59 protein-coding genes and 1 tRNA gene (2 of these 60 cut by a window edge) are annotated in these 54,333 nt (G+C 65.9%); 32 read left to right on the top strand and 28 right to left on the bottom strand.

Annotated elements, in window-relative coordinates; genetic code table 11:
• The 6 genes from BM113_RS14425 to BM113_RS14400 form a co-directional block, all read left to right on the top strand.
• Nucleotides 1–85, top strand: the 3' end of a protein-coding gene (locus tag BM113_RS14425; RefSeq protein ID WP_007141782.1) for a hypothetical protein. Its footprint begins 110 nt before the window's first position; the window shows 85 of its 195 coding nt (coding positions 111–195); its start codon lies off the left edge, out of view; it ends in the stop codon at nt 83–85.
• Between the two features lie 103 nt (nt 86–188).
• Nucleotides 189–401 carry a DUF1918 domain-containing protein gene (locus BM113_RS14420; protein WP_089788758.1) on the top strand — a complete coding sequence of 71 codons (213 nt, stop codon included), beginning with the start codon at nt 189–191 and terminating at the stop codon, nt 399–401.
• A 94-nt stretch (nt 402–495) separates the two neighbouring features.
• The gene (locus BM113_RS14415) at nt 496–972 is read left to right on the top strand and encodes an RNA-binding protein (RefSeq protein WP_089788757.1); all 477 of its coding nucleotides are present in this window, start codon (nt 496–498) and stop codon (nt 970–972) included.
• 278 nt (nt 973–1,250) lie between these two features.
• Nucleotides 1,251–2,495, top strand: a complete 1,245-nt coding sequence (locus BM113_RS14410) for a cation:proton antiporter (RefSeq protein ID WP_089788756.1) — start codon at nt 1,251–1,253, stop codon at nt 2,493–2,495.
• Nucleotides 2,496–2,589: 94 nt separating this feature from the next.
• A complete protein-coding gene (locus tag BM113_RS14405) occupies nt 2,590–3,741 on the top strand; it encodes an SPFH domain-containing protein (protein WP_089788755.1) in 1,152 nt (383 codons plus the stop codon).
• A gap of 102 nt (nt 3,742–3,843) precedes the next feature.
• Nucleotides 3,844–5,616, top strand: a complete 1,773-nt coding sequence (locus tag BM113_RS14400) for a YcaO-like family protein (RefSeq protein ID WP_089788754.1) — start codon at nt 3,844–3,846, stop codon at nt 5,614–5,616.
• A 23-nt stretch (nt 5,617–5,639) separates the two neighbouring features.
• Here BM113_RS14400 and BM113_RS14395 read toward each other — a convergent pair whose 3' ends face one another.
• The gene (locus BM113_RS14395) at nt 5,640–6,095 is read right to left on the bottom strand and encodes a hypothetical protein (RefSeq protein WP_089788753.1); all 456 of its coding nucleotides are present in this window, start codon (nt 6,093–6,095) and stop codon (nt 5,640–5,642) included.
• 106 nt (nt 6,096–6,201) lie between these two features.
• Here BM113_RS14395 and BM113_RS14390 point away from each other — a divergent pair, with 106 nt between their 5' ends.
• On the top strand, nt 6,202–6,687 hold the full coding sequence (locus BM113_RS14390; RefSeq protein ID WP_089788752.1) for a cupin domain-containing protein: 486 nt from the start codon (nt 6,202–6,204) through the stop codon (nt 6,685–6,687).
• A 27-nt stretch (nt 6,688–6,714) separates the two neighbouring features.
• Here the strand turns inward: BM113_RS14390 and guaB are convergent, their stop codons facing one another.
• Complete coding sequence (gene guaB, locus BM113_RS14385) at nt 6,715–8,217, bottom strand: IMP dehydrogenase (protein ID WP_089788751.1); 1,503 nt, start codon at nt 8,215–8,217, stop codon at nt 6,715–6,717.
• Nucleotides 8,218–8,663: 446 nt separating this feature from the next.
• Here guaB and BM113_RS14380 point away from each other — a divergent pair, with 446 nt between their 5' ends.
• From BM113_RS14380 to BM113_RS14375, 3 genes are all read left to right on the top strand, one after another.
• On the top strand, nt 8,664–9,743 hold the full coding sequence (locus BM113_RS14380) for a DUF5794 domain-containing protein (RefSeq protein ID WP_089788750.1): 1,080 nt from the start codon (nt 8,664–8,666) through the stop codon (nt 9,741–9,743).
• A gap of 57 nt (nt 9,744–9,800) precedes the next feature.
• Nucleotides 9,801–9,974: transfer RNA gene (locus BM113_RS22360), tRNA-Trp, on the top strand.
• A 544-nt stretch (nt 9,975–10,518) separates the two neighbouring features.
• The gene (locus BM113_RS14375) at nt 10,519–10,803 is read left to right on the top strand and encodes an amphi-Trp domain-containing protein (protein ID WP_089788749.1); all 285 of its coding nucleotides are present in this window, start codon (nt 10,519–10,521) and stop codon (nt 10,801–10,803) included.
• A gap of 23 nt (nt 10,804–10,826) precedes the next feature.
• Here the strand turns inward: BM113_RS14375 and BM113_RS14370 are convergent, their stop codons facing one another.
• Nucleotides 10,827–11,351, bottom strand: a complete 525-nt coding sequence (locus tag BM113_RS14370; RefSeq protein ID WP_089788748.1) for a hypothetical protein — start codon at nt 11,349–11,351, stop codon at nt 10,827–10,829.
• Between the two features lie 223 nt (nt 11,352–11,574).
• Between BM113_RS14370 and BM113_RS14365 the strand changes: the two genes are divergently transcribed.
• Nucleotides 11,575–12,423, top strand: a complete 849-nt coding sequence (locus tag BM113_RS14365; RefSeq protein ID WP_089788747.1) for a helix-turn-helix domain-containing protein — start codon at nt 11,575–11,577, stop codon at nt 12,421–12,423.
• A gap of 444 nt (nt 12,424–12,867) precedes the next feature.
• On the opposite strand, the gene BM113_RS14360 is transcribed toward BM113_RS14365, so the two are convergent.
• From BM113_RS14360 to BM113_RS14350, 4 genes are all read right to left on the bottom strand, one after another.
• Entirely contained in the window at nt 12,868–13,605 is a 738-nt protein-coding gene (locus tag BM113_RS14360; RefSeq protein WP_089788859.1) for a bacteriorhodopsin, read from the bottom strand.
• The gene (locus BM113_RS22355; protein ID WP_177209179.1) at nt 13,602–13,754 is read right to left on the bottom strand and encodes a hypothetical protein; all 153 of its coding nucleotides are present in this window, start codon (nt 13,752–13,754) and stop codon (nt 13,602–13,604) included. The genes BM113_RS14360 and BM113_RS22355 overlap by 4 nt, the downstream gene beginning before the upstream one ends.
• Nucleotides 13,755–13,914: 160 nt before the next feature.
• On the bottom strand, nt 13,915–14,307 hold the full coding sequence (locus tag BM113_RS14355; RefSeq protein WP_089788746.1) for a hypothetical protein: 393 nt from the start codon (nt 14,305–14,307) through the stop codon (nt 13,915–13,917).
• Between the two features lie 240 nt (nt 14,308–14,547).
• Entirely contained in the window at nt 14,548–16,941 is a 2,394-nt protein-coding gene (locus tag BM113_RS14350; RefSeq protein WP_089788745.1) for a methyl-accepting chemotaxis protein, read from the bottom strand.
• Nucleotides 16,942–17,209: 268 nt separating this feature from the next.
• Between BM113_RS14350 and BM113_RS14345 the strand changes: the two genes are divergently transcribed.
• Complete coding sequence (locus tag BM113_RS14345) at nt 17,210–17,944, top strand: GNAT family N-acetyltransferase (RefSeq protein ID WP_089788744.1); 735 nt, start codon at nt 17,210–17,212, stop codon at nt 17,942–17,944.
• A 108-nt stretch (nt 17,945–18,052) separates the two neighbouring features.
• Here BM113_RS14345 and BM113_RS14340 read toward each other — a convergent pair whose 3' ends face one another.
• Nucleotides 18,053–18,781, bottom strand: a complete 729-nt coding sequence (locus BM113_RS14340) for a DUF8164 family protein (protein WP_245758065.1) — start codon at nt 18,779–18,781, stop codon at nt 18,053–18,055.
• Nucleotides 18,782–18,941: 160 nt separating this feature from the next.
• Between BM113_RS14340 and BM113_RS14335 the strand changes: the two genes are divergently transcribed.
• Nucleotides 18,942–20,120: a redox-regulated ATPase YchF gene (locus tag BM113_RS14335; RefSeq protein WP_089788742.1), complete on the top strand. Its 1,179-nt coding sequence runs from the start codon at nt 18,942–18,944 to the stop codon at nt 20,118–20,120.
• Between the two features lie 52 nt (nt 20,121–20,172).
• Here the strand turns inward: BM113_RS14335 and BM113_RS14330 are convergent, their stop codons facing one another.
• Nucleotides 20,173–20,400, bottom strand: coding sequence for an Mn2+/Fe2+ transporter (locus BM113_RS14330; protein ID WP_089788741.1), 228 nt, complete (start codon nt 20,398–20,400; stop codon nt 20,173–20,175).
• Nucleotides 20,401–20,653: 253 nt separating this feature from the next.
• Here BM113_RS14330 and BM113_RS14325 point away from each other — a divergent pair, with 253 nt between their 5' ends.
• Nucleotides 20,654–20,941 (top strand): amphi-Trp domain-containing protein, encoded by a 288-nt coding sequence (locus tag BM113_RS14325; RefSeq protein WP_089788740.1) that lies wholly within the window; start codon nt 20,654–20,656, stop codon nt 20,939–20,941.
• A gap of 32 nt (nt 20,942–20,973) precedes the next feature.
• On the opposite strand, the gene BM113_RS14320 is transcribed toward BM113_RS14325, so the two are convergent.
• Together BM113_RS14320 and BM113_RS14315 are read right to left on the bottom strand one after the other, a co-directional pair.
• Nucleotides 20,974–21,834, bottom strand: a complete 861-nt coding sequence (locus BM113_RS14320; protein ID WP_089788739.1) for a UbiA family prenyltransferase — start codon at nt 21,832–21,834, stop codon at nt 20,974–20,976.
• Between the two features lie 81 nt (nt 21,835–21,915).
• Complete coding sequence (locus BM113_RS14315; protein WP_089788738.1) at nt 21,916–22,830, bottom strand: beta-propeller fold lactonase family protein; 915 nt, start codon at nt 22,828–22,830, stop codon at nt 21,916–21,918.
• A gap of 105 nt (nt 22,831–22,935) precedes the next feature.
• Here BM113_RS14315 and BM113_RS14310 point away from each other — a divergent pair, with 105 nt between their 5' ends.
• Together BM113_RS14310 and BM113_RS14305 are read left to right on the top strand one after the other, a co-directional pair.
• Nucleotides 22,936–24,627, top strand: coding sequence for a thiamine pyrophosphate-binding protein (locus BM113_RS14310; protein WP_089788737.1), 1,692 nt, complete (start codon nt 22,936–22,938; stop codon nt 24,625–24,627).
• 66 nt (nt 24,628–24,693) lie between these two features.
• Complete coding sequence (locus BM113_RS14305) at nt 24,694–24,861, top strand: DUF7577 domain-containing protein (RefSeq protein ID WP_245758064.1); 168 nt, start codon at nt 24,694–24,696, stop codon at nt 24,859–24,861.
• 27 nt (nt 24,862–24,888) lie between these two features.
• Here BM113_RS14305 and BM113_RS14300 read toward each other — a convergent pair whose 3' ends face one another.
• Nucleotides 24,889–26,346 carry an FAD-binding oxidoreductase gene (locus tag BM113_RS14300; RefSeq protein WP_089788735.1) on the bottom strand — a complete coding sequence of 486 codons (1,458 nt, stop codon included), beginning with the start codon at nt 26,344–26,346 and terminating at the stop codon, nt 24,889–24,891.
• A 119-nt stretch (nt 26,347–26,465) separates the two neighbouring features.
• Here BM113_RS14300 and BM113_RS14295 point away from each other — a divergent pair, with 119 nt between their 5' ends.
• Nucleotides 26,466–26,759, top strand: coding sequence for a DUF8152 family protein (locus BM113_RS14295; protein WP_089788734.1), 294 nt, complete (start codon nt 26,466–26,468; stop codon nt 26,757–26,759).
• 31 nt (nt 26,760–26,790) lie between these two features.
• On the opposite strand, the gene BM113_RS14290 is transcribed toward BM113_RS14295, so the two are convergent.
• Nucleotides 26,791–28,533 carry a Na+/H+ antiporter NhaC family protein gene (locus BM113_RS14290; protein ID WP_089788733.1) on the bottom strand — a complete coding sequence of 581 codons (1,743 nt, stop codon included), beginning with the start codon at nt 28,531–28,533 and terminating at the stop codon, nt 26,791–26,793.
• Nucleotides 28,534–28,690: 157 nt separating this feature from the next.
• Between BM113_RS14290 and BM113_RS14285 the strand changes: the two genes are divergently transcribed.
• The 3 genes from BM113_RS14285 to BM113_RS14275 all read left to right on the top strand — a co-directional run bounded on the left by BM113_RS14285 (nt 28,691) and on the right by BM113_RS14275 (nt 30,928).
• The gene (locus tag BM113_RS14285; RefSeq protein ID WP_245758063.1) at nt 28,691–29,794 is read left to right on the top strand and encodes a TIGR04024 family LLM class F420-dependent oxidoreductase; all 1,104 of its coding nucleotides are present in this window, start codon (nt 28,691–28,693) and stop codon (nt 29,792–29,794) included.
• 105 nt (nt 29,795–29,899) lie between these two features.
• Nucleotides 29,900–30,319, top strand: a complete 420-nt coding sequence (locus BM113_RS14280; protein WP_089788732.1) for a nucleoside 2-deoxyribosyltransferase — start codon at nt 29,900–29,902, stop codon at nt 30,317–30,319.
• A gap of 51 nt (nt 30,320–30,370) precedes the next feature.
• Nucleotides 30,371–30,928 carry a type 1 glutamine amidotransferase domain-containing protein gene (locus tag BM113_RS14275; RefSeq protein WP_089788731.1) on the top strand — a complete coding sequence of 186 codons (558 nt, stop codon included), beginning with the start codon at nt 30,371–30,373 and terminating at the stop codon, nt 30,926–30,928.
• Nucleotides 30,929–30,931: 3 nt separating this feature from the next.
• Here the strand turns inward: BM113_RS14275 and BM113_RS14270 are convergent, their stop codons facing one another.
• Both BM113_RS14270 and BM113_RS14265 read right to left on the bottom strand, forming a co-directional pair.
• The gene (locus BM113_RS14270; RefSeq protein ID WP_089788730.1) at nt 30,932–31,261 is read right to left on the bottom strand and encodes a YbjQ family protein; all 330 of its coding nucleotides are present in this window, start codon (nt 31,259–31,261) and stop codon (nt 30,932–30,934) included.
• Nucleotides 31,262–31,338: 77 nt separating this feature from the next.
• A complete protein-coding gene (locus BM113_RS14265) occupies nt 31,339–32,460 on the bottom strand; it encodes a pyridoxal phosphate-dependent aminotransferase (RefSeq protein ID WP_089788729.1) in 1,122 nt (373 codons plus the stop codon).
• A 154-nt stretch (nt 32,461–32,614) separates the two neighbouring features.
• Between BM113_RS14265 and BM113_RS14260 the strand changes: the two genes are divergently transcribed.
• On the top strand, nt 32,615–33,274 hold the full coding sequence (locus BM113_RS14260) for a DUF6517 family protein (RefSeq protein WP_089788728.1): 660 nt from the start codon (nt 32,615–32,617) through the stop codon (nt 33,272–33,274).
• Nucleotides 33,275–33,281: 7 nt separating this feature from the next.
• On the opposite strand, the gene BM113_RS14255 is transcribed toward BM113_RS14260, so the two are convergent.
• The 6 genes from BM113_RS14255 to BM113_RS14230 form a co-directional block, all read right to left on the bottom strand.
• The gene (locus tag BM113_RS14255; RefSeq protein WP_089788727.1) at nt 33,282–33,512 is read right to left on the bottom strand and encodes a hypothetical protein; all 231 of its coding nucleotides are present in this window, start codon (nt 33,510–33,512) and stop codon (nt 33,282–33,284) included.
• A gap of 107 nt (nt 33,513–33,619) precedes the next feature.
• Nucleotides 33,620–33,931 carry a ferredoxin family protein gene (locus tag BM113_RS14250; protein WP_089788726.1) on the bottom strand — a complete coding sequence of 104 codons (312 nt, stop codon included), beginning with the start codon at nt 33,929–33,931 and terminating at the stop codon, nt 33,620–33,622.
• Nucleotide 33,932: 1 nt separating this feature from the next.
• Nucleotides 33,933–35,288 (bottom strand): FAD-dependent oxidoreductase, encoded by a 1,356-nt coding sequence (locus tag BM113_RS14245; protein ID WP_089788725.1) that lies wholly within the window; start codon nt 35,286–35,288, stop codon nt 33,933–33,935.
• Complete coding sequence (locus BM113_RS14240; protein WP_089788724.1) at nt 35,285–36,346, bottom strand: electron transfer flavoprotein subunit alpha/FixB family protein; 1,062 nt, start codon at nt 36,344–36,346, stop codon at nt 35,285–35,287. Before BM113_RS14240 ends, BM113_RS14245 begins: the two co-directional genes overlap by 4 nt.
• Complete coding sequence (locus BM113_RS14235) at nt 36,343–37,119, bottom strand: electron transfer flavoprotein subunit beta/FixA family protein (RefSeq protein ID WP_089788723.1); 777 nt, start codon at nt 37,117–37,119, stop codon at nt 36,343–36,345. The genes BM113_RS14240 and BM113_RS14235 overlap by 4 nt, the downstream gene beginning before the upstream one ends.
• Nucleotides 37,120–37,259: 140 nt before the next feature.
• Entirely contained in the window at nt 37,260–38,387 is a 1,128-nt protein-coding gene (locus BM113_RS14230; RefSeq protein ID WP_089788722.1) for an iron-sulfur cluster assembly protein, read from the bottom strand.
• Between the two features lie 167 nt (nt 38,388–38,554).
• Here BM113_RS14230 and BM113_RS14225 point away from each other — a divergent pair, with 167 nt between their 5' ends.
• The 7 genes from BM113_RS14225 to hemH all read left to right on the top strand — a co-directional run bounded on the left by BM113_RS14225 (nt 38,555) and on the right by hemH (nt 44,199).
• Entirely contained in the window at nt 38,555–39,199 is a 645-nt protein-coding gene (locus tag BM113_RS14225; protein WP_245758062.1) for a helix-turn-helix domain-containing protein, read from the top strand.
• Between the two features lie 88 nt (nt 39,200–39,287).
• The gene (locus BM113_RS14220) at nt 39,288–39,944 is read left to right on the top strand and encodes a helix-turn-helix domain-containing protein (RefSeq protein ID WP_089788720.1); all 657 of its coding nucleotides are present in this window, start codon (nt 39,288–39,290) and stop codon (nt 39,942–39,944) included.
• A gap of 141 nt (nt 39,945–40,085) precedes the next feature.
• Entirely contained in the window at nt 40,086–40,466 is a 381-nt protein-coding gene (locus BM113_RS14215) for a hypothetical protein (protein ID WP_089788719.1), read from the top strand.
• A gap of 213 nt (nt 40,467–40,679) precedes the next feature.
• Nucleotides 40,680–41,216 (top strand): DoxX family protein, encoded by a 537-nt coding sequence (locus BM113_RS14210; protein ID WP_089788718.1) that lies wholly within the window; start codon nt 40,680–40,682, stop codon nt 41,214–41,216.
• 5 nt (nt 41,217–41,221) lie between these two features.
• A complete protein-coding gene (locus BM113_RS14205; RefSeq protein ID WP_245758061.1) occupies nt 41,222–41,509 on the top strand; it encodes a hypothetical protein in 288 nt (95 codons plus the stop codon).
• Nucleotides 41,510–41,763: 254 nt separating this feature from the next.
• Nucleotides 41,764–43,071 (top strand): protoporphyrinogen oxidase, encoded by a 1,308-nt coding sequence (gene hemG, locus BM113_RS14200; protein WP_089788717.1) that lies wholly within the window; start codon nt 41,764–41,766, stop codon nt 43,069–43,071.
• Between the two features lie 63 nt (nt 43,072–43,134).
• A complete protein-coding gene (hemH, locus tag BM113_RS14195) occupies nt 43,135–44,199 on the top strand; it encodes a ferrochelatase (RefSeq protein WP_089788716.1) in 1,065 nt (354 codons plus the stop codon).
• A 13-nt stretch (nt 44,200–44,212) separates the two neighbouring features.
• Here the strand turns inward: hemH and hemE are convergent, their stop codons facing one another.
• Nucleotides 44,213–45,223, bottom strand: a complete 1,011-nt coding sequence (gene hemE / locus BM113_RS14190; protein ID WP_089788715.1) for a uroporphyrinogen decarboxylase — start codon at nt 45,221–45,223, stop codon at nt 44,213–44,215.
• Nucleotides 45,224–45,505: 282 nt separating this feature from the next.
• On the opposite strand from hemE, the gene BM113_RS14185 reads away from it, so the two are divergent.
• Nucleotides 45,506–46,252, top strand: coding sequence for a cytochrome c biogenesis protein (locus BM113_RS14185; RefSeq protein WP_089788714.1), 747 nt, complete (start codon nt 45,506–45,508; stop codon nt 46,250–46,252).
• 6 nt (nt 46,253–46,258) lie between these two features.
• Nucleotides 46,259–46,402, top strand: a complete 144-nt coding sequence (locus tag BM113_RS14180; RefSeq protein WP_007141831.1) for a CcmD family protein — start codon at nt 46,259–46,261, stop codon at nt 46,400–46,402.
• A gap of 87 nt (nt 46,403–46,489) precedes the next feature.
• On the opposite strand, the gene BM113_RS14175 is transcribed toward BM113_RS14180, so the two are convergent.
• The 3 genes from BM113_RS14175 to BM113_RS14165 form a co-directional block, all read right to left on the bottom strand.
• Nucleotides 46,490–48,001, bottom strand: a complete 1,512-nt coding sequence (locus tag BM113_RS14175) for a molybdopterin-dependent oxidoreductase (RefSeq protein WP_089788713.1) — start codon at nt 47,999–48,001, stop codon at nt 46,490–46,492.
• 266 nt (nt 48,002–48,267) lie between these two features.
• The gene (locus BM113_RS14170; RefSeq protein ID WP_007141833.1) at nt 48,268–48,738 is read right to left on the bottom strand and encodes a cytochrome c maturation protein CcmE domain-containing protein; all 471 of its coding nucleotides are present in this window, start codon (nt 48,736–48,738) and stop codon (nt 48,268–48,270) included.
• 321 nt (nt 48,739–49,059) lie between these two features.
• The gene (locus BM113_RS14165) at nt 49,060–49,740 is read right to left on the bottom strand and encodes a cytochrome c biogenesis CcdA family protein (protein ID WP_029601656.1); all 681 of its coding nucleotides are present in this window, start codon (nt 49,738–49,740) and stop codon (nt 49,060–49,062) included.
• Between the two features lie 56 nt (nt 49,741–49,796).
• Between BM113_RS14165 and BM113_RS14160 the strand changes: the two genes are divergently transcribed.
• Together BM113_RS14160 and BM113_RS14155 are read left to right on the top strand one after the other, a co-directional pair.
• The gene (locus BM113_RS14160) at nt 49,797–50,606 is read left to right on the top strand and encodes an ABC transporter ATP-binding protein (protein WP_089788712.1); all 810 of its coding nucleotides are present in this window, start codon (nt 49,797–49,799) and stop codon (nt 50,604–50,606) included.
• A complete protein-coding gene (locus BM113_RS14155; protein WP_089788711.1) occupies nt 50,603–51,280 on the top strand; it encodes a heme exporter protein CcmB in 678 nt (225 codons plus the stop codon). Before BM113_RS14160 ends, BM113_RS14155 begins: the two co-directional genes overlap by 4 nt.
• 15 nt (nt 51,281–51,295) lie before the next feature.
• Here the strand turns inward: BM113_RS14155 and ccsA are convergent, their stop codons facing one another.
• The 3 genes from ccsA to BM113_RS14140 form a co-directional block, all read right to left on the bottom strand.
• Complete coding sequence (ccsA, locus tag BM113_RS14150; RefSeq protein ID WP_089788710.1) at nt 51,296–53,629, bottom strand: cytochrome c biogenesis protein CcsA; 2,334 nt, start codon at nt 53,627–53,629, stop codon at nt 51,296–51,298.
• Between the two features lie 27 nt (nt 53,630–53,656).
• Complete coding sequence (locus tag BM113_RS14145; RefSeq protein ID WP_007141838.1) at nt 53,657–54,118, bottom strand: thioredoxin family protein; 462 nt, start codon at nt 54,116–54,118, stop codon at nt 53,657–53,659.
• A 75-nt stretch (nt 54,119–54,193) separates the two neighbouring features.
• Nucleotides 54,194–54,333 carry the final stretch of a cytochrome-c peroxidase gene (locus BM113_RS14140; RefSeq protein WP_007141839.1) on the bottom strand. 1,123 nt of this gene lie beyond the right edge of the window, so 140 of the gene's 1,263 nt are visible here — the last part of the coding sequence; its start codon lies beyond the right edge, outside the window; its stop codon occupies nt 54,194–54,196.

Below are 54,333 nucleotides of genomic sequence, written 5' to 3'. Positions count from 1 at the left end.
CTTCGCGCTCAGCATCGAGGACACCGCCAGGGACGACGCGTGGCTCATGTCGGACACTGTCGTCGCGCTCGAGAGCATGCGGTGACCGACTGGAGTTTCCCAGCGACCGGTGGATGCCGTCGAGAACCGAACTCGAGGGCTTGGCGTGAATCAGTCCCTTTTTACGAGACGCCAGGGAAATATCGGCTATGAGCTTCGAGGAAGACGACCACGTCGTCCTGCACGACGAGCACAGCGAATTCGACGGAGAGACCGGCACGATCACCCAGACGATGGAGTCCATGTTCGGCGACGTCACCTACACCGTCAGCTTCGAAGACGGGCAGGAAGCCGGCGTTCCCGAGGACGCCCTCGAGGCGGCGGACGAGGCCCCGGACGCCGACGCCGACGCCGACGAGTAACCGACGGGTCGTCGCCTCGCGCACCGCGTCGCGGTCCGCCGAAGACCGACTCCGGCGACCGAGCCTCGAGTTTCAGTACACTACCGAACCGCAGATGCCACAGATTCCGCTTCACTACGTCGACTTACGGACGTTCTGTTACGCCACGGAGGACGAAAAGCGCGTCGAGGAGGCGCTCCGGACGTTCCTTCCGGGCGATGACGACGAGAGCGATGGGGACGAGCAGGACGAGGAACCGTTCCCGATCGAACGCACCGAAAGCGAAGGCCACTACGGCGACCGGATCCTCGTCCTCTCGGCTCGCGTCGAGAACGCCGACGACGTCCGGTACGTCCTCTCGCGACTCGCCGACCTCGAGGAGTTCGACCGGCTGATCGACGAACTCGACGATCGGGTTACCGAAAACACCGAACTCTTCCTGCGACTGGACAAACAGGCCGCGTTCGGCGGGGACGTCCGACTCGGCGAGGGACTCACCTTCCGCGGGAAGGTCGAGGCCTACCCAGCGAAAAAAGAGCGAGCCGTCGAGAACGCAGAGGAAGTTCTCACGCGACTCCGCGACCAGGAGTGACTACCGGTCTTTGCCCTTCTCCCTTCTCCGCCCTCTTCCTCGCGGTTCCGACCGAGAGACTACGTCACCTCGAGCGGAGTGGTGATCGTCCTTTCAGGAACACCACCTCGCCGCGAAACGATCGAGCGACCCCTGGGCCCGGGCGACCCCCGACACTAACGTGGTCCCGGACCGATTGATTCGACCGGACCTGATGCCGCTGCCGGTCCGTGGTGCTGCCCCCGACCGAGAACCGACGACGAAACCACAGCCGTCGGCCCGTCAACAATAGGTGAGAAATGGTAGAAACAGTCTCGATCGACATCCTGAGTCTCCTGCTCGTACTGACCGTCGCGTGGATCTTCGGCGCGATCGCCGAGCGGTTCGGCTATCCGACGATGATGGGCGAACTGTTTGCCGGCATCGCCTTCGGGCCCGCCTTGCTCGGAATCTTACAGCCCTCGGAACTGCTCTCCGTCCTGGCCGAGTTCGGCGTGTTCATCCTGATGGTCTACGTCGGGATGGAGGTCGACCTGCGTGAACTGTTTCGCCTCGGCACCCAGTCGCTGCTGATCGCGTTCGGAGCCTTCGTCATCCCCTTCGGGATGGGGTTCGCAGCGGGCGTCTGGCTGGATCTGTCGATCGGCGCGGCGCTGTTTCTCGGGCTCGCGATGGCTGCGACGTCGCTCGCGACGAAGTCCCGCATCCTCGCGGACCTCGAGTTGCTCGACACGCGGATCGCGAACGTGTTGCTCGGCGGCGCGCTGGCCTCGGACGTCGGGGTGCTCGTCGCGTTCGCGGGCGTCGACAGCTACGTGACCGCGGGCGCGTTCGATCCGACCGAACTCGGGATCATCCTCGCCCAGGCGATCGGCTTTTTCGCGGTGACGCTCGTGCTCGGCTACCGCTTCCTGCCGGTCGCCTGGCGCACGATCGAACGTCAGCGCGAGCGATACGGCTTCGTCGACCGGACCACCGCGTTTACCTTCGCGTTGCTCGTCTCCCTGCTGTTCGCCCAGTTGGCGACGCTCGCCGACCTCCACATGATCATCGGCGGCTTCATGGCCGGCATGTTCCTCCGGCAGTCCGACGTCGAACCCGGGCTGTACGAGCACATGCACACCGTCATCTACGACCTCGCGATGGGGCTGTTCGCGCCGGTCTTCTTCGTCACCGTCGGCTTCCAGATCACCTTCGGGGTGTTCTCCGATTCGTTCGTCGTCCTCACGGGTCTGGTCACCGTCGCCTTCCTCGGGAAGATCATCGGCTCGTGGCTGTTCGCCGTGCCGACGTCGCTGACCTCGCGTGAGGGACTGGTCGTCGGCTTCGGCATGAACGGCCGCGGGACGGTCGAGATCATCATCGCACAGGTCGCCTTCGAGGCCGGCGTCATCGGTCAGTCGCTGTTCTCGATCCTGGTCTTCATCGCGATCTTCACGACCGCACTCGTCCCGGTCACGGTCACGTGGGGCGTGCGCCTGCTCGAGTCGGCGGACGAACTGGTCTACGTCGACGCCGCCCCACAGTCGTCCGGATCGGAGTGACGGTGACGGCGAACCCAGCCCGTCGACGCGAGCGCCGATACTGAGCCGTCGTTAGGGGCCAAGTGTTATTCGGCTCGGCTCCCTAGCTTGCTTGATGGACATCCTCACACACACCCTCGTCGGGGGGCCGATGCAGGTCGGACTCGAGGATCCGCTGGTACTCGTCGGAGCGCTCGTGTTCGTGGTCGTCCTCGCGACCGTCTGGTCGATGGTCGAGATCGTCGACGCCTACAACAGGGGTGCGCTGACGGTCCTCGGGGAGTATCGCAAACTGCTCGAACCGGGACTGAACATCGTCCCGCCGTTCGTCTCGCGGGTCTACACGTTCGACATGCGGACCCAGACGATCGACGTCCCGAGCCAGGAGGCGATCACCCGCGACAACTCGCCCGTGACCGCCGACGCAGTCGTCTACATTCGCGTGATGAACGCCAAACGTGCGTTCCTCGAGGTGGACGACTACGAGCGTGCGGTTTCGAACCTCGCACAGACGACCCTTCGCGCGGTGATCGGCGACATGGAACTCGACGATACGCTCAGCCGTCGCGAGATGATCAACGAGCGGATCCGCACCGAACTCGACGAACCCACGGACGAGTGGGGGATCCGCGTCGAGAGCGTCGAGGTCAGGGAAGTGACGCCCTCGCGGGACGTCAAGGGCGCGATGGAGCAACAGACCTCCGCCGAGCGCAAACGCCGCGCGATGATCCTCGAGGCCCAGGGGGAACGACGCAGCGCGATCGAGAAGGCGGAAGGCGACAAGCAGTCGAACATCATCCGCGCCCAGGGTGAAAAACAGAGCCAGATCCTCGAGGCCCAGGGTGACGCTATCTCGACGGTCCTGCGCGCTCGCTCCGCGGAATCGATGGGCGAACGCGCGGTCATCGACAGGGGCATGGAGACGCTCGAGCGGATCGGCCAGAGCGAGTCGACGACCTTCGTCATGCCCCAGGAACTCACGTCGATGGTCGGCCGCTACGGCAAACACCTCTCGGGCAGCGACGTCGCCGAGGAGAACGGCAAACTCGAGAGCCTCGAGTTCGACGATGAGACCCGCGAACTGATCGGCCTCGACGACATCGCCGAGATCATCGGCGAGATCGAGGAGACCGAGATGGACGTCGAGGCGATGGAGAAGGAGGCCCAGGCGATCAAGGAGGGCCAGGACATGCCGTCGGAGGGCGGAGACGTCGTCGACGTTCCGGAGACGCGCCAGGACGGCGGATCGGACGCCGACGGCTCCTGACGACCGGAGCCGTGACTACCGGTACGCGCCGGCCGGAAAACCGCGGGAAGGGGGCCGGGAACGAGCGCGGCTCTTTTGCCCCCTCCCCGTGACCGTTCGGGTATGCAAGTCCACGTCGTCGGCGACGACCCGGTCTATTCGGCCGTCGTCGCCGCGCTCGGTGACGTCGACGTCACCGTTGAAGACGCGACCCCGGACGAGCTCGCGGACGCGCGCTTCGCAGTCGTCGGGGACGTCGCCGGGGCAGCGACTTTCGAACGGGCGAACGAGTCGGCCCTGGCCGGGGACACCCCCTGGATCGCCGTCGAGATCGGCGGCGTCGGCGGCCAGCCGCTGTCGACCGTCGACGCCGCGGTGTCGGGGTTCGCCCCCGGAGCGGGAACGGGCTGTTTCGATTGCCTCCGGGCACGCGTCGCCTCCCACGTCGGCGACGCGGACGAGAGCCCGCAGGCGGACCGCAGCGCGGCCCGACTCGCCGGCGCGATCGCCGGCCGCGAGTGCGTCCGCGTGTTCTCGGGTGACGAACGATCGATCGTCGGCAGCGTCGTCGAACTCCCGCACCAGCGCCGACGGTTCCTCCCGGTTCCCGGCTGTGCCTGTGCGGACGGTGACGAGCGGGACCGCACCCTCGGCCGCGACGACGACGCGCTCGCCCTCGAGGCGGCCGTCGAGCGCGTCGAGGCGGCGATCGACGACCGGGTAGGTATCGTCGAGAGCATCGGCGAGGTCGAGTCGTTCCCCGCTCCCTACTACCTGGCGACGAACGCCGACACCTCGGTCTACAGTGACGCTGGCGCGCCGACACAGGCCGCCGGGGTCGCGACCGACTGGAACGCGGCCCTGATGAAAGCCGTCGGCGAGGGCCTCGAGCGGTACTGTGCCGGCGTCTACCGCGAGTCGGCGTTCGTCCACGCGAGCGAGGACGACCTCGAGGCCGGCGGCGAAACGGCGGTGTCGCCGACGGCCCTTGTTCGGCCCGAGAACGCGCCGGCCTACGACTCGAGCGAGGAGTACCGGTGGGTCCCCGGGGAGAACCTCGCGACCGGCGACGAGGCCCACCTGCCGGCCGCGGCCGTCCAGTTCCCACAGCCCGGCCCGCGGCTCGTCCCAGCGATCACGACCGGACTCGGCCTCGGCTCCTCGACGGTCGACGCCCTGCTGTCCGGGCTGACCGAGGTCGTCGAGCGCGACGCGACGATGCTCGCGTGGTACTCGACGTTCGACCCGCTCGGGCTGGCGGTCGACGACGAGGCGTTCGACGCCCTCGAGCGGCGCGCACGCAGCGAGGGGCTGTCGGTGACGCCGTTGCTCGTCACCCAGGACGTCGACGTGCCGGTTGTCGCCGTCGCTGTCCACCGCGATCCGGCCGCCGCGCCCGTCGACGAGGAGGGCGACGACTGGCCCGCATTCGCCGTCGGCTCGGCGGCCGGTCTCGACGCCACCGCGGCCGCGGTCGCCGCGCTCGAGGAAGGGCTCCAGAACTGGATGGAACTACGGAACCTCGGTCCCGACGACGCCGACGAGGCCTCGGGCGCGATCGGCGAGTACGCCGCGTTCCCCGATCGAGCGCAGTCGTTCGTCGACGTCGACCGGACGATCCCCGCGGCGAGCGTCGGGCCGGACCCCGTGCCGACCGGCGCGGCCCGACTCGAGGCGGTCGTCGACAGGGTCACGAATGCCGATCTCACGCCGTACGCGGCCCGGGTGACGACCCGGGACGTCGAGTCGATCGGGTTCGAGGCCGTTCGCGTCGTCGTCCCCGGTGCCCAGCCGCTGTTTACCGGAGAGCCGTACTTCGGCGAGCGCGCACGGGGGGTGCCCGAAGATCTGGGGTTCGAGCCGCGACTCGAGCGGGCGTTCCACCCCTATCCGTAGGGCGGCGGACGGCGGCCGGAAAATCAGTCGCCGGACTCGCCGCCGGTCGGCTCTTCGCTTGGACCGTCGTCGACGGTCGTGTTCCCCTCGTCGTCGCCGCGGTGGACGTCGATGACCAGGTCGTCGTCCCGGACGTAGACGTTCACGTGTCGAGTCTCCGGCGTGATCGAGACCTCCCTGATCTCTTCTTGCTCGTTGCCGTCGAACTTGATGACCCTGAACCGCTGGTCGGTCCGCTCGAGATGCTGGGGCATCGCCCGCTCGCCGGGCGTCACGGTGAAACTCTCGTCGTAGGTCTGTCGGTTGGTCTCGGACTCGTGGGCCTCGAGGCGCAGGTTGTAGGAGTCGTCGGCTTCGTTGACGATCTCGAGGGTGACGACGCCCTGAACGCTGAAGTGTTCCCGAACGCCCTCGAGACAGCCGGCGAGACCGGCCATCGTCGCGACGCCCGCGGTCCGGAGTACCGTGCGACGGTTCACGGCGAATCGTCGGGGCTGGACGAAGGTAGGCGTTACTCTTCGCCGGAGAGCGATTTGACCTCCCCCCGGCCCCGGGATTTTTGTCAATCCATACGGACGACGTGGCATGGAGAAAGTCACGATCGACGACGTCGAGACCCAGCCGAACCCGATGGGCGTCCACTCGATCAGGCGGCCCCTCTCGGCGGCGCTTGGCTGTACCGACTTCGCGATGAACTACTTCGAACTCGAGCCCGGCGAGTCCTTCTCGGGCGGCTACCACACCCACCACGACCAGGAGGAGGTCTTCTACGTTCAGTCGGGAACCGCGACGTTCGACACGGAAGACGGGGAGGTCGCCGTCGACGCGGGCGAGGTGATCCGGTTCGCCCCCGGCGAGTTCCAACAGGGCTACAACGCCGAGGACGCGACGGAGCCGGTCGTCGGGTTCGCGTTCGGCGCGCCCGGGGCGAGACACGACTGGGACGAGATCGAGTCGATCGTCCACTGTCGAGAGTGCGACGCGGAACGGGGACACGGGCTCGAACTCACCGACGACGGTGCGTTCCGGATGGAGTGTACAGAGTGTGGCACCGCGTTCGCGATCGATTAACGAGGCGAGCGGCGCTCGGCGGGATCGTCAGTTACCGTCGGGCGAGTAGTTCGGCGCCTCGTCGGTGATGACGACGTCGTGGGCGTGGCTCTCGGCCTGGCCGGCCGAGGAGACGCGGACGAACTCGCTGCGTTCCTTGAATTCGGGGATCGTTTCGGCGCCGACGTAGCCCATCCCGGACTGCATCCCGCCGGCGAGCTGGTGGAGTTCCGACTTGAGGGTGCCCTTGTACGGCGTCGCGGCCTCGACGCCCTCGGGGACGTAGTCCTCCTCCTCGTCGGGCTCTTCTTTCAGGTAGCGGTCGCTGTCGCCGGATTTCATCGCGCCGACCGAGCCCATGCCGCGGTACTGCTTGTACTTCTTGCCGTTCATCGTGACCACCCGGCCCGGCGCTTCGTCGGTCCCGGCGAAGTACGACCCGAGCATGACCGCGTCCGCGCCCGCGGCGATGGCCTTGATCGCGTCGCCGGAGTAGCGAATGCCCCCGTCCGCGATGACGGGCACGTCCTCCCCGCTGGCGACGTCCGCGACCTGTGCGACCGCCGTGATCTGGGGCATCCCCGCCCCGGAGACGACGCGGGTCGTACAGATCGAGCCCGGCCCGATACCGACCTTGATGCCGTCCGCGAAGTCGACCAGTTCCGCCGCGGCCTCGCGCGTACCGACGTTGCCGACCACGACGTCGGCGTCGACCGACTCCTTGATCTCGCGTGCGCCCTCGATGACGTTCCGGTTGTGCGCGTGTGCGGTGTCGATAAAGAGGACGTCGGCGCCGGCCTCGTCGGCGGCCGCGGCGCGGTCCTCCTCGAAGGGGCTGACCGCGACGCCCAGGCGGAGTCGACCGTCCTCGTCGCGGACGGCCTCGCCGTACTCCCGGCGCTGGAGGATTCCCTGCATCGTGACGAGTCCGACCAGAAGGTTCTCGTCGTCGACGACCGGGACGCGCTCGATCTTGTGCTCGTACATCAGGTCGAACGCGTCGCGGGGATCGACGCCCTCGTCGACGGTGATGACCTCGTCGGTCATCGCCTCCGTGACGGGGTCGTCCTCGTTGACCTCGAGGTGGGGCCGGATGTCCGTACTCGAGATGATGCCCAGCACCTCGCCGCGGGTGTTGACGACGGGCGCGCCGCCGACGCCCTCGCGGGCCATCAGGTTGTCGACCTCGCGGACGGACATCTCGGGGTCCGCGGTGACGACGGCGTCGTGGGGGATCACGAGTTCGTCGGCGCTTTTGACGCGTTCGATCTCTTCGACCATCTCGTCGATGTTCATGTTCCGGTGAAGGACGCCGAGACCGCCGTGTCGGGCCATCGCGATGGCCATCTCGCTCTCGGTGACGGTGTCCATCGCGGCCGAGAGGATGGGAACCGACACCTCGACGTTCGCCGAGACTCGCGACGTGAGGTCGGCGTCGTCGGGCTCGACTCGGCTCTCCTTCGGACGGAGGAGGACGTCGTCGAACGTCAGCGCTTCCGGTACCTGGAGTTTCGAAGAATAGGGCTCGTGCTCTGGAACGTCGTTCGCCATGTAAACCGTCCGAACCCGCGGGCAAAAAACGTTGCGAGATGTGCTACGTCCCCGGCCCACCGTCCGTTATCGGGGCACACGTTATGCGGTAGCAGCGCCCGCGAAACGGCAAATCCGTACATTACGACCCGAATATGGCTGTTAGTGTCGGAGACCAAATGTATCGTGAAACGCCGTCTCACACAACGTTTATGGACAATCCGGCCGTCGGTCTGGATATGCACGCTGTGAGTTCCAGCGAAGCCCGAATCGGTGGTCGGATGAGTGCGGTCTCCGCCTCCAGCTTTAAATTCGGGAATACACGAAAACTCACAGCACGAGGCCTTAATCGGACGAACTGGTGGCCGATTCTTCGGTCTTGCTGCCAGATTCACCCCCACGGTTATCGTCGGGATCGTCCGTCACATCACCCATCGGCCTCGGGTCATGGCCATCGACCCTGAGAAATGAGCGCCTCTGAACATCCGGTTGCACTCCGCCTCGAGTCATTAGTCGGTGGTAACGCCAAGTTGCTCGCCCTCGTGATGATGCTCCCGCTGATCGACGGGGTCTTCCCGGCCCTGATCCTGGCGGGAGCCCTGGACGAGCCGCTGGGAGCCATCCAGGTCGGACTGCTGATCTTCGGCGGGAGCGCAACGGTGGCGGTCATCCTCGCGGAGATGACCGGCTCGCCCCGCGAACAGGCCGGCGTCGTCCTGCTGGTCGGGATCCCGCTGATCCTGCTCTCGGCGGTGCAGGCCGCGCTCGCACCGGCGATCGAGAGCGTCATCGACATCCTGATCTTCGAGCGGTTCGCGGCCCTGGTGATCCTCGCGATCGCCGCGAAAACCGCAAGCGCGACGGTCGGCGAGTACCTGCCCAGCCCCGGCGTCATCATCGGGCTGGGGCTGGTCGCCAGCATCGACCCCAGCGGGATGAACCTGGTGCTGATGAACGACCCCGCGCTGGTAGCCAACTCCGTGCTGGCCGCAGCCATCGGCGTCGCCTTCGCACTGGCCGTCGCGCTGAGCGGCCCCTACCTGCGCGAGTACATGGATCTGGACCGATTCCGGTTCGGCAGCGCCGTCGCGCTCGGCCTGTTGCCGATGGCGCTGGTCGCAGACGCCTTCGGGCAGGCACCGCTAGCTGCGCTGATCGTCGCCGCAATCTTCGCGATCGACCCGCCACTCGAGCGCGCGGAGGACGAGGACGACGAGTTCACGGCCCCCGCGGTCGGGACGGGACCGCTGCCCGACGGCGGGAGCTGGGGATCGGGTTCGGACTCGGGTTCCAGTCCGAGTACGAGTCCGAATCCGTCCACCACCACCACGACCACGAGCGCAAGTGCAAGTGCAAGCGCGAGCGTCAACCCTCGCCATCCGACCGTCGAAAGCAGAGCGGACGGGGCCGGAGCCGACCTCGAGTCCGACGGCGGAACGGATGGGGAAGCCGAAAGCGAAGACGAGACGGAGAGCGAAGACGAAACCGAGGAGACCTACCCCGGGGACGACACCACGGACACGGCCGGTCGGGCCCCGTGGCTGTGACCGCGGCGTAACTCGAATCGAAACCACTTTAGGGAAAACCCCCCTACGAAATGGCGAGGGGTTGTGGCCAAGCCAGGTATGGCGACTGACTCCAGAGGCACGCGCCCGGGACGACACTCCAGACTGATATACTGATCGGACGCCTGATCAGCGTCCGTGTGATGACCCTCTGGAGTTCCGAGGCGCACCGGAGATATCAGTCGATCGGGGGTTCAAATCCCTCCGACCCCATACTTCTGTCGCGAGCAAACTCGCGAGCGACGGGTATGTGATTCGGTGGGATTTGAATCAGGGAGCAGCTTTTCTGCGACCGTGGTTCAAATCCCTCCGACCCCACTGGATTTTGCTGCGAACAAGCTCGTGAGCGGTAAATACGTGATGTTGGAGGAATTTGAGCCCAGAGGACGAGTGGAGCGACGTCCTCGTGGTTCAAATCCCTCCGCCCCCACGCTCGTTATCACGCTCACGCTTTCAGGGGCCAGTAGCGAACGTCCGTCGACGATCCGAGAGCGCGAACCCTTTCCAGACGGTTCCCAGCGATTAGTCCGATCGGGTCTCCGCCGCTCCTTTAAGCTGTTCTGGTCACGAGGTGTAGCTACGACGGGAAGCCGTTCTCCTAGTCCCAGGTCGTACCCCGGGAGTTACTTCGCCGGTCTTTCCTCGAGTCTTCCGACGACACAATTCCTCGAGCCTTCCGACGACACAAGTGGAATACCGTCTATTAGGGCGACGCTCCGGGAGCGAACTATTTATTTGCGCGACACGTAGGTAGCCTATGCCGGAGAAAGTCCTCTTCGAATCCGAGAGCAGCCAGGACCGCGCCGCCATCGCCGACTACCTTCGCCGGGTCGCGGACAATCTCGAGGCCGGCGAGGCCATCACGCTCTCGGCGGGCGACCAGTCGGTGACGATGGAGCCGCCGGCCCGCCCCACCTTCGAGGTGAAGGCCGAACGCGAGGGCCCGACCGACGGACCGGGCGAGTTGAGCGTCGAGTTCGAACTCGAGTGGGACGAGGGTGTCGACGGCGGCGACGGCAGCGGCGAGTTGCGAATCGAGTGACCCGCTCAGCGTCAGTGTCGGTGTCAGTGTAAGGTCCCGTCCCGCACCTTGTCGTCGTAGGCGAACAGCGCGTAGCCGACCTCGGCCGCGCTGTACCCCGTCTCTGCGGCGACCTCGCGGATCGGACCGATCATCGTCACGTAGTCGTCGGCGTCGAACGACTCCTTGCGCCCCTCGAGGTAGTCCAGCCGCTCGAGCGACGCCCAGACACGGGTATCGACGACGGCGTGGCGGTCCGGATCGTAGGCGGCGAGCACGCACGACGCCGCCGGCGCCTTGAACCCCGACAGGCCGGTCAGCAGGTGGATCTTCGAGAAATCGTCCTCGACGGAGAGGACGTTCTCCGTGACGGTGCGACACCGTTTTTCGGGGTTCGTCTCCACGTGGTAGGCGCTACGTGTCGAGGACTCGTAGGCGATTTCGTACAGTTGGTCGCGGGTGAGATACCCCTGGTCGCGGTAGGTCTCGCCGAACTCCTCGAGGCGACTCGGGAGTACGCCCTGGGTTTCGGCGTAGTACTCGAGGTTATCAGCGACGAACGACTCCATGGCGGGGTGTGTGAAGGGGGAGTACTCGGACGTTTCGTTTCGGGAGCCTGTCGACGCCGCCCGCATCCGTCGGCGCCGCCCGCGTGTCGGACCGATCATTTGATTCGAACGACCGGTCAACGTAGTCGACCGTCGGTTTCGACTGACTCTCACTGCGATTGGGTGGCGGGAAAGGCTACCGGAAGGGAAATCCGTCTATATGCGTTCGTGGTGGACTGTCGTGATGACCACGGTCGTCGAACTCGAGATTCCGGCTGATCGGCTCGGATTCGCACGAACGTTCGACCGCGTGTCGACGTTCGAGTTTCGGATCGGCGGACTGATCGGCGACTCGGCACCGCTGGTCCGAGTGGCCGGACCCGATCGGCACACCCTCGACGACGCGCTCGAGGCCGACCCGTCGGTCGAGGTGATCGCGAGCGTGGCGGACCGTGCAAACGTCGGCGGCCAGGACCCGGACGGAAACGTGGCCGCCAGCGACGCGGAATCGGATTCGGCGAAGTCGAACGCGAACGCGACGGTCGATGCCACTACGTCGGGGGCCAACGTCGGGACCGCCGCGGCGAGTCGGACTCCCGGGGAGCGTGGACAGGCCGCCCCGTCGAACGCGGAGTCGGGTTCCGATCGAGGGCAGTGGCTGTACCGCCTCGACTTCCGGGACGGTCTCAAACTGTTCCAGCAGATCGTCGCCGAGAACGACGGCGCAATCCTCGCTGCCCACGGCCGCGACGGACGGTGGTCGCTGCAGTTGCTCTATCACGATCGGGAGTCGGTCTCGGCCAGTCACGATCTGTTCGGGCAGTACGACTTCCGCGTCGAAGTGACCCGTATCAGCACCCCCGAGGACCTCGAGCGCGAGCGGACGGCGCTGACGGACACCCAGTACGAGACGATCGTGACGGCCCACGAACTGGGCTACTTCGATGTCCCCCGGAGGATCACCCTCGAGGAGTTGGCGGCCGAACTCGACGTCTCCCACCAGGCGCTCTCGGAGCGGCTTCGCCGGAGCCACGCCGCGCTCATCAGCGCGGAGCTCTCGGAGCGGCTGTCGCCGGCGGGGATCGACCCCTGAGCGGGGTGTCCGTTCGCCGTCGTTGTCGCTCGTTCGAGTACTATCCTTCCGTCCTTTTGCTGTCCCGTCGGAAACCCGTCCGATCACGCGTTTCGGCAGCGATCTCGCCCCACCACAGCCAGTTTTACCAAAACGCTTCCAGAAGTGCAGTTCTATGAATCGTTCGTCCAATTATATGCGCACAACAGGTGTAGTTGCGGCAACGAATAGATTTATTGTTGGACATAACATTGGTGGCCATGTCGGCGCGACGCCGACTCCCCGACGCATCGAACCCGAACAAACGCTGTGAGTGCCGGTGGAACACTCGTGCTCGAGCAGCGCCGTGGCTACCCGTGGCTGTGTGGCCGCCGCGCTGCCTTCTTTGACCGATTACGATCCCAGAGCGGTTCGACCGTCCCGACCAGAAGACGTCGAACGTACCAGCGACCGCTGTCGTCGCCGTCAGTCCGCGGGATTCGCGTCGTGATCGAGGTCCCCGCTCGAAACGTCACGTGGGGCGTCGGTCCCGGCGGCCGTCGCCTCGAGCGCGCCGACGTGGCGCAGGACGATACCGCCCAGACCCGCGAGCAGGACGACGTCGATGTAGGTCGCCGCGACCTGCCCGACGAACATATCGACCAGCGCCAGGTTCTGTTCGGAGACGATCGCGACCGTCACCAGCCCGGCCCAGCCGAGGACGGTCAGGTACTTGAGCTTCGAGAAGAGGAGGAACCGTTCGCCGGTCGTTTCCCCCGCTCGCCGCGTGAACGGGACGAAAAGCAGGTAGACGACGAGCGCGAGCGCAGCGAGCATGCTTACCGAAACGAGCAGTTCCGCGGTACCGCCGACGACCCAGGAGACGAGCGTCGCCCACTGGACCCACAGGATAGCCGCGAGCAGTATCGCCGCAGTCCGGCGTCCGGCTCCGGCGACGGCTGCGAGCAGGTAGGCAAACGCCGTCCACGTCCCGGTGTAACCGAGAAACCGTGCAGCGGATTGCTCTCGCCCCGTCGTCTGGACGGTGAGAACCCCTGCCGACATGAGGAAGTACGCGACGGCCATGCTCGCGGTCCCCACCACGACCGCCAACCCGTACCGTCGGACGGCCGACGGGAGCCGCGCCGTCCAGACGGCAAACAGGAGCGCAAGGGCGCCCAGCGCACTCCCCGAGAGGACGTAGACCGTCGATTCCGGAATCACGGCGTCCACCCTCCGTCGGTCGCCTCGCTCGAGCGCAGTGCGTCGATCGTTGCGGTTCCGGTCGCAGTCCCGGCCCGGATTTCGATCCCGGTCTTGCTCCGGGTTTCCCCACCCACCAGTATCGCGAGCGCCGAGGTGTTCGCGGCCATAGTGTCACGCGGACACATTACATTCACCAATATGAAATTTCGGGACGGTTGAAACGTATGCCGCTATCCAGTCGACCCGAGAAAGGCACCGGGAGCCGACGGACGGAGCCGGCGAGACGGGGTCGAAGAGCGGATCCACCTGCGAATTTCCCGGCGACCGTCAGTCAGCGCGGGAAGAGGATGCTACGGCGGTCCTCCGGTTCTCGAGGGCTCGATGAGCGTAGAAGGCGACGGAGAAGTCCTGCGGACTGGGAAGCGAACAGGCGAGCCAGCCGATCGCTGCCGCCGTCGCCAGCGGGGACGCGAGCCACCCGTCGCCGACGAACCCGGCCACGAACACCGGCGCGGAGAGCAGCGCCGGGGCGAGCGCGGCACAGCGCAGGAGCCAGGCAGGGTCTCGGTCCGTCGGATTCGGACGGACGACGGCCCAGGGACAACTCGCGAGCAACCCCAGAGGACCGGACTCGTGCCCGGGGAAGAACGACACGTCGTAGTCTATCCCCCCGAGTCGAAGCACCGCGGCGTGGGCCCACTCGTGGACGATCAGTCCCATCGCTACCGTTCCCAGGAGCACGCAACCCGCCACCAGAGGAACCGTTCCGATCATGTCTCGCGCGAGATCCGCCCGCCGGTTCGTCGATCGGGGGCAACTCCACGCAGTTGCTCTCTGAGCACGGCGTCCCGAAGTCTCACAGGCTTCATCGGTTCGAGTATTAAGTCGGGCCGGATCGCTCGTGGCGACCCACCGGGACGCTCGATCGGTGGTCTGTTTGCGGGAAGGACTGAACGCCGGTTAGTCGTCCGAGACGACGGGGTCGACATCGTCCTTCGACGCCTCGTCCGAATTCCCGTCCGTCTCGAAGCGGGAGACGAGCGTCCGTAACTCGTCTGCACGTCCCGACAGCGACTCCGAACCGGTCGCGATCCGTTCGACCGCGCTCGTCTGTTCCTCCGCGGCAGCCGAGACGTTCGCTGCCTCTTTCGCGGTCCGATCGCTGACCGACGTGACGTCGTCGACCATCGTCGTGACTTCCTGTGCGGACGCCGCCTGGTCGTCGGTCGCCTCGTTGATCGACTGAATACCCGCGTTGGCATCCGCGACCTGCTCGACCATCTCCTCGAGCGCCGAGACCGTCTCGTCGATCGTCTCGCGGCCGTGTTCGACCTCCGACTGCATCTCGAACATGTCTTCGGCCACCGACGACGTCGAGTCCTCGACCGCTTCGATCAGTCGCTCGACCTCGTCGGTCGCCTCGGCGGTCTCCTCGGCCAGCGACTTGACCTCGTCCGCGACGACGGCGAACCCGTCCCCGTCCCCGTCCCCGTCGTCGGTCGCCGCCGCGGCCTCGATCGAGGCGTTGATCGCGAGGAGGTTCGTCTGTTCGGCGATGTCGTCGATCAGCGCGACGACCTCCTCGATGCGCTCGACTTCCGCCTGGAGCGTCTCCATCTCCCCGACGGTATCCTCCGTCTTCGATTCGATCGCCGCCATCGACTCCCTCGCCTCGCGTGCGGTTCGCTGGCCCTCCCGTCCGACCGCCGCGGCCTGTTCCGATTGGTCGGCTACGTTCGCCGACGAGGACGCGATCTCCTCGACCGTCGCCGAGAGATCGCTCATCTCCGAGGCCGCCGTCGTCAACTTCTCGTTCTGGCGTTCGGCTCCGGCCGAGATTTCTTCGATGCTCTCGGCGACCTCCGCACTCGAGGCCCGGACCTCCTCCGTCGAGGCCGTTACCTCGGAACTCTTCTCGTCGACGCGCTGTGCGACTGTCTGGATCCGAACGACCATCCCCTCGAGGTCCTCGAGCATCCGGTTGAGCGACTCGCCGATCTCGGTCATGGCCCGGCTCTCGCTTTCGGTGTCGAGCCGTCGAGTCAGGTCGCCGTCCGCCGCCGCGTCGATCGTCTCGCTGTACGCCGTCGCCTTCTCCTCCAAGTGCTCGCTGAGCGCTTCCGCCTCGGCTTTGGCCCGCTGTGCGTCGGCCTGTGCCTCCTCCGCTGCGGCCTTGGCCTCCCGGGCGCGTTCGCGTTCGGCCTCGGCCTCCGCCGCCCGCTGTTCGACCTCGTCGAGTTGCTCCTTGAGCGTGTCCCGAATGCGGGCGAACAGGGCCGCCAACTGCCCGAACTCGTCGGTTCTGGAGCGGTCGATACTGACCTCGAGGTTCCCCTCCTCGATCTCTTCGGCGTACCCGGTCATCGTTCCGAGCGACTCGTTGATGTCGCGCGAGATGAGCACGCCGACGACTCCGAAGCCGACGATCGAGACCGCGATCAGGACCAGGATACTTCGCGAGACGTCGCCGACGGTCCCGAAGACTTCGCTCTCCGGCGCGACGACGGTGACCGCCCACGGTTTCTGCTGGATCGGGACCGTCGTGACGACGACCTGGTCGTCGTCGACGAGTTCGTGGTCGATCGTCGCGGCGTCCGTCCGTGATTCCCTGACGTTCTCCTGGAGGTGTGGGAGTTCCTCGAGGAGGAAGTAGTCCTCGAGGATCGCGTCGGAGTCGCCGGCGAGCGCGACCTCGCCGGTCCGCGTCGAGACGACGTCGATCTTGGCGCCGTCGACGGGCGGCGTCAGTAACCGGCCCTGTTTCGTCAGGTCGACCGTGACGACGACCGCGTGGTCCTCCTGGCCGACGACTGGACTGACGAACCCCATTCGCTTCTCGCCGTTCGTCTCGTACGGTTCGAAGGACCGCACGTCGCCCGGCCCGTCGAACGCGGACCCGTCGACCGCCCACGGACGGTCGCCGCGGACCTCCTGGCCGTCCTGTACGGGGTGGGAGCTAACGGTGATCGTCCCCGTCTCCATGTCGTAGTAGTGGATCGATCGAACGCTGTTGGGCAGGATATCGAGGTTCGTTTGCAACTCCCCTCTGATCCGTTCCCTGTCGCCCTCGACGAGCGCTTCGCTCTCGGAGATGCGGACGGCGTCGGCGTTCCGATCGACGATGAACTCCTCGATACCGTTCGCTTCGCGTTCGGCGGACGTCAACAGTGTCTCCGTCGAATCCGACTCGACGCTCGCTTGCACCGTGGTGAGCGTGACGTATCCCACGCCGAGGAGAACGATCGACAGAACGAGTATCGCGGCACCGATCTTGAAGAAATATCGGGACCGCAGACGATCGTACACCTCCCGAAACGGAGACGTACCCGACCCGTCGTCCTCTCTGTTTCTCATACTGCCCCATCAGATAGATGTCGATTAAACGTACTGGCCAAATGTGATCGAAACTGGGTTTGGACGGCACCTCTCGTATATCCGGTAACTTCCGGGCTCGCTACCGTCTTCTCCCGGCGGACCGGGTCGGACGACTGCTCCACACGGGACCGGCCGCTTTCGACAGCGAGGACGACGGTTCGGTTGCGTCGACCGTCCGCGAGGAGAAGGGGCGTCCGGGCCGCGTCCCGAGCGAAGGATTAAGTAATGTGGTCTGGTATAACATGCCATGGAAATCGGCGAATCGCTCGAATTCGGGCACGAGGACCGGAAACGCATCTACGAGTACGTCGAGCGACACGGGGCCGCCGACCCGGACGAGACCCGGGACCACCTGGGCATCGATCCGAGCGGATTCCGCCACCACATCGCGATCCTCAAACGGGACGGCCGACTCGAGGAGGAAGACGGCAAACTCCGGGTCACGATCGACGCCGGGGCCGAAGAGGAGTACGTCTCCGAGGACCTCGAGTTCCACATCCGGCCGGCGCGCCAGGAGGACCTCTCGGGGATCGTCGGCGCGATCCGTCAGGTCGCCGAGGAGCGGACCTACATCGTCGCCGAGAGCGTCGCCGACGAGATCGACCACGAGGAGGCGCTGCTGCGACAGAACGAACTCGAGTCCCGGATGTTCTTCGTGGCGACGGTCGAGGAGGAGGTAGTCGGCTGGGTCCACCTCTACGCGCCGGAACTGGACAAGTTGAGCCACACCGCGGAACTCACCGTCGGCGTCCTCGAAGGGTATCGCGGCCACGGAATCGGCTCGCACCTGCTCTCGCGGGGCCTCGAGTGGGCAGGCACCAACGGGTACGAGAAGGTCTACCAGAGCGTGCCCTCGACTAACGAGGAGGCGATCGCGTTCCTCGAGGCCCACGACTGGGAGACCGAGGCCGTGCGGGAGGACCACTACAAGCTCGACGGCCACTACGTCGACGAGGTGATGATGGCGGTCGAACTCCGGTAACGTCGTTCCGACCTCGACGGTCTCGAGCGGTTCCGGCCAGCCGCCGAGCCACGACGTTCGTCCTCGAGTCCCACCTTTTCCCGCACGACGGTCGACTTCTCCCGACTGCTACGTGACCGCGATCCACGACAGCGCGACCACGGTCACGAACGCGAGCGTCGCGACGCCGCGCGTGAGCCAGGGTTCCCACCGCTCGCGCCAGTCGTTGATGTGGACGGAGGGCGCGTTCTTGACCTGCTTGACGCCGTCCTCGGAGTGATAGGTGAACACGATCGGCAGCGAGTACTCGCCCGGCGGTGCGCCCGCTCGAGTGTTGAGTTCGAAGATGTACGCCGGGTTCGCGTCCGCGTTCCCGTCGAGGGTCTTCCCTTCGAGAGCGTAGTCGCTCCTTCCGTCTGAGCCCTCGCGGAAGACGACGGGATGGACGTAATCGCCCTGGGAGGGGGTCTCGGAATCGATTCGCGCTTCCGTGGGGCCGTCGCGTCCCTCTCGAGCATCGGACGCCGCCGTCGCGTTCCGGCGAACGACGCCGGGATCCTCCAGGTCGATTACCTCCTCGTGGCCGTGAAAGACGCTGAGTTCGTTCTCCTCGACGCGATCGATCCCCGAGACGAAGACCCCGATCTCGATCCGTTCGCCGGGGTCGATCCGCGTCTGCCTGAGAAACACGTCGAGTTCGCTCTCCTCGAGCGTCCCCTCCCCCGAGACGAAGATGCTGATCTCGATCCGGCCGTCCGTGTCGAACGACGAGCCCTCGAGAAACGGCTCGATCGAGAGATCGTCGGACCCGGGCCCGGCGTCGGCCCGGCCGACCGCACCAGCGGACTCTCCTCCCATAAACGTCCGTGTATCCCGGGCCTGGAAGTTCAGCGCTTCGGCCGATCGAGCGATTCGTCGCCGTTCCCCGGGCCCGGGTACCCGGATCGGTCGGGAACCGGCCGAGACCACCCCTTCCCGAATCGAAAGACAATTTGAGACGACGACGCTACCCCTTCCCATGCTTTCGATCGCGCTTGCCGGAAAGCCAAACGCCGGCAAGTCCACGTTCTACACCGCGGCGACGATGGCCGACGTGGACGTCGCCAACTACCCGTTCACGACCATCGACGCCAACCGGGGGGTGAGCTACGTCCGCACGGAGTGTCCCTGCCTCGAGCGCGACGAGCGCTGTAACGCCGACGACTGCGAGGACGGCAAGCGCTACGTCCCGATCGAGTTGCTCGACGTCGCGGGGCTGGTGCCGGGGGCTCACGAGGGGAAGGGCCTCGGCAACCAGTTCCTCGACGAACTGACGAACGCCGACGTGATCGTCAACGTCGTCGACGCCTCCGGCGGCACGAACGAGAAGGGCGAACCCGTCGATATCGGCGACCACGACCCGCTCGAGGACATCGACTTCATCGAGGAGGAGATGGACCTCTGGCTGGCGGGCATCGTCGATCGCAACTGGGAATCGGTCGAGCGCAAGTCCCGCTCGCCCGACTTCGACATCGACGACGCCCTGGCGGACATGCTCTCGGGCTTCGGTGCCTCGCCGAAGGGGATCGCGACCGTTCTGCGGGAACTCGACTATCCCGAGGACCCGATCCAGTGGGAGGACGAGCACCGGGAGGAACTCGCGCGACTGGTCCGGGAGCGAACCAAGCCGATCGTCGTCGCGGCCAACAAGATCGACGTCGCCCCCGAGGAGAACGTCGAACGACTGCTCGAACTCGACAAACCCGTGATCCCGACCACCGCGGAGGGCGAACTCGCCTTGCGCCGTGCGGCCGACAACGACCTGGTCGACTACGACCCCGGCGACGAGACCCTCGAGATCGGCGATGGCGTCAGCGACGCCCAGCGCGAGGCGCTCGAGGATCTCGCGGACACGATGGCCGAGTGGGACGGGACCGGCGTCCAGTCGGCGCTTGACTACGCCGTCTACGACCTGCTCGATCACATCACGGCCTACCCCGTCGAGGACGCCTCGAAGTGGTCCGACGGGAGCGGGAATATTCTCCCCGACGCCCACCTGCTTCCGGCGGGGTCGACGCCCGTCGACCTGGCCTACGCCGTCCACTCCGACATCGGCGACGGCTACCTCCACGCGGTCGACGCCAAGTCGAACCGAGAGGTAGGCGAGGACTACGAACTCGAGGAGGGCGACGTGATCAAGATCGTAAGCACCAACTGATTTATTATATTTATATAATATTTCCGGGCGCAACAAGGACTGTGTTGAGCGATTAAGATTCGTGCCCGAGTTCCTTCACGCTGTTAGCGATGTCGTAGAGAAGATAGACCGCAGCAAGTCCAATTCCGATCCAAATCCACGTTGCTACAGTTCCAAGGCTGTCTGTCACTTCGATAAAGCCCCATACTCCAATGAACGTTGAACCGAGAATAGCTGCAGTCACGACTAAGGCATTTTTTATAGCCGGATTAGAACGGGGACCGTCCTGTCGTTTGTCCATACCGTTGGCTCTCTACTGAGGAGTTATTTTTCTTACTGGATTATTTTGAGGCCCGCTTATACGTTGTGTACACTGTGTGGACTCAGTATCAGTAATCAAGATCGTGAGCACGAACTGACGGGTTCACACGGACCGGTTCTCATCACCGCATCTGACGTTCCTGTTTCGGGGAAATTCTTGTCGTAGAGACGTTCAGAATCCTGTTTAGGCGTTAGGAAGACGATTTATTCCGAAAATCGTTGAGGCCACGCCCATGGTGGAAACCGTCTCCGCCGAACAGGTCAGTCCCGAGGAGGTCGCCGAAAAACTGCGCACCATCGCCGACGAACTCGAGGACGGCGACGAGGCGACGGTGCGTGCTGGAAACAAGACGGTCGATCTCCGGCCGTCTGACTCGATCGCGTACGAGGTAAGCGTCCGCGAGCGATCCTCGATCCTGCGAGGGCAGCGCGAAGCGGTAACGCTGAAGCTAGGGTGGCGACCGCCGGGGGCGACGGAAGAGGCCGCCCCGGACGCGGGAGCGGAGGTTGAAGGAGAGTAGGAAGCCTACCCTACCCCGGACCCCTACCCGGTTCACGCGGTACCGACCAGCGGCTCGAACCACACCGCCGCAACCAGGATCGCCAGGAAGACGTACGCCCCCCGGATCAGCAGCATCGTCGCGAGGTCCGGTTCGGCGCGCCTGGCAACGGCGGCCACCGCGGCGAACGCCAGCGCGGCCAGGGCCGACGACGGGGGGAAGACACGGGCGACGGCAAACGCGACGACGGCGAGCAAGGCGGTCGCCATCAGCCCGTAGGCGACGTCGTAGGCCCGCGTCGGCCCGACGGTCACGGCGACCGTGCGCTTCTCGATCGACCGATCGTAGTCGTAGTCCTGGGCGTCGTCGATCACCTTGACCCCGGACAGGAGCACGAGGAAGACGACCGCGAACCCGATCGGGACCGCGGCGAACGCCTCGGCCTGGACGTAGAACCCCCCGAGCAGGGAAAGCGAGATGCCGAGTGGATATCCCGTGGTGGCCGTCAGCGGGTTCGTGTCCAGTTGTGGCGCGTGGTGGTAGGCGATCAGCCACGTCGGCACGGTCAGCGCGACCGCGACGAGGTCGACCGCGACGCCCAGGAAGACGACACACGCCGCGAACACCGTCGTGGAGAGTGCGAGGCCGACCCGACAGCCGCGTTCCGTCAGTGGGTGGTCGTCGTCCTCGCCGCGAACGTGGAAGTCGACGTAGCCGTCCTTGACGTGGGCCGTATACACCGCCGCGAACATCGCAACGACGTGGACCGCGGCGAGGGAGGGCACGACGTCTCGAGCGAGGATCGCACCGAACAGGGACGCGGCGAGCGGCGGCAACATGAAGACGGGATGGACCTGCGACCAGAACGCGTGGGTCGTCGTCCGGACGCCGGTCCCACGTCGCGAGAGCGCCATGCCTCGAGGGACAACGAACTGACGTATAATTCCGTGGGTGGATAGACAGGTGCTCGCCGGTCGAGCAGCCGTCGACTCCCCTTACCGCTCGAGGTAGGCGATCCCGTCCGGGTGGAGTTCCGTCCCGTAGCGCTCGGTCTCGGTCCAGGTCTCGCAGTCGATCACCGACACGTCGTTGGTCTTGTTGTTCGCGACGAACGCGCACTCGCCGTCCGGATCGAAGACGGTCCCGCCGGGCCAGATACCGACCGGGATCCGGGCGATCTCCCACGGCTGTCGCTCACCGTCGCGGCGATGTCGGGTGTCGATCAGCGAGACGTCGTTCGATTCCCGGTTCGGGACGAGGACGTGTCGCCCGTCCGGCGAACTCACGACGCGGATCGGGGTCTCGCCGAGCAGCGCGCGGCCGGTTTTCTCGAACGTGTCGGGGTCGAGCACGGAGAGCATCCCGTCTTCCTGGTTGGCGACGAGCAGTCCAGCCTCCGGGTGGACCTCGATCCCTTCGGGTTCCTCGCCGACCTCGGGGTCCGCGAGGATCCGCCGCTCCTCGCAGTCGATGGCGGTTACGTTCCCGCTGCCGATGTTGGCGACGAACGCCCGCCCCTCGTCGGGGGTCAGCGCCACCATGTGGGACTTGGCCTGGTGGGTCGGGAAGTCCGTCAGGATCTCGTCGGTTTCGACGTCGATCACGTAGACGCGGCTGCTGCCGGTCGAGGCGAGCCACAACTCGCCGGCCCGCTCCCGGATCGCCAGCCCGTGGGGGAAGTCGAACCCCTCGTGAGTCAGTTCGGCGGTGCGCTCCCAGGTCTCCGTGTCGAACGCGAGCAGCGTCTCGCCGAGCGAGCAGGTGACGTAGGCCTTCGTCCCGTTCGGCGTCACGGCGATCTCGTGAGGGTTGAACTCGGTCTCGACGACGGTCTCGGTGTCGCCGGTCTCGGCGTCGATCACCGACATCGTGTCCGAGTCCTTGTTGAGGACGAGCAATCGGTCGTGCATGCGTGACTCGTCGCGACGGACCCACGTAATGACTGGAAAAGCGGAAAGGAAGACGACCCCGCTGGAACACACAGATTGATGTGTTATCGAAGGACACGATAGAGCATGACGGGCAGCTACACCGGTGCGGATCTCGTCAGCGACGCGCTCGAGTCCTACGGCGTCGACTACGTCTTCGGGAATCCGGGGACGACGGAACTGCCGGTCGTGGACGCGATCAGCCGCGGCGACCTCGAGTACGTCCTGGGACTGCACGAGGACGTGGCGGTCGGGATGGCCGCGGGGTACGCCCAGACGCGGCGATACCACTCCCGCGACGACGGATCGATCACGTCGGTCGGCGTCGCCAACCTCCACATCGCGCCGGGCGTCGCCCACGGGCTCGGTAACCTCTACGCCGCGAAGATGGCGGGCGCGCCGCTGGTCGTCACGGCGGGCAACCACAGCACCGACTTCCGCCACGAGGAGCCGATCCTCTCGGGCGACCTGCGCGAGTTGACGGACCAGTTCTGCAAGTGGTCCGACGAGGTGCTGGACGTGGCGGCGCTGCCGACGATGCTCCGGCGGGCGTTCCGGGTCGCGCTGACGCCGCCGACCGGCCCGGTCTTCCTCGGACTCCCGCTGGACGTCATGCTCGCCGAGACCGACGCCGAACCGGAGCGGCTCGGGCCGATCCCCTCGGCCGGCCGGGGCGATCCCGCGGCCCTCGAGCGCGCGGCGGAGTTGCTCGTCGAGGCCGACGACCCCGTGCTGGTCGTCGGCGATCACGTCGCTCGCTCGAGCGAGGACGGCGTCGACGCGGCGGTCGCCCTCGCGGAAGCCTCGGGGGCGCGGGTACACGCCGAAATTCTGGCGAGCGAGGTCGACTTCCCGACGGCCCACGAGCAGTGGGTCTCGCATCTCCCGCCCGACGAGGACCTCGCGTCGACGCTGCTGGACGCCGACACGATCGTCTTCGCCGGCTGTTCGACGAATACGACGCTGACCCGGCACGAGGACCCGCTGGTCGACCCGGGAACGACCTGCATCCACGTCGGGGACGACGGCTGGCAACTCGGCAAGAACGAGCCGGCCGACGCGGCCGTCCTCGGTGACCCCGGGCTCGCCCTGCGGGAGCTCGCGGACCGCGTTCGCGAGCGGATCGACGACGCGACCGTCGCCGAACGCCTCGAGCACGTCGCCGCCGTCAAGGAGATGGTCGAGGCCCAGATGGCAGCGCTGGGCGAGGACGAGGCCCCCGACGATCCGCGGGCCTCGAAGGCGCAACTGGCCGACGCGATGGAACGGGTCGCCGGCGACGCCTTCGTCGTCGACGAGGCCGTCACCTCGAAGTACGCCCTGTTGACCCGATGGGAGTTCGAATCCGAGCAGTACGTCTCGAACAAGGGCGGCGGGCTGGGGTACGGGCTACCGGCTGCCGTCGGCGCGGCGCTGGCCGAGTCCCAGCGGGACGAACCCCGGGACGTGCTCGGGTTCATCGGGGACGGCTCGTACCTCTACTACCCCCACGCGATCTACAGCGCGGCGCGGTACGACCTCGATCTGACTGTCGTCGTCTCGGACAACCGCAACTACCGCATCCTGAAGGACAACACGCTAGATCTGCTGGGCGGCGAGGAAGACGACTACGAGTTCGTCGGGATGGACTTCGAGCCGGCGGTCGACATCGCCCGGAACGCGGAGAGCCACGGCGCGACCGCTCGGCGCGTGGAGACGCCCGACGAGATCGAGGGCGCGCTCGAGGCGGCGCTGGCCCGCGACGGACCGGACGTGCTCGACGTGCTGGTCCACGATTAGGCCGCAAGCGCCGTGCTTGCATAGGTTGGCCGGAACGATATCCCCGAACCCGCCGAACGTCCGGTGATGAGTCCCAGTACCGACTCCTCGCGGATCGTCAGTTGTCGGCGATGTCGGACCGAAAACGAGGTATTCTACACCTACTGTCGGAACTGCCTCGAGACGCTGCCCAACGAGGCGTACACGAGCAGGGATCGGAGTCCACGCCGGCGCGGGAAACGACAGGATCGGTAGTAGGTCGCCCGAACCCCGTTTCGACCGTTATTCCTCGGGGTCGAACTCGAGCGTTCCGGACGCCGTTCCGTCCTCGCGAACCCGTTCGCCGTCCGCGGTTTCGGGGAATATCTTCCCCGGGTTGAGCGTATCCGTCGGATCGAGCGCGCGCTTGACTGCCCGCATCGTCTCCACCGCGCCCGCGCCGTGCTCGGCTTCGAGGAACTCCCGTTTCCCCTGGCCGATACCGTGTTCGCCGGTGACGGTGCCGCCCAGTTCGAGGGCGCGTTCGATGATCGTCTCGTAGACGCGTTTCCCGCGTTCGACCGCCGCGGGATCGTCGGGATCGACGAGGATGCTGTAGTGGAGGTTGCCGTCCCCCGCGTGGCCGAAACAGGGGATCCGAACGTCGTGTTCCGCCGCGAGTTCCTTCGCCTCGCGGACGATCGTCGGATACGCGCTGATCGGAACCGTCACGTCGCCGGGATGCTGGGGCTCGAGGTCCGGGTCGTAACTCGGGATGGCGTAGGAGAGTTCCCGCCGCGCCCGCCAGAGTTCGTCCATCTCGGCGTCGTCGTCGCTCATCTCGAACCGGACGACGTCGTGGTCCTCGAAGATAGTCTCACAGAGGTCGATCTCCTCGTCGACACCGTGGTTGGCGTGGAACTCGAGGAAGACCATCGGCGCGTCGGGCAGGTCGGTGCCCAGGTAGTCGTTGGCCGCGCGGGCACAGAGGGCGTCGACGAGTTCGATCCGGGCGACGTCGACGTCGGTCCGCACGGCGTCGAAAACCGCCTCGGTCGCGTCCTCGAGGGTGTCGAAGATGGCCCGGCCGCCGCGGATCTGTCGGGGGCGGCCGGCCAGTTCGAGCGTCGCCTCGGTGACGACTGCAAGCGTCCCCTCGCTGCCGATCAGCAGGTCGGTCAGGTTGTAGCCGCTCGAGGTCTTGACCGCCCGCGAACCCGTCTGTACGACGGTCCCGTCCGCGAGGACGGCCTCCAGGCCGAGCACCCAGTCGGCGACCTCCCCGTACTTGACCGTCTTCATCCCGCTGGCGTCGGTCGCGATCATGCCGCCGACCGTCGAGATGTCGCCCGAGGACGGCAGCGGCGGGAAGAAGAGCCCGTCGGGACCGACGTAGTCGTCGACGTCCGACCCGAGCATCCCCGGCCCGACGTCGATCTGGAAGTCGTCCGGCCGGTAGTCGACCACCTCGTTCATCCGCGTGAGATCGAGACTGATCCCGCCGTAGGCCGGCACGGCGTGGCCCTCGAGTGCGGTCCCCGCCGCGTACGGCGTGACGGGGACGCCCCGGTCGGTCGCGGCGGCCAGGACGGTCGCGACGTCGTCGGTCGACTCCGGCCAGACGACCGCGTCGGGGACGACGCCCTCGCCTTTCCGGTCGGCCCCCCAGTCCGCGGCGTGGCCCTCCCGTGCCGACTCGCCGAAGGAGAACTGATCGTCCGCGAGGGACAGGTCCTCGAGGAACGAGCAGTCGTGTGTCATAGTACCGCATTATCCGGGGCGGATATGAAGGTTTTCACCCGCTCGCGGGCGAACGACGGGGCGGATCAGCGGGAGGAAGGAGCGAAACCGTCACGTCCGCTCCCCGCGTAGCAGCGAGCGTGACCGACTCGAACGCGGAGGATCCGGTCGCCGACCTGGCCCGGCACCTCGAGGCGACCGGCGAACTGCCGCTCGAGCGATCCGCGAGCCGCGTGCTCGGCGAGGCCGAAGCGGTGGCCAGCGACGCGGCGGCGGGGGATCTCGACGCGGAGACGGTCCGCGAGCGGGTCCGGACCGTCCGGGACCTGCTCGGGGAACTCGACGAGATCGAACACGACGAGGCCCGGGCCCACGTCGATGCGGCGCTCGAGCGGTGTGCGGACGTCCTCGAGGAGAACGGATCGGCGGCGTGAGCGGCCGGAAAATCGACCGTAGACCGATAGCCTATCCACCCAGCGTCGCGAACGCGAACAGCAGCACGAAGTAGCCCCCGACGACGAACAGCGCGGCCACGGCGACCGGATCGAACACGCTGTAGTCGCCGTTCCCGTCCACCGAGCGACGGTCCGGTTCGCGGTCCGGGGCCCCGTTCTCGAGTTCCTCCCGGGTGGGCATCACTTCGGGCAGGTTCTTCCGCCGGGCGTCGAACTTGTTGAGCGCGACGACCAGCGCGGCCGTGAGGACGAACGCCAGCGGCAGGGCGATGTAGGGCTGTCGGAGGCCGACGGCGTACAGCAGCAGGACGACGGCGGTCACGCCCGCCGCGGTCATCGCCAGCGGGATCTGCGTGTTCACGTGGTCGATGTGGTCGGCCCCCGCGAAGATCGAGGACATGACCGTCGTATCGCTGATCGGCGAACAGTGGTCGCCCCAGATCGCGCCGCCCAGCAGGACGCCGATCAACACCGGCAGGATCCCGACGCCGGCGAGTTCGTAACCCAGCGGGATGGCGATCGGGGTCAGGATCCCCATCGTCCCCCAGGACGTCCCGGTCGTGAACGCGATGAACATCGCCGCGACGAAGATGATAAGCGGCAGCAGGGAGCCGGGGACGCCGCCCCCGACCATCAGGTCGACGATGTAGTCGGCGGTGCCGACCTGCTCCGCAGCGTGGCCGATCGACCACGCCAGGATGATGATCGCCGCGGCGATCATCATCGTCTTGAAGCCGTTGATGATGGTCTCGCTCGCCTCCTCGAGGTCCATCGTCCCGTACGCGAGCGAGCCGGCCATTCCGGTGACCATGAACGCGAAGGCGGCGTACAGCAGCCCGAGCGCGACGTCGGTCTCCTGGAACGCCGTCGCGACGTCGACGTCGGCCCTGTACCCTTCGCCGAGCCACCACAGCGAGACCAGCCCGACGACGAGCAGGGCGACGATCGGGAGGAAGAAGTTCATCAGCTTGGGGTTCTCCCGGCTCGGTTCGCCGACGTCGGTCGTGATGTCGGAAAGCGGCGTCGCGTCCTCGCGCATCGTCTTCCCCTCGGTCCGGGCGCGCCACTCGGCGTCGAGCATCGGCCCGTAGAACCGCTGGGTGATCGCGATGAACCCGACCATGAAAAACGCCAGGAAGCAGTAGATGTTCCACGGAATGCTCTGGAGGAACAGCCCGAACGCCGTCACGTCGAGGCTCTCCATCGTCACGTCCAGCGACTCGAAGCCGACGATGATCATCGACACCTGGAACCCGATCCAGTTCGACACCGGCCCGAACGTCGTCACGGGCGAGGTCGTCGAGTCGAGGACGTAGGAGTGCATCTCGCGGGAGGTGTCGTTCGCCTCGGAGAGTTCCCGCGTCGCGTTGCCCGTGACGATCGTACTCGTGTAGGAGTCGAAGAAGATGAAGATCCCGATCAGCCACGTCAACAGTTGGGAGTCCCGCGCCGTCCGGATCCGGTGGCCGATCCAGTTCTCGAGCGCGATGATCCCGCCGGACTTGTAGATGAACGCCGCGCCGGCCCCCATGAACATGATCAAGACGAGAAACCGGGCGTTAAACGGCGTCATGATCATCTCGACGATCCACTCGGTCGAGAGCGCCGTCGCTTCGATGGGGTTCCAGCCCGCCACCATCAGCGCGCCGATCCATACGCCTGCGAACAACGACACCACCGTCTGTCTCGTGTACATGGCGAACGCGATGGCCACGAGCGGCGGTGCGAGTGCCAGTGCCCCGAATTCGGACATACCGCCACCGTGAATAGCGACTAGTGTAAAGTTTGGGGTGACGGTTCGATTTACACAAATTATCGAAGTCGATATCGGGATAGAGAGGATACTTTTCAGGTATTCGGACCGGTCCGAGACCGGCCGGTCGCGACCTGCGACGCCCCATTTTATGTGAATGGCTCACGCGCTCGAGGGTGATGGCACGACCAGGACGAGCGGACCGCCGCTCGAGGCTGCGGCGGGTAAGACCAGGGAGGGATCGACCGTGACCGCGACCACGACGTTCGAACTCGACCTGCTGGTGGCACTGAACGACTACGAACGCCCCCAGGACGTCGCCGAACGCGCGGTCGAGGCCGAAGAACTCGGTTTCGACCGGATCACGACCGGCGAGACGACGGGCTGGAACGTCGTCCCGCCCCTGACGCTGGCGGCGGACCGGACCGAGCGGCTGGGGATTTCGAACGACGTCGTCTCGCCGTACGGGCGCTCGCCGGCGATGCTCGCCCAGACGGCGCTGACGCTACAGGACGCCGCCGACGGCCGCTTCCGGCTCGGCATCGGTCCGAGTTCGCCCGCCATCACGGAACGCTGGCACGGCCGGGAGTTCGACCGCCCGCTCCGGCGGACCCGGGAGACGATCGAAGTGATCCGGGCCGTCTACGAGGAGGGAACCCCGGCCTACGACGGCGAGATCTTCCAGATTTCGGGGCTGGACTACGAGCGCGGCGTTCCGGAGTCGCCCCCGCCGATCGATCTCGCCACGCTCGGCCCGAAGGCCACCGAGATGGCCGGCCGGTTCGGCGACGGCTGGGCACCACAGCTGTTCACGAAAGGGGGCCTCGAGGAGCGACTCGAGGATCTCCGTCGGGGTGCCGACCTCGCCGGGAAGGACCTCGCGGACCTGCGCGTTGCGCCGATCGTCCGCGGGATCGCCAGCGAGGACCGGGAGGCAGCACGCCGGAAGGCGCGCAAGACGATCGCGTTCATGATCGGGGCCTACGGCCCCTACTACGGCAACTCGGTGGCCGAACAGGGGTATCCGGACGTCGTGGAGGAGGTCCGCGCGGCCTGGAAGGACCGCGACACCGACGCGATGGCCGCGGCGCTCCCCGACGACGTGCTCGACGAGTTAGCGCCCGCAGGCACCCCCGAGGAGGTCCGCGAGTGGGTCGCGGAGTACGGCGCGATCGAGGGGGTGGACGCGGTCCGAATCGGGTTCGTCGACGGGACGACCGAGGAGGAGAAGCGAACGACGATGGAGGCGGTCGTAGCGTAGAGTAGCGTAGAGTAGCGTAGAGTAGCGTAGAGTAGCGTAGAACTCGAGCGACGACGGCGCCCCGATCAGCAACGTTGATACCCCGCCGGTCGGAACCGCGCCGACATGGACATCTACTTCGGCGGCTCGATCCGCGGCGGGCGGTCCGACGTCGATCTGTACGCGGCCATCATCGACGTGCTCGAGGACCACGGCACGGTCCTGACAGAACACGTCGGCACGGAAAACGTCGAGGAGAAGGAAGCCGAGGTGGGGCTCACGGACGCCGACATCTACGAACAGGACCTCACCTGGCTCCGGCGAGCCGACGTCGTGGTCGCGGAGGTAACCACCCCCAGCCTCGGCGTCGGCTACGAACTCGGCCGCGCGGTCGCCTGGGAGAAGCCGGTCTGCTGTCTGTACCGCCCCGACGGGGACCACGACCTCTCCGCGATGGTCCGTGGCAACGGCGACGTCGAGGTCATCGAGTACGAGACGGTCGCCGACGTCGAGGCCGACCTCGAGGAGTTCCTGCGCGGTCGGTAGGCTGCACGCGCAAGTCCAACCCTTGCCCGTTCGTCGCTCCTCCGTGGCGTAATGAGCGACACCGATGCTGTACTCGAGGGCGTAACGGTCGGGATCTTCCTCGCCGAGGAAGGGACCGAAGAGATCGAGTTCACGGAACCGAAGGAGACGGTCTCTGAGGCGGGTGCAACGGTCGACGTACTCGGCTCGGAGGCGGGAGACGGGCGGACGGTCAACGGCGACCTCGAGTGGAGCGGGAGCTACGGGATCGAGAAACCGTTCGCGGACGTCTCCGCGGACGACTACGACGCCCTGATCATTCCCGGCGGAACCGTCGGCGCGGACACGCTCCGGACCGACGATGACGCGGTCGACCTCCTCCGGGCACACCTCGAGGGCGGCGATCCAGCGGCGGTGATCTGTCACGGCCCCTGGACGCTGATCGAAGCCGGCGTCGTCGACGGGCGGACGCTGACAGCCTACCACAGCCTGCGAACCGACGTCCGCAACGCGGGCGGGGAGTGGGTCGACGAGGCGGTCGTCGTCGACGACGGCCTCGTCACCAGCCGGAACCCGGACGACCTCGAGGCGTTCTGTGAGACGCTCCTCGAGGAGTTCGCGCCAGCGTAACCGTTACTCGCGACGGGTCGTCACCGCGGTCCCCGAGAGGTTGACCCACAGCATGCCCTCGGCCATCTCCTCGTAGTCGAACGACGCGCCGACGACGGCGTCGGCTCCGAGGTCGGCCGCCTCCGCGCGGATGTCGGAGATCGCTTCCTCGCGGCCGACGGCGATTTTCTTCTCGTAGGAGCCGCTTCGGCCGCCGACGATGTCGCGAATGCCGGCGGCGATATCGCTGACCACGTTCGCGCCGATGATCGCCTCGCCGGAGACGACGCCGCGGTACTCGACGATCTCCCGTCCTTCGAGGCTATCGGTCGTCGTGATGGTGATGTCGCTCATGCAGGTCGCAGTAGGACGGGTAGGAACATAAACGTGTTACTCGAATTACTGTTCCAGATGGGAACGAAGGGGGACCGTCACCGGACCGCTCGGGTCGCGTCGTCGATGATCTCGAGTGCTTCCTTCAGTTCCTCCATTCCGGTCGCATAGGAGAGTCGCGCGTACCCTTCGCCGTTCGCGCCGAAGGCGTCACCCGGCACGACGACCACGTCCCGCTCGAGCACCGCGTCGCACCAGCCCTCGGGGACCTTCGGCATGACGTAGAAGGCACCCTCCGGCGTCGGCACCTCGAGGCCGGCGTCCTCGAGGCCGTCGAGTACGACGTCCCGGCGCTCCTCGAAGGCGTCGACCATCTCCTCGACGGGCTCCTGCGGTCCCGTGAGCGCGGCTTCGGCGGCGAACTGGGCTGGCGCGGACGCACAGGCCTGGCCGTACTGGTGAACCCGCAGCATCCGTTCGATGCGGCGATTCGAGGCAGTGACCCACCCGAGCCGCCAGCCGGTCATCGAGTACGTCTTCGAGCAGGCGCTGACGACGACCACGTTGTCCGTCTCGGCGAACTCCATCGGCGAGCGGTGTTCGCCCTCGAAGACGATGCGTTCGTAGACCTCGTCGGAGAGACAGAGGACGTCGTGTTCGTCGGCGATGCGGGCGAACTCGCGCATGTCCGCCTCGCTCTGGACGGCACCGGTCGGGTTCGCAGGGCTGTTGACCACGAAGGCGGCCGTCTCGTCGGTGATCGCCTCCTCGACCGTCGCGGGATCGAGGGTGAGATCGTCCCGCAGCGCCACGGGTTTCGGCGTGCCGCCAGCGATCTTCGTCAGCGCGTCGTAGGAGACGAACCCCGGGTCGGGGAAGATGACTTCCTGGCCCGGGTCGACGTGGGCCTCGAGCGCGAGGTGCAGCGCCTCGCTGCCGCCGGAGGTGGCGATGACGTGGTCGGGGTCGACCTCGAGCCCGTAATCCCGATCGTACTTGGTCGCGATGGCCTCCCGGAGCTCCCGGGTCCCCTTGTTGGAGGTGTAGGCGTCGGCCTCCCCGGCCTCGATGGCCTCGACCGCCGCCTGGCGGGCGTGTTCGGGTGTTGGAAAGTCCGGCTGGCCGATCCCGAGGTTGATCGCGTCCTCGCTTGCGGCCTCGAACACTTCGCGAATCCCGCTGATCGACACCTGCTCGACCCGGTCGGAGAATGTGGTCATGCCTAAACAGGTGCGGGCAACCCCGATAACTTTTGATGCTCCCCGAACGCGAGCCGGAACTCCTGTCGTTGTGCTATCAGAAGGCCTGATACTCTTGTCTCCGAGATCACAGGAGCCGTAAGGAATATGCACCCGCTGGCGTACAACTGAGGTGATGACTACCTCTCGTCGATCACTACTGGCGGCGGGCGCGACCGGGACCCTCGCGCTGACCGCCGGCTGTCTGGATTTCGCACTCGGCAACGCTCCCCTCGAGTTCACGGCCGAACGCGCCGCCCCGAGTGCGGCCGCGCTCGAGGAGACCGGCTACACGGAGGACGACGTCGACGAACAGTCCTTCGAGGAGACCGTCGAGGTCGGCGGCCTCGAACGCGAGGTGCAGGCCTCGATCTGGGCGTCGGTCTACACGAAAGACCGCGAGTTCGACGGGCAGTCCCACGAGGCGAGCGTCTTCGCTGCCGTCTCGATCCCCGCCATGGAACGGTTCGGCTACTCGTTCAACCCCCTCGACGGCCTCTCGAACGGAGAACTGCTCGACGAGTTCCTCTCGCAACTCGAGACCGACGGCAACCAGCTCGAGGACCTCTCCCACGAGGAGACGTTCCAGTTGCCGATCCTCGGCGAGGGGCGGGACGTCGACGTGTTCGTCGGCGAAACGGAGTTCCAGGGTCGGACGGTCGACGTCGACGTCGTGATTACCTCGTTCGCCCACGAGGGCGACCTGCTCGTGTTGCTCGGGAGCTACCCCGAGCCGTTCTCCGACGAGTCGGCGAACGTCGAAGTGCTGATGGAGTCGATGGACCACCCGGTCTGAACCGTTCTCATTCGGGCGTTTCGACGATACGCGTTTTTCCGGTTCGCGGGTCGATGTGGACCCGCCAGGAACTGTCCTCGCTGGTCGCCGGCACGATCCACGTAGAGCGGGTCCGACGGGGCATCGACGTCACGACGGCATCACAGCCGGCGTCGCTGAGCGCGTCGTAGGCCGTGACCGCGGCGTCTTCTTTGGTCGCGATAGCGGGTGTGTCGTCGGCGGAAAGTCGGTCGGTCATGGAGATCACCCTCTATACGTACGCTTGTGTTTCTCACTCAAGAAACGTCCTTGCCGTTCCCGAGGATTGGGAACCGTCTGGACGAGTTCAGCCGTCGGAGGCGGCCGTCAGCCGTGTTTGTACGTCATCCCGGCGCCGCGCTCGGGGTAGGTCCACACCACGTTGTCGTAGGTGCAGGCGAACCGACAGCTCGAGCACTCGAGGCAGTTCTCGTAGGCGATGTGGGGGACACCGTCGTCGCCTTCGCGCCAGACGTTCGCCGGGCAGACGCGGACGCAGTCGTTGGTCTCACACTCCGCACAGACGTCCGTGACTTTCACGTCGAGGTGCGAGTCGCCGGGGTCGTCGTACTTGACAGTGTAGAGGCGATCCTCCATCGAGTCGTTGTCGAGGTCGGGGGTCTGGGGTTGGACGCTCATCTTATGTCACCACCTTTCGGTACCGCAGGGCGAGTTTCGCCGCGCCGGTCCAGCCGCCGACGGCATCCAGGACGGCGCGTTTCGCGTTCTTGGCGTGCGATTCCTTCGGCGTGCGATCGATCCGGAAGTACTCCGTGCCGGCGTCGGCGAACGCACGCGGCAGGTCCTCGAACAGCAGGTCGCGGTCCTCCTCGACCGCGTCCATCATCCACTTGTAGTGTTCCAGGTTCTGGACGACGAACGACTCCTCGAGGGCCTCGGGGTAGACCTGCAGGGCCTCGGCCCCGACGCGCCCGTTCTCGGCCGCGCGTGCGATGGCGTTGCCGGCGTGATAGCCGCTCTCGACGGCCATGTTGGTCCCCTCGAGGTGGACGCCGTTGTTGAGCACCAGACCGGCGGCGTCGCCGACGATCGCTGCACCGTCGTGGACGAGGTCGGGGATGCTGTCGGCACCGCCTTCGGGGATGGTCTTGGCGCTGTACTCGACGGTCCGTGCGTTCCGTACCAGCGGCGCGACTGCCGGATGGGATTTGAACGCGTTCAGCGTCTCCTCCGGCGACTGGTCGTGGGTCGCGGCGTCCTCGATCCGGTAGGCGACGCCGACGCTTACCGTGTCGTCGTTGGTGTAGATGAACCCGCCGCCGAAGGCGTCGCCGACGGCCCCTTCCCCGAAGTAATGGTAGGAGACGCCGGCGTCGTCGGTCAGCCGGAACCGGTCCTCGATGACGCCGTCGCGTTCGGGGAACTCGAGGACCTCCTTGACCCCGACGGCGACGTTCTCGCGGGTCTCGGTAGCCTTAAGGTTCGCCCCCTCGCTGACCAGGGAGTTGCCCCCCTCCGCGAGCACGACGTAGGGCGCGCGGATGGTGCCGTCGGGACGGTCGGTCTCGACGCCGGCGATGCGGCCGTCCTCGCGGAGCAGCCCCGTCACCGTCGTCGAGGTCAGCAGGGTCGCCCCCTCCTCGACGGCCTGCTCGGCGAACCACTCGTCGAACTCACCCCGCAGGACGGTGTAGGAGTCGTTGTGCGGTTCCTCGTGCCACTCGCCGGGGCGCAGCGAAAACGCCGTCTCGTCGTTCTCGGTCAGCATGCTGAACCGGCGCTCGGCGACGTACCGTTCGACCGGCGCGTTCTCGAAGTCCGTCAACTCGCGGATCGTCGGCGTGTAGAGGACGCCCCCGAAGACGTTCTTGGCTCCCGGCGAGGAGCCGCGTTCGATCATCAGTACCTCGAGTCCGCGGTTCGCCATCGTCAGGGCGGCGGCGCTCCCGGCGAGGCCCGCCCCGACGACGATGGCGTCGAACTCGTCGTCGTAGTTCGGATCGGCTACGGTGTCGCTTTCCAGTTCTGGACTCATTGTACCACCTCCTGTGGCTCGGTCACGCCCTCGAGTTCCTCGGCGAGATCCGGACAGGCGTCGAAGAGGTCGGCCACGATGCCGTAGTCGGCGTGCTCGAAGATCGGCGCGTTCGGGTCGTTGTTGATCGCCACGACCGTCTCGCTCTTGTTCATCCCCTCGAGGTGCTGGACCGCGCCGCTGATCCCGACCGCGACGTACAGTTCGGGGCGGACCGTCTTGCCGGTCTGGCCGACCTGTCGCGCGCCGTCGACCCAGCCCTCGTCGACCGCGGCGCGACTCGCCGCGATCTCGGCGTCCAGCGCGTCGGCCAGCTGACGGGCCGGCTCGAGGTCGCCGTCGATACCGTGCCCGACGGCGACGATCCGGTCGGCTTCCGTGATGTCGGCCGTGTCGCCGACCTCCCGTTCGAGCACCTCGCTGACGCAGTCGTCGTCCTCGACGACGACGTCGACCTCGACGATCTCGCCGTCGGCCTCCCCGTCCGGATCGGCGGCCTCGAAGACGCCGGGCCGGATCGTCGCCATCTGCGGCCGGTGTTCCTCACAGAGGATCGTCGCGAGGACGTTCCCGCCGAATGCGGGTCGACGCGCCTCGAGCAGGCCGTCCTCGTCGACGCCGAGTTCGGTGACGTCGGCGGTCAGGCCCGCGTGGGCCGGCACCGCGACACGGCCGGCGAAGTCCCGGCCGGTGTGGGTGCCGCCGATGAGGACGATCGACGGCTTGCGCTCCTCGACTATCGCGCGGAACTGGTCGCCGTACGGGTCGGCCCGGTAGGGTTCGAACACCGGGTCGTCGGCGACGAGCACGCGGTCCGCGCCGCGCTCGAGGGCCTGCTCGGCGACGTCGTCTAACCCCTCGCCGATCGCCAGCGCGACCAGGTCGTCGCCGAGTTCGTCGGCCAGGGTCCGCGCCTCCGCGAGCAGTTCCCAGGAGACGGACATGACCTCGCCGTCGTGTTCCTCGATGAACACCCAGACGTCGTCGTACTCGTCGACGTCGACGACGCCGTTCTCGTGTTCTTCGCTCTCGCCTTCGCCTTCGCCTTCGTCGCTCATGCTACCACCTCCTCGATCGACTCGGCGAGGTCGTCGACGTCGTCGACCACCTCGCTCTTGCGCTCGACCGGATCGACGGTCTCCATGCCGCCGACGGAGGTCGGCGAGACCTCGAGGCCGACCTCGTCTTTGATCTCGAGATCCTCGGCGTCCCAGACCGTCGGCTCGAAGTCGTTTTCGCCGTAGATCTTGCGGTGCAGCGGCGCGGGCCGGGGCTCGAACTCGCCGTACGCGGCCGCGACGACTACCGGGAGATCCGCGGCGACGACCTCGTGGCCGCCCTCGACGTCCCGGCGGGCGACGAGCCGGTTCTCGTCGGGACGGGCGTCGACGGCCTCCGCGTAGGTGAGTTGTGCCCAGTCGTTGTGGGCCGCGATCCCCGGCGGCACCTGCCCCGTCGAGGAGTCGGTCGTCTCCTCGCCACAGACGACGACGTCCGCGTCGAGGGCCTCGGCGGTCCGGGCCAGCGTGAGGCTCGTCGGCCAGGTGTCGCTGCCACCGAACGCCCGATCGGAGACCAACACGGCGTCGTCACAGCCCATCGCGACGGCCTCCTCGAGGACGCTCGTGGCGTTCGGCGGCCCCATGCTCATCGCGATCACCTCGCCGCCGGCCTGATCGCGGATCCTGAAGGCGGCCTCGAGCGCCTCACGGTCCGGCCCGTTCATGACGGCGGGCGCACTCGCCCGGTCGAGCCGGCCCGTATCGGGGTCGATACCGACCTCGTCGGCGTCGGGAACCTGTTTGACCCCGACGGCTATCGTCCATGACATGGTATCACTACACCCGAGCCTTTGCGGGAGAAGGAGATACTTTATAATGGCATTTCCAATCGTCCGGGAACTACCTTCACCGTTCCACATCTTTATATCGTTCTCGTCGCCGGGACGGTCCGGCCGAGAACGCCGGTCGATCACGCCGTCTGGCGGCTCGCGGCGTGGCGGCGGTTGATCCGACCGACGAGATCCGCCACGGCGGTCGCCACCGCTCGAGCGGACCGGTTCTCGGACTCGTCCGCCAGGGGACGCTCCGCCGACGGGGGCAGTCGATCGTCCGACGTCGATCCCTCGCGGTCCCCGTCGTCTTCCGGAGCGGCCCCGGGCGTGAGCGTGCCGAGGTACGGACAGCCGAGATCTTCCTCGACGTCGGCGATGGTGTGGAACCGGTCACGGTCCCGGCCGCAGTCCGGTCCGTACGCCGGGGTGGGACCGGCACCGACCTGTCTCCGTTCCTCGAGGGCACGCGGAGGACCGCCGTCGTCGGCAGTCCCGATCGTGCCGATCACCGGGGTCGCCGAGTCGAGTTCCCGGGCGGCCGTCCGAACCGGCCCGAGACCCTCGTCGACGGGCCCGACGGCGATCGTTCCCTCGATCGGCGTCTCGTTCACTGCGACCTCGGGTAGGGCATCGATCGACGACGGCAGCACGACGAGCAGATAATCGATCGGCCCCCACTCGGCGCGCTCGAGCACGTGCGGGACGAGAAACTCCAGGACAGCGTCGGTCGCGGGCACCGCGCCCGGGTCGGGGACCAGCGATCCGAGTCTCACCACCGGCACCCCGCGGGCCTCGGGCGGGACGAACGGGTCGTCGGAGACGTCGGGGGGTTCGACGCCGTCGAGCCAGCTCTCGACGGTCGGTTCGGGACGCAGGTCGAAGACGCCGACGCTGGCCCCGAGCCGTTCCAGTTCCATTGTCAGCGTCCCGACCGCCGGCCCTGGAGCGGCCCCGGGGACCGTCGTGCCGACCGCGACCGCGTTCCGGACCCCGGGGAGGGCATCGCTCCGATCGGTGTCGGCGTACAGCCGGGGTGTAAGTCCCATCCCTCGGCACAGCGCTCGGATCTCGTCGCACATCTCCCACTCGGCGGGCGACAGCGGCGCGTTGAAGGCAAGCGAGACGAGCGCGTCGTCGCCCTCGACGGTCAGGTCTGTGACGAGGCCCAGCGAGACGATGTCGTCGTCGAGGATGGGGTCCTCGACCGCCCGCAGGCGCTCGCGTAACTGCTCTCGAGTTCGTGGATCCGCTGGAGGTCGTGTCATGGTGTCCCGGACGGAGGTTGCCCGTGCGTTATTTTCCGGGACGGGCGATCCAAAACGGCCGTCGCGATTCCCGGCCGATGAAATAGCGCATGGACACGTTCAGGTCGTCCCTCACGGATCAAGAACGATCCGCCTCTTATACTCGGTCGTCTCACGGATTCACGAGTATGACCGTGGAATCCGCTCGTTCCGCTGCGAGGCGGTCCGACACTGACGCCGACTCCGGTGCCAGGCCGCTGTGCGCGATGCTCGAGGTGACGCCGGGAGAGACGACCTGTCCCGTCGCTTCGGCGGCCCCCAACGCGACCGCCGTCAAACGGAGCATTTCCGCGGACAACGTCTGTCACAGCGCGGTGACAGTCGAATCCGAGAGCGAGGGGGAAGCCGAGCGCCGGTACGTCTCCGAGCGGATCGAAGGGGGCTGTTTCTGTGCGACCCTGTCTCGCTTCGACTGTGTTTTCGACGTCGAGGGCGTCAGCGACGGCTCGTTACTCGTCTCCGTGATCGTCGAAGACCGCGAGACGATCGGCCGAATCGTCGATGCGCTCGAGCGCGACGCGACGGCGGTCCGGCTGCGCCGGCTCACCCGATTGCCGAACGAAGCGGAGACGAGCCTCGAGGTCGATACCACGAAGATCACCGAAAAGCAACGCGAGGCCGTCGAGCTCGCCGTGGAACTTGGCTACTACGGCCGCCCGCGGGAGGCGACGCTCGAGGATCTCGCCGACGAACTCGGCATCTCGAAGTCGGCGGTGTCACAGCGGCTCAACGCCGTCGAGACGACGCTCGTACGTTCGTTCACCGACTCGTGACGCCTCCCGCCGTTCGGAGCGACTGCATTCCCATCGATTGGGGATTCTCCGTCGGCCTTTATTAACAGCCCTCGAATGAACGGACGTAATGGCGCTGCAGGAATCCGCTCGTGAGTCCGAGTCGGCTTCCGCCCCGGATCCCTCGAGCTACGTTCGCGCCCAGTTCCGGATCGAGCCACATTCGGAGGCATACTGTTCCGTTCTGGACGCCGGCGACCGCGACGCTGCGATCGATCAGGACCTCCTCTGTCGAGACGGTGACTGTAGCGACGGCTGCGAGTGCCGATCCGAGGTGACCGACCCGAGCGACGGCGGATCGCAATATATCCGGACGGACGTCACCGATCGCTGTATCTGTCCCGTCTTCCAGCGTCACGACTGTATCACGTCGATCGAGGGCGTCGATCGCGACTCGCTTCGGGTCTCGCTGACGACGCCGAACCGAACCGAACTCGAGCGGATCGTCAACGATCTCCGGGAGACAGGGGCGACGGTCCAACTCGAGCGGATCACGAGTTCCGGGCCGGACGCCGACGGCCGGACCACCCCCGATCCCGACGCCGACGGGCTAACGGAAAAACAGCGCGAGGCGGTCGTCGCCGCCGTCGAGTCGGGGTATTACGAGACGCCCCGTCGGGCGGACCTCGGCGACCTCGCGGACGAACTGGGCGTCTCTCGGTCCGCGGTCTCCCAGCGGCTCAACACGGTCGAGTCGAAACTAGTCAACTCGCTCGTTCGGGGCTGAACCGGCGACACGCGCCGGATCGACGGGGTGGACCAGTTCCGCCACGGACCGGCTCTCGGAGTGGAACCGGTAGTGGAGGGGTTATAAACCCGTGTAGTATAGAGACGTACTACCTTCGTTGTCGGTATCGTTAGTACTCGTATGTCCCTCGAGCGAGACCCCTCCTGGAGCGAACCCGCCGTTCTCGGGGAGTGTGCCGACCGAACCGACACGCGGTCGTGCCTGTGTGAAATCCAGTACGAGATCGACCACGGACTCGTCGACCACCGTCCCGAACACGAAGGCTGGCTGTTCGACTGGTGTCTCGAGTGCCTCGAGGTCGAGGGTGTCAGGGACGTTACCGTCGACCGTCGCGAGCGCGACCGCCGGACGACCGTCACTTTGCGGATCGAGATCGAGAGTGAGATCGAGGGAGGATGCTGGTCGACCTTCGGCGACGAGGAATTTCTCCCCCTTCTGGAACGACTCGAGGGGTGGGTCGGCGAGTTTCGGGTTCGCTGTACTACTGCCGGACGAGCGTGATGGGTCGGTCGGGCGAGCGCGTCCTCCTGACCGCGACTGTGGTCGGTCTCCCGACACGGTTCGGTTCTCCTTATAAAAAACTGTAGTATTCAGTATCAAACCTACCGCACGGGACGGACTACTACCAGGTGTGACGACCCGTGTCGGGCGACACCGGAATCGACTACGAACGAAACGGACTTCGACCGCACCGCGAAACAGGGTGGATTCAACATGACATACGACACACAACCTGTCCGGACCGAACTGTTCGGACGCTCGGTAGCGTTCGAACTCGACAAGCCGTGGACGAGTTACTGGCTGGTGTTCCTGCGGCTCATCGTCGGCTGGTGGTTCCTGGGAGCAGGACTGTCCAAAATCGTCGAACACGGGGTGTTCTACGACGCCCACGGGTGGATGATGTACGCCGCGGAGGGGACGCTCATCTACCCGATTACGTCGTGGTTCGCCGCCAACGCGGTATGGTTGCCGAACCTGATGATCCCTTGGGGTGAGCTTGCGATCGGACTCGGCCTGATAGTGGGCTGTCTGACCAGGCTCGCCGCGGCGAACGGGGCGATCCTGATGTTCTTCTTCTACTTCGGGAACGCCGACTGGAGCCACGGCTTCGTCAACGGCGACCTGATGGGACTACTGTTGTTCCTGACGCTGATCGTGTTCGGTGCCGGCCGCGTCTTCGGAATCGACGCGTACCTCGAGGGGACCGACTACGTACAGAATCGCAAATGGCTGCGGTACCTCATGGGGTGATCACGATGACGACAACAACCGACGTAGTCGACCGGATCGCTATGGGTCTCGGCGGCGGTCTCATGCTGCTTGGGATCGTCGTCATGGGCCTGATCAACGACCTCGCGGGAGCGCCGCACGTCCCCGTCGAGGAAGAGGGAGCGATCGTCGCGACGCCGGTAGTGTCGCCGGACCTGCGAGCGTACATCATCGCGCTCGGGCTGTTGGTCTGGTTCGTCTACGGTGTGTACAAGCTGACGAGTGCACCGCCGACGGCCGAGATCGACTCCCCCGCGGCACCGGCCGACGACTAACGGCATCGTTCCTTTCCGGTTCGGTCGTCCGGACCGATCGTCACATCGTTTTCCACCGCTGGATAGTCACAGAACTGACTGAACCTCTCGAATATATCAGATAAGAATGTATATCCATATTTAGTTATGTTTCGCAGAGTGAAACCGCGACAACGGAATCGTTATGTCGCTGAGTTAGCAACGTCCGACAATGGATACGGCAGTGCCCACCGGAATCGACGATCGAACACGGCGAAGCGGAACGGGGCGATGAGATGACCGTCGGCGTCGTCGGAGCCGGTATCAGCGGGCTCACGCTCGTCCGATCGCTCGAGGAACGCGGCGCGGACGTCGCAGCCTTCGAGGCGCGCGACGAACCTGGCGGCGTCATGCGGAGCCGTCGGGTCGACGGCCGGGTCCTCGAACTCGGTCCGCAGCGACTGCGGCTCACGCCCGGTATCGAGTCGCTGGTCGACGACCTCGAACTTCGCGACCAGCTCCGGATCGGGGACGACGATCAACCGCTCTACGTCTACCACGACGGCTCCCTCGAGGTCGTCCCCCTGTCGGTGCGGGAGGCGATCACGACGGACCTGCTCAGTCCCCGGGGAAAACTCCGCATCCTGAAAGAACCCTTCACCGATCCACAGCGCCCCGGCGAGACGGTCGACGAGTTCCTCGTACGGAAGTTCGGTCGACAGGCCGCCCGGAGGTACTTCGGTCCGCTGTACAGCGGTCTTTACGGGACCGACCCAAGGGACATGCTGATGGAGTACTCGCTCGGTCGAGCCCTCGACGGAGCCGGGATCGACGGGAGCATCCTGACGTGGGTAGCCCGGAAAGTCGTCTCGGGTCGGGACGCACCGCCGATATGTTCGTTCGACGATGGTCTCGGAAAACTATCTGAACGATTATACGAAGAACATGCCGATTCGATCGCCCTCGAGACGCCCGTCGAACGGATCGAGGAAACGGGAGAAGGATACGAGATCGTCACTCCCGACGGAACCGAGCGGGTCGACGACGTCGTCCTGACGACACCGGCTCCGACGAGCGCCGCGTTGCTCGAGTCGGTCGACGACGGACTCGCGACGACGCTCCGGGAGTTCAACTACAACCCCATCGGGATGGTCTTCGTGGAGTCGGACCTAGAGCGCGACGGGATCGGCGCGCTCGTTCCATCGGGATCGGACGTCGGCATCAGCGGCAGCACCTGGAACGCGAGTTTCCTCGACCGCGACCGGCTGTTCACCTGCTACGTCGACCCGGCGAGCGATCCGGAGATGCCCGACCGCTCGGACGAGGAACTCGGGGCGGTCGCCGCGGCGGAGTTCGAACGGCTCACCGGTGCCTCGGCGACGCCGATCCACGTCCACCGGTGGGATCCGGGGATGCCCGCCTACGACCGCTCGTGGACGGCGATGGACGACCTCCAGCCACCCGAGGGGATTCACTTCTGTGCGAACTACGTCGGCCGTCCCGGAATTCCCGGACGGATCCGGAACGCGAAACGACTTGCCGGCAAACTCGCCGAGGACGAGGGGGACCGGAGCCGGTCGGCCGCCGTCGCCGAATCGAACTGAGCGCAGGCTGTCCGGTCTTCCGTCTCCGAAGTACCTATACCGGACCTCTCCTAACAGCCGATCATGGAGACCGCTATCGTCCTGCTGAACTTCGGAGAGCCGTCCGAACCGGACCGCGACGTCGTGCTCGAGTACCTCACACGAATTTTCTACGACAACGCCTCGCTCGAGGACGCCGAATCCGAGGAAGCGGCCTGGGAACGATCCCGCGAACTGGCCAAGCGCCGGCTGCCGGGGCTGATGGAGGAGTACGAGGAGATCGGCGGCTCGCCGCTGCAGCCACAGGCGACCGCACAGGCGGAAGCCCTCGACGAGACGCTCGAGGAACGGGGTCACGACGTTACCATCTACCACGCGATGCAGTTCATGGAGCCGCTGATCCCCGACGTCGCCGAGGAATTGGCGGAGGAAGGCTTCGAGTCCGTGCTCGCGGTGCCGATCTACCCGCTCTGTGGGCCGTCGACGACCGTCTCCGCTATCGACTCGCTCGAGGAGTCGATCGACGAAGTCGACGGCTACGAACCCGACTTCTCCTCGATCACCGGCTGGCACCGCGCGCCGGTCTACAACCGGATCCGCGCCGAGGGGATCCGCGAGTTCGCCGAGGAGGAGGGGCTCGACCTCTCGGACCCCGACACCGCGTTCGTCTTCTCGGCCCACGGCACGCCGACGAAGTACCTCGAGGAGGGCAGCCGGTACGACCAGTACGTCGAGGAACACGCCGCAGCGATCGCCAGCATGATCGGCCTCGAGGAGTACGAGATCGGCTACCAGAACCACCAGAACCGCGGTATCGACTGGACCGAGCCCGAGACCGAGGAGGTCGTCGAGGACCTGGGCGACGAGGCCGAACGCGTCGTCGTCGAGCCGATGAGCTTCATGCACGAGCAGTCCGAGACGCTGGTCGAACTCGACGTCGACCTCGCGGAGGACGCCGCCGAAGTCGGCCTCGACCTCCACCGGGTCCCGGTGCCCCACGACGACCCGCGGTTCCCCGGGCTGCTCGCTGACGTCGTGGAGCCGTTCCTGTCCGGTTTCGAGCCGTCGTACTATCAGCTCCGGCAGTGTCAGTGCCGCGACGAGCCGGGGACGTACTGTTTCAACGCGGGACTGCCGCCGGAAAACTAGAACTAGATCCGTTCTACTCGACGGTTTTCGCCGTCTCGAAGAACGCCTCGACGTTCTCGACCGGCGTGTTCCGGTCGACGCCGTGGCCCAGATTGAGGATGTGGCCGGCGTCGCCCGCCGCGTCGATGACGTCGCGTGTGCGCTCGCGAACCGTCTCGGGATCGCCGTACAGCAGGGCGGGATCGAGGTTGCCCTGGATCGCGACGTCCTCGTCCGCGAGTTGCTCGTGTGCCGACTCGAGGTCGACCGTCCAGTCGAGGCCGACCACGTCGGCCCCGCTGTCGGCCAGCAGATCGAGGTTGCCGCTCACGTTGCGCGCGAACACGATCGTCGGGGCGTCGACGGCCTCGAGGACCCTCCGGTGTAACGGGAGCAGGAACTCCCGGTAGTCGGCCGGCGAGAGCAACCCGGCGTAGGTGTCGAACAGCTGGACGGCGTCGGCACCCGACTCGACCTGGAACTCGACGTACTCGACCAGCACGTCGGTAAAGGCCTCGAGCAGTCGCTCGAACGCCTCGGGGTGTTCCGCCCGGAGCCGACGGACCGCCATGAACGACCGCGAGGGCGTCCCCTCACAGACGTAGGCGGCAAGCGTGAACGGACCGCCGGCAAAGCCAAGCGTCGCGGCCTGGTCCCCGAGTTCGTCCGTGAGTCGCTCGAGCAGGTCGCCGACGTACCACAGCTGTTCGCGGACGTCGCCGCGTTCGCGGCGGGTGTCTGCAGGCGCTTCGACCGGGTTCTCGACGACCGGGCCGACGCCGGACTCGAGGTGATAGGAGAACCCCAGGGGCTCGAGCACGGTCAGAATGTCCGAATACATGACGACGGCGTCGGGACGGAACCGCTCCCAGGGCTGGAGCGTGATCTCGGCCGCGACTTCCGGCGTGGAGATGGCCTCGAGGAACGAGTAGTCCTCCCGGAGTTCCCGGTATTCCGGCAGGTACCGGCCGGCCTGGCGCATCATCCACACCGGGGGGCGCTCGGTGGGTTCGCCCCGGGCTGCCTTGCGGAACAGGTCTTTCATGGCCACCCGTAAGCGAGGGGCTGGCCTAATAGTTGTGAAACCCGTCGCAGCGAGGATGGACAACGTGAACTATCCTGTCAGTCGATGACAATGGTGCATAAGTAGCCCCTACTTATTAGTAACTGGTTACGCCGGTACGTCTGTAAAATACAGTCCTCTTATATAGGTTGAACCTGACACGTTCGCCGACGGAGGTCGGCGGTCACCCATCCGACGCCGAGAACTCTCCGAACGGTGGGAACGGGACGGATGTTTTTTGAGAGTGGCAGCGAACCCGGGAGTATGGGCTCGTACGAAAAACGGACGATCGGACTACTACGGCGGATACTCCGTAGTTCCGTGCACGGGTATCTCACGCTACTGTTCGGCCTCGCATCGCTCGGGCTAGTGTTTGGCTATGCGTCGGACTCGATGTACGGCGTCAGCCACGGGGTCAACCTCATTGCGTACTGGCACGTCCCGCTCGCACTGGTCGGTGGTCTGGCGCTGACGGTTACCTTCCTCGGGTGCGTCTGCTATCTCGTCACCGGCACTCGGTTCTGGGAACAACTCGCCCACGGCTCTGCCGAACTGGGGTTCGTATTCGCGACGCTGACGCTGGTCACGGGCAGCGCGTGGGGACGCGTCATCTGGAACACCTGGTGGAACTGGTCCGATATCCGGCTGGTTACCTTCCTGTTCGTCTGGTTCATCTACGCGGGCTATCTGATCATCTACTCGAGTGGCGGCGGAGCGGGCCGAGTCTCCCGTCTCGCCTCCGTCTACGGCGTCATCGGGTTCATTACCGTTCCCATTTCCTACGCGTCGACGCGGCTGTGGACCGCCCGGCTGCACGCGCCGTCGGTCGGCAACCCCGACGCGGAAGCCGCCATTACGGCCTCGGTGCTGTTCGTGTCGCTCGTCGCCGTCCTGTTTCTCTACCTGTCCCTGCTTGCGGCCAGGGTTCGTCTGCACGAACTCACGACCCGTGTCGACTCGCTGAAGAAGCGCTCGCGGACGGAAACCTACAAACCGACGGAGGAGTACTGATCAGCCATGGACTACCTGTTGCTGTTCGCCTACGGTGCCGTATTCGGAGCGCTCGTCGTTTACGTGTTCTACCTTCGGAATCGACTGTCGGAACTCGAGCAGCGTCTCGAGGACGTAACGGCAGAGCGCGAATCGAGTGGACAGGATTGACGCCGCCGGGACGATCGACCGGCACTGACGTCCGAGGCCTCGAGCGAGGCCGGTGAATTTTTTCGATCTGACGGCTGGAGAGGGGAGTTAGCCCCGACGAACGGACCTGTGGGCCCATCCGGTGGCCCCGTCCGGGAACGGGTCCGATCGGGCTTCCGGCTGGACGGTCCCCTCACCGTCGATCGTTCGCGCGTAGACGTCGTAGCTGTCCGGATCACCCTCGTCAGGATCGATTTCGTACAACCACTGGCGCGTCGTGTCCGAATCCGGAAGCGGATCGCTCAGCGTCGCCGACTCCCAGCTGTCGCCGCCGTCGATCGACACCTCGACCGTCTCGACGTCGCGGGCACCCGCGTAGGCGTGTCCGACCAGCTGAATACCGCCGTCCTCGAGCCGATTGATCCGGTCGACCTTCGTGACCGCGTTGACCGGCCCCATTCCGTGCCAGCCGCGTTCCTCCCAGTAACCGCCTTCCCCGTCGTCGATGATCTCGACATCCGTGAGCCACTTGACGTGGAGTTTCCCCCAGCGGTCGGGAACCAGCAGTCGAACGGGGTAGCCGTGACCGGCGGGAAGCTCCATCCCGTTCATCCCGAACGCGAGCATGGACTCCTCGAGGTCCTCGAGCGGGACCGAGTAGTAGTAATCGTCGGCGCCGGACAGCAACGCGTACTCCCCCTCGTCTTCGATCCCGGCCTCCTCGAGGATGTCTGCCATCCGAACACCGATCCAGACGGCGGTATCCAGCTGTTCACCGTCGATGTCGTCGCTCAGACAACGGATCGCCTTGTACCGGTTGCGGGTTTCGTACCCACGGACGTCGTCGTAGTCGAGTTCGAGTTCCTCCTCGACGAGCCCCGTTACGGAGAGGCGCCAGCCGTCGGGATCGATCGAGGGTGGACTCGGATTGATATCGACCTTGTAGAATTCGCCGATTTCGGAGATCAACGGCTTGATTCCGTCGGCTTCCAGTCCGGCGTCGTCGGCCTCGGAGACCAGGTGTTCGGCCTCGAGTCGCGTCGCGCGTTCCTGCAGTTCGCGTTCGGTTCGCTGGGTCTGGCTCCGGCGAAGGAAGCCGAGTCCGTGAGCGACGACGTTGTACCCAGCGACGACTGTGACCGCCTGGACGACCGAACGCCGGTCGGGGCTCACATCGGCACTCGCGTCTCCCGCGGTCGAGAGGTGATCGAATCCCGCGACGACGGCGCCGCCGACGACCGCCGGAAGGATGGCCGCGCGGGCGACGCCGACCACGAGATACGCTGCCAGGAAGACGAACACGACCGAGAGTACGGCCCCGACCAGTTCCCGGGAAGCGGGCAACGCGCTCGCACCCAGCCGGTATCCGGCCAGGGCCAGGGAACCGACGATCACGGACAGCAGGACGCCCGAAAAGAGCAGACTCAACTCGAGTGCGAGATCCCCGAACCGCTGGATGACCGCGGAGACGAACCAGCCCGGGAGTACTTCGAGGACGAGTCGATTGAACGACGAGACGAGGAACCGCTCGGAGGTCGCGTAGATTCCGAACGACGTTGCGACTGCCGAGATACCCGCGGCGAGCAACGTCACGACAGTGACGAGCCGTCGCTCGGTCATCGATGGATCACCCGGTCCGGCCGTCCCGCTCGGGCCACCCGCTCGGGTGGAGCGGTTCCGACGTCGAAGGTGGGTCCCTGATCGATCGACGTTCCGTCGATCCCCTGTATCATGGGGGGTACTCGGGGAGCCGTCTAATTAAAAACCGCCCTCGTTATCCGCATTCAGGAATCGACAGTGAGAAATCGGGAACAAAAAGTACGCTATCGGAAACTTCGATTGTGGATACGAAAACAGCGGTCGGCGTCGAAAGCGGACGACTCGAGCTAGCTATCGGTCCCGTCGTGTTCACCGCCTTCGTCGCTTTCGTTCCCGTCAGTCGTGGCGTGGTCCTCGAGGTGCTCGGACGTTTCGTTCGTCTCGGTTGCGGGGTGATCCTCGGGATGTTCGCCCTCGTGAGCCCTGACCGTCAGGTCGTCGGCTTCGAGTTCCTCGCCGTCGAAGTACCCCTCGGCGACGACGACCCGGCCGTCGGACATGGTCTCGGGCATCTCGCCGTCGTAGGTCACCGGCTTGGTGTAGTTCTCGTCCGCGACTTCGAAGGTGATCGGATCGCCATCGTCGACGTTGACGGCCTGCCCCTCGAGTTTGACGACGGTATCGTCGTGGTCGTCCGTTTCCGCGAGATCGGTCGGGGTGACGAACTGGGCGGCCGATCCCATCGTCGTGGTCGCCAGGATCGCCAGGAGAACGGCGATACCGACGCCACCGACCACTACCTTTACTTTCCGATCCATTACGTCTCCCTTCCGGGCGTCGTCACATCAAACCTTCGCCAGTCGCGACACAGTAGGAATGTCTGTCGTCACGTTCTCCCCGGACCTTCGGACCGACCGATGGGGATAGCACACTCTCGCTCGAGTCGTCGGGACAGTGCCCGCTCGTCCGAACCGGGTGATCTGTGTATGGCGGAACCTCGACGGCGGTTCTGGGCGGCCAGGACGAGGCGGATACTGACGTCGGTCGACTCCAGCACGGTCTCGGCGCGACCAGGGCGGAATTACACCTCCAGACGCCGCATTCCGTTTCGGCGCGATATCAGCTAGCAGTCTCGGTCCTCAGTACAGCGCCGAAAGGAAAACCCGGTCGGCCTCGAACAGCAGGGCGACGCCGGTCACGAGCAGGACGACGCCGACCGCCCGCCGAACCACGTCCCGCCGGCCGAGTACCCCGAGGTAGTCCGCGATCGACCGGCCCGCTATCTTGCCGCCGTAGGCGACGCCCAAAAGCGGGATCGCGAACCCGACGCCGTAGACGAACAGGAACGCACCGCTCTCGAGTGCTGCCCCGGTCGTCGCGGCGTACGCGAGGACGGCACCCAGTACGGGGCCGACACAGGGCAGCCAGATCACCCCGAGCAGGAGACCGAGCGAGAACGCCGACGCGAGCGGGTGTCGTTGCTCGTCGAGCGCAGCGACGCGTTCGGTGGCGGTACTCGAGAGTCGCGAGGCGTATCGCGAGTAGATCCCGTGCAGGTCGTCGTCGACCATCACCGCGCCGAATGCGACGATCGCCAGAAACGCCGGCGCACGAAGCGTCTCCGGCGAAAACGAACCCAGAGTACCGACGAGAACGCCGAGCAGGATAAACGAAAGCAGGCTGCCCGAGACGATCGCCACGGGGCGGAGACGGTGACCGACGCTGCCCGATAGCAGCGGTGGCAACAGGGGGAGACAACACGGCGTCAGAATCGTGGCCGCACCAGCCAGGAGAACGACTGACAGCGTCGGTAGCTCCATCGAGCGACAGTACGGAATTACAATGCTTAAGTCATGCGTCCGCCAAGCGTCGGGCAATGGCTTTCGTCTCCGTCTCCGGCGTGACAAAGCGGTTTGGCACGCACGTCGGCGTCGACGACGTCTCTTTCACTCTCGATGCCGGTGAGACGGTCGTCCTCTTCGGTGCCAACGGCGCCGGAAAGACGACGCTCATCCGGATGCTCGCGTCGCTGTCCCGCCCGACGGAGGGCGAGATCGAGATCGAAGGCGAGCCGCTGGTCGGCGGCAACGCGGCGGTTCGCTCTCGGCTCGGCGTCGTCGCCCACGAGACGATGCTCTACGAGGAACTCACGGCACGGGAAAACCTCCGGTTGCACGCCCGACTACACGACGTCGACGCGACGGTCTGTGACGGGCTGCTCGAGACGGTCGGCCTCGCCGACCGCGGGGGCGAACGGGTCAGCGGCTTCTCCCACGGCATGAGCAAGCGCGTCTCGCTCGCCCGGGCACTCGTCCACGACCCCGATCTCCTGTTGTTCGACGAACCCTACACCGGGCTCGACCAGACCTCGCTGAAACGCGTCGCGGCAGTCCTCGAGGATCTCGAGGATCGGACCGTCCTCGCGGCAACACACGATCTCGAGCGGGGCTACCGGCTGGCGGATCGCGCGCTGTTCATGAACGACGGCCGCCTCGTAGGCGACCTCGAGACGACGGCGTTCGAGGGTGCGAGTGACGTGCTCGAGGAGTACGAACGACGCTGTACGGGCGGCGAACCGCGGGCGGTAACGAGCGCGACGGCGGTTCCGACGCGGTCGACGGCTGTGGGGACGGGAACCGAAAGCTCAGGCGGACCCGGCGACGACGGAGGGCCAAACGACGGATGATCGGGGACTACCTCCGGGTCGTCTACACCATCGCCCGCAAGGACCTGCTGGTCGAATCCCGCAGCAAGCAGACGACGAACGCCGCTTTCGTGTTCGCCTTGCTCATCATCGTCGTCTTCTCGTTCGTCTTCGGCGAGGAGGTCGGCTCTCGCGACGTGCTCGCCCGCGGCGCCCTGTGGCTGGCCGTCGTCTTCGGCGGTGCGGTCGGCATGTCCCACGCCGTCGCGCTCGAGGGGAAAAACGAGGCCATCGCCGGCCTGCTGCTTGCGCCGGTCGACCGGTCGGCGATCTACCTGGGGAAAGTCGCGAGTTCGACGGTCTTTATTACCGGAATCGGGCTCCTGAGCCTGGGATTCGTCGTCGTCTTCCTCGATTACGCGTTCGACATGGCGACGCTCACGACGGTGTTGCTGGTCGTCCCACTTGCCGCGCTCGGGTTCAGCGCTGTCGGCGTGTTGCTGTCGATCCTTATGCTCCATTCCCAGTTACAGGAATCGCTACTGCCGGTCCTGCTCGTCCCGCTTGTTATCCCGACCATCCTCTCGGGGACGGCATTGACTGCCCCCGGACTTTCGGAGGGGATGACCTCGGCGTGGTTCCGGATCCTGGTGACCTACGACCTGCTCGTCCTGCTTGCGGGCTGGATGACGTTCGAGTACATCGTCGAAGAATAGCGAAGACGGGGCTCGTTACTGGTCGCGTCGACTGTCAGCCAGCGTCACCGCTGTCATCCCGACGATCATAAGTACGACACCGAACCAGATCTGGTTCGCCAGCGGGTAAGTGTCGATAGTAATGGACGCGCTGCGTTCGTCGATCGACCCAACGACGTACGTGTCGCCGGCGATCCCGCGTTCGATCACGGCATCGTTGGTGTTCATCTGTGAGTGCAGGTACTCCTGCTCGGCGAGCGTCCCTTCGGCGACGCGCTCGCCACCCTCGTAGACCGTCACGTCGAGTTCGTGCGAGGTCACTCGCGGCGTGTGGACGTCACGAGGTGGATCCGACACCGGGCCCATGTTGTCAGCGTCCGTGTAGACGAACGCCTGGGCGTCCGTTGCCGCCGTCTCCCCCTCGAAAACGGTCCCACGGGCGATGACTTCGTCCCCTTCTTCGAAAAGCGAGTCGTCGGCACCCGCGAGCCAGACGCTCGAGTCCTCGAGCCGGGCGATCGCGGTCCCGTCGATCGAATCGATGGCGGTTATCTCCCCCCGAACCAGCGAGGCGTCCTCGTCGACGGCCAGTACCTCCTCGGGACTCCGTGCCGCCTCCTCTATCGTCGGTTCTTCGACGGTCTCGTAGTTCCTCACGTGGACTTCGTATTCGCCGTCGGGCGACTCCTCGACGATCGGTTCCGGGTCGGTCCCGGCATCGTCGATTCCGACGACTGCGACCGATGCCGACGTCGAGAACAGGTAGATGAAAGAGACAGCGACGATCAACATCGCAGCGCCGACGTGAGTGAGAACGATCCCCGTCTCGCGGATCTTGAACGTTCTCGACGGGACGCCCCGGATTCGGTCGACGTACCGCCAGATCCACGAACCCGCGAAATACGCCGCTGGCGGGACGATCGAAAGGACGCTGACCGAACCGACGATCCGATAGACGAGTGGATCGTGGGCAGCGGGATCGCTCAGGTACCAATTCGCCGAGGGGGCGATAAACGCCGCGATGAGGGTCGAAACCGCGACGGCCGCCGTCGCGCCGATCGCCAGCTTTCGCCGTCGGAGATCGAGCAGCGCGTACATCCCGCCCGCCAGCAGACCCACCACGACGACGGGATAACTCCAGAGGTTGTAGTGGTCCTGACCGACGCTGACCTCGACACCGGTCGCAGCGTTGCGGATCACGGGGAAAGACAGCCCCCAGATCGAAACAAAGGCGAGGACGCCGAAGGCAAGCACGGCTCCGTGATAGACGGTACGGCGGCTCAGCCAGGGCTCGTCGGCATCTCGGCTCCCCTCCTCTGCCTCGAGGAACCAGTAGGTGAACGGAAGAGCGATCGCCGTCGTTCCAGTGACGCCGAGCAGGAACAGGATGCCGGTTCCGATCCCGCCCGCTGCAAAGGAGTGAACGCTCCGGAAGACCCCGCTGCGAACGACCGTCGTCGCGAAGGTTACGATCGGGAAAACGAGCGTCGCCGACGCTGGCGCGAAGATCGGATACTCGCCGGTCTTGCCGTAGCGGTTGATCGCGTGCAGGGAGCCGGTCAGTGCGAGCCAGGGGATCAACACGGCGGTTTCGACGGGGTCCCACGACCAGAAGCCGCCCCACCCGAGGACGCCGTAGGCCCAGATGCCGCCGAAGACGATCGCCGCGGTCAACAGCAGCCAGGAGACTCGCAGCCACTGGCGCATGCTCCCGAGCCATTCGTCGAAGACGCTGTCTTCACCCCGGAACAGGGAGACGAAGTGCGTAACTCCGAGCGCGAACGGAACGATCAACAGCGCGTAGGCGCTGAACGTGATCGGTGGATGGATCGCCATCCAGGGATCGACCAGCAGCGGGTTCAGGCCGTCACCGTCCGGCGGGACGAATCCCGCTGGCGTGTCCGGAAACGCGACTTCGATCGGGGTAAAGGGACTCTGGGCGACGAGCATGGTCGCGAAGGCAGCGACGATACCTAGCGAGATCGACTGTGCGAGGTTCGCTCCCCGGCCCTCGAACCGACTCGAGTACACCGTCCACGTGGCGACGACCGCAGTTAAGGTCGCCCAGAGGAGGATCGATCCCTCGTGATTCGCGTACGGACCTGTCAGGCGGTAAAGCAGCGCGAGGTAGTCTGCAGAGTTCTGCCAGACGTACGCATTGGTGTAATCGCCGACGACGAACTGGTAGGTGAGGTACGTGTGGGCGACGACCAGCGAGAGGGTCGACGTGCTGGCGGCCACGAGTGTCACGGGTCGGAGTTCGTCGGTTCGGTAGACGTAGCCGTACAACAGGAGAATCGCCGCGAGACTACTCGCGAACGCTGCGATCGCGATCAACAGCGTTCCGGGTGTGAGTGTGTTCGGTATCATTGACTCTGGCTATCACTTTGGCGTTAACTATGCCGAATCGGCCCCGCTCCGGAGCTCCTCCAGAAATCGGTCCTCCTCGACGTAGCCGCCGAGTCGGGACACTTCTTCGCCGTCGGCGGTCATGATGACGTGCTGTGGCGGGTAGGCCGCCTCGTGTTCGGAAGCGAGGGATGCACCGGGCCCGGGCTCGTCGAGGTTGATCGCGAGGAGCACGTACTCGTCGAGTTCGCCGCGTATCTCCTCGTTCTGGTAATGGTTGTCGGAGTACTCCTGGCAGTACGTACACCAGGTCGTCCAGTAGTAGACGAGGACGGGTTTGTCCTGCTCCTCGGCGACGGCGATCGCCTCGTCGGGATCCTCGTGCCACTCGATCCCGCCCTGGTAGGTGTAGTCGTGATCGCTGAGGACCGGGGCTGCGTTCATCGAGTAGTAGCCAAACCCCAGCACGGCGATGAGAACGACTATCGTGAGGAGCTTCCGGGGAGTCATTCGTCGGACGTCTCGTGGTTTGGATCGGCTGCTGAAAGAGTTATCGTTCGTTCCCAAAAAAGGGAGGACGGTCGCCTATTCGTCGAGGCGTCGGGTGTAGCCGACCAGTGCTGTAGCAGTCGCGATCGCCAGTGCGATGACCGCCGTGGCGATGGTCATTCCGGGAATCCCGTCGCCACCATCGGCCTCGACCTGGTCTGTGTCCTCTTCAGGTT

This window comes from Natronobacterium haloterrestre (assembly GCF_900112205.1).
Lineage (GTDB): Archaea > Halobacteriota > Halobacteria > Halobacteriales > Natrialbaceae > Natronobacterium > Natronobacterium haloterrestre.
The sequence above is the reverse complement of the archived record's forward strand: the minus strand, read 5'-3'. Positions and strand labels throughout refer to the sequence as shown.

Excerpts from the sequence above, each read along its gene's own strand:
- hemG (WP_089788717.1), top strand. The coding sequence starts at position 41,764 with ATGACCGTCGGCGTCGTCGGAGCCGGTATCAGCGGGCTCACGCTCGTC.
- BM113_RS14405 (WP_089788755.1), top strand. The coding sequence starts at position 2,590 with ATGGACATCCTCACACACACCCTCGTCGGGGGGCCGATGCAGGTCGGA.
- BM113_RS14175 (WP_089788713.1), bottom strand. The coding sequence starts at position 48,001 with ATGACCGAGCGACGGCTCGTCACTGTCGTGACGTTGCTCGCCGCGGGT.
- BM113_RS22355 (WP_177209179.1), bottom strand. The coding sequence starts at position 13,754 with ATGGCCGCGAACACCTCGGCGCTCGCGATACTGGTGGGTGGGGAAACC.
- BM113_RS14340 (WP_245758065.1), bottom strand. The coding sequence starts at position 18,781 with ATGGGAGGAGAGTCCGCTGGTGCGGTCGGCCGGGCCGACGCCGGGCCC.
- BM113_RS14315 (WP_089788738.1), bottom strand. The coding sequence starts at position 22,830 with ATGCACGACCGATTGCTCGTCCTCAACAAGGACTCGGACACGATGTCG.
- hemH (WP_089788716.1), top strand. The coding sequence starts at position 43,135 with ATGGAGACCGCTATCGTCCTGCTGAACTTCGGAGAGCCGTCCGAACCG.
- BM113_RS14180 (WP_007141831.1), top strand. The coding sequence starts at position 46,259 with ATGGACTACCTGTTGCTGTTCGCCTACGGTGCCGTATTCGGAGCGCTC.
- BM113_RS14265 (WP_089788729.1), bottom strand. The coding sequence starts at position 32,460 with ATGACCACATTCTCCGACCGGGTCGAGCAGGTGTCGATCAGCGGGATT.
- guaB (WP_089788751.1), bottom strand. The coding sequence starts at position 8,217 with ATGGCGAACGACGTTCCAGAGCACGAGCCCTATTCTTCGAAACTCCAG.
- BM113_RS14325 (WP_089788740.1), top strand. The coding sequence starts at position 20,654 with ATGGTGGAAACCGTCTCCGCCGAACAGGTCAGTCCCGAGGAGGTCGCC.
- BM113_RS14350 (WP_089788745.1), bottom strand. The coding sequence starts at position 16,941 with ATGAGAAACAGAGAGGACGACGGGTCGGGTACGTCTCCGTTTCGGGAG.
- BM113_RS14285 (WP_245758063.1), top strand. The coding sequence starts at position 28,691 with ATGGCTCACGCGCTCGAGGGTGATGGCACGACCAGGACGAGCGGACCG.
- BM113_RS14145 (WP_007141838.1), bottom strand. The coding sequence starts at position 54,118 with ATGACTCCCCGGAAGCTCCTCACGATAGTCGTTCTCATCGCCGTGCTG.
- BM113_RS14170 (WP_007141833.1), bottom strand. The coding sequence starts at position 48,738 with ATGGATCGGAAAGTAAAGGTAGTGGTCGGTGGCGTCGGTATCGCCGTT.
- BM113_RS14330 (WP_089788741.1), bottom strand. The coding sequence starts at position 20,400 with ATGGACAAACGACAGGACGGTCCCCGTTCTAATCCGGCTATAAAAAAT.
- BM113_RS14380 (WP_089788750.1), top strand. The coding sequence starts at position 8,664 with ATGAGCGCCTCTGAACATCCGGTTGCACTCCGCCTCGAGTCATTAGTC.
- BM113_RS14250 (WP_089788726.1), bottom strand. The coding sequence starts at position 33,931 with ATGAGCGTCCAACCCCAGACCCCCGACCTCGACAACGACTCGATGGAG.
- ccsA (WP_089788710.1), bottom strand. The coding sequence starts at position 53,629 with ATGATACCGAACACACTCACACCCGGAACGCTGTTGATCGCGATCGCA.
- BM113_RS14420 (WP_089788758.1), top strand. The coding sequence starts at position 189 with ATGAGCTTCGAGGAAGACGACCACGTCGTCCTGCACGACGAGCACAGC.
- BM113_RS14210 (WP_089788718.1), top strand. The coding sequence starts at position 40,680 with ATGACATACGACACACAACCTGTCCGGACCGAACTGTTCGGACGCTCG.
- BM113_RS14320 (WP_089788739.1), bottom strand. The coding sequence starts at position 21,834 with ATGGCGCTCTCGCGACGTGGGACCGGCGTCCGGACGACGACCCACGCG.
- BM113_RS14400 (WP_089788754.1), top strand. The coding sequence starts at position 3,844 with ATGCAAGTCCACGTCGTCGGCGACGACCCGGTCTATTCGGCCGTCGTC.
- BM113_RS14225 (WP_245758062.1), top strand. The coding sequence starts at position 38,555 with ATGACCGTGGAATCCGCTCGTTCCGCTGCGAGGCGGTCCGACACTGAC.
- BM113_RS14215 (WP_089788719.1), top strand. The coding sequence starts at position 40,086 with ATGTCCCTCGAGCGAGACCCCTCCTGGAGCGAACCCGCCGTTCTCGGG.
- BM113_RS14305 (WP_245758064.1), top strand. The coding sequence starts at position 24,694 with ATGAGTCCCAGTACCGACTCCTCGCGGATCGTCAGTTGTCGGCGATGT.
- BM113_RS14240 (WP_089788724.1), bottom strand. The coding sequence starts at position 36,346 with ATGAGCGACGAAGGCGAAGGCGAAGGCGAGAGCGAAGAACACGAGAAC.
- BM113_RS14245 (WP_089788725.1), bottom strand. The coding sequence starts at position 35,288 with ATGAGTCCAGAACTGGAAAGCGACACCGTAGCCGATCCGAACTACGAC.
- BM113_RS14270 (WP_089788730.1), bottom strand. The coding sequence starts at position 31,261 with ATGAGCGACATCACCATCACGACGACCGATAGCCTCGAAGGACGGGAG.
- BM113_RS14235 (WP_089788723.1), bottom strand. The coding sequence starts at position 37,119 with ATGTCATGGACGATAGCCGTCGGGGTCAAACAGGTTCCCGACGCCGAC.
- BM113_RS14280 (WP_089788732.1), top strand. The coding sequence starts at position 29,900 with ATGGACATCTACTTCGGCGGCTCGATCCGCGGCGGGCGGTCCGACGTC.
- BM113_RS14375 (WP_089788749.1), top strand. The coding sequence starts at position 10,519 with ATGCCGGAGAAAGTCCTCTTCGAATCCGAGAGCAGCCAGGACCGCGCC.
- hemE (WP_089788715.1), bottom strand. The coding sequence starts at position 45,223 with ATGAAAGACCTGTTCCGCAAGGCAGCCCGGGGCGAACCCACCGAGCGC.
- BM113_RS14365 (WP_089788747.1), top strand. The coding sequence starts at position 11,575 with ATGACCACGGTCGTCGAACTCGAGATTCCGGCTGATCGGCTCGGATTC.
- BM113_RS14255 (WP_089788727.1), bottom strand. The coding sequence starts at position 33,512 with ATGACCGACCGACTTTCCGCCGACGACACACCCGCTATCGCGACCAAA.
- BM113_RS14290 (WP_089788733.1), bottom strand. The coding sequence starts at position 28,533 with ATGTCCGAATTCGGGGCACTGGCACTCGCACCGCCGCTCGTGGCCATC.
- BM113_RS14275 (WP_089788731.1), top strand. The coding sequence starts at position 30,371 with ATGAGCGACACCGATGCTGTACTCGAGGGCGTAACGGTCGGGATCTTC.
- BM113_RS14345 (WP_089788744.1), top strand. The coding sequence starts at position 17,210 with ATGGAAATCGGCGAATCGCTCGAATTCGGGCACGAGGACCGGAAACGC.
- BM113_RS14220 (WP_089788720.1), top strand. The coding sequence starts at position 39,288 with ATGGCGCTGCAGGAATCCGCTCGTGAGTCCGAGTCGGCTTCCGCCCCG.
- BM113_RS14165 (WP_029601656.1), bottom strand. The coding sequence starts at position 49,740 with ATGGAGCTACCGACGCTGTCAGTCGTTCTCCTGGCTGGTGCGGCCACG.
- BM113_RS14410 (WP_089788756.1), top strand. The coding sequence starts at position 1,251 with ATGGTAGAAACAGTCTCGATCGACATCCTGAGTCTCCTGCTCGTACTG.
- BM113_RS14185 (WP_089788714.1), top strand. The coding sequence starts at position 45,506 with ATGGGCTCGTACGAAAAACGGACGATCGGACTACTACGGCGGATACTC.
- BM113_RS14155 (WP_089788711.1), top strand. The coding sequence starts at position 50,603 with ATGATCGGGGACTACCTCCGGGTCGTCTACACCATCGCCCGCAAGGAC.
- BM113_RS14370 (WP_089788748.1), bottom strand. The coding sequence starts at position 11,351 with ATGGAGTCGTTCGTCGCTGATAACCTCGAGTACTACGCCGAAACCCAG.
- BM113_RS14160 (WP_089788712.1), top strand. The coding sequence starts at position 49,797 with ATGGCTTTCGTCTCCGTCTCCGGCGTGACAAAGCGGTTTGGCACGCAC.
- BM113_RS14205 (WP_245758061.1), top strand. The coding sequence starts at position 41,222 with ATGACGACAACAACCGACGTAGTCGACCGGATCGCTATGGGTCTCGGC.
- BM113_RS14355 (WP_089788746.1), bottom strand. The coding sequence starts at position 14,307 with ATGGGACTGATCGTCCACGAGTGGGCCCACGCCGCGGTGCTTCGACTC.
- BM113_RS14230 (WP_089788722.1), bottom strand. The coding sequence starts at position 38,387 with ATGACACGACCTCCAGCGGATCCACGAACTCGAGAGCAGTTACGCGAG.
- BM113_RS14300 (WP_089788735.1), bottom strand. The coding sequence starts at position 26,346 with ATGACACACGACTGCTCGTTCCTCGAGGACCTGTCCCTCGCGGACGAT.
- BM113_RS14390 (WP_089788752.1), top strand. The coding sequence starts at position 6,202 with ATGGAGAAAGTCACGATCGACGACGTCGAGACCCAGCCGAACCCGATG.
- BM113_RS14260 (WP_089788728.1), top strand. The coding sequence starts at position 32,615 with ATGACTACCTCTCGTCGATCACTACTGGCGGCGGGCGCGACCGGGACC.
- BM113_RS14335 (WP_089788742.1), top strand. The coding sequence starts at position 18,942 with ATGCTTTCGATCGCGCTTGCCGGAAAGCCAAACGCCGGCAAGTCCACG.
- BM113_RS14310 (WP_089788737.1), top strand. The coding sequence starts at position 22,936 with ATGACGGGCAGCTACACCGGTGCGGATCTCGTCAGCGACGCGCTCGAG.
- BM113_RS14415 (WP_089788757.1), top strand. The coding sequence starts at position 496 with ATGCCACAGATTCCGCTTCACTACGTCGACTTACGGACGTTCTGTTAC.